The 55,865-nt window shown below is 61.0% G+C and carries 56 protein-coding genes (2 of these 56 only partly in view); 39 read left to right on the top strand and 17 right to left on the bottom strand.

What is annotated here, in order from left to right; translation table 11 throughout:
- On the top strand, positions 1 to 609 hold the 3' portion of the coding sequence (locus KI614_RS15575) for a sulfite exporter TauE/SafE family protein (protein ID WP_226406803.1). Its footprint begins 192 nt before the window's first position; the window shows 609 of its 801 coding nt (coding positions 193-801); its start codon lies off the left edge, out of view; its stop codon occupies positions 607 to 609.
- Between the two features lies 1 nt (position 610).
- On the opposite strand, the gene KI614_RS15570 is transcribed toward KI614_RS15575, so the two are convergent.
- On the bottom strand, positions 611 to 1,297 hold the full coding sequence (locus tag KI614_RS15570; protein ID WP_226406801.1) for a GntR family transcriptional regulator: 687 nt from the start codon (positions 1,295 to 1,297) through the stop codon (positions 611 to 613).
- Between the two features lie 196 nt (positions 1,298 to 1,493).
- Here KI614_RS15570 and dctP point away from each other — a divergent pair, with 196 nt between their 5' ends.
- From dctP to mdcH, 10 genes are read left to right on the top strand one after another with little or no spacing between them, the layout of a single operon-like run.
- Complete coding sequence (dctP, locus tag KI614_RS15565) at positions 1,494 to 2,519, top strand: TRAP transporter substrate-binding protein DctP (RefSeq protein ID WP_226406799.1); 1,026 nt, start codon at positions 1,494 to 1,496, stop codon at positions 2,517 to 2,519.
- A complete protein-coding gene (locus KI614_RS15560) occupies positions 2,516 to 3,067 on the top strand; it encodes a TRAP transporter small permease (RefSeq protein WP_226406797.1) in 552 nt (183 codons plus the stop codon). The genes dctP and KI614_RS15560 overlap by 4 nt, the downstream gene beginning before the upstream one ends.
- 1 nt (position 3,068) lies before the next feature.
- Positions 3,069 to 4,421: a TRAP transporter large permease gene (locus KI614_RS15555; protein WP_226406796.1), complete on the top strand. Its 1,353-nt coding sequence runs from the start codon at positions 3,069 to 3,071 to the stop codon at positions 4,419 to 4,421.
- Between the two features lie 13 nt (positions 4,422 to 4,434).
- A complete protein-coding gene (gene mdcA / locus KI614_RS15550) occupies positions 4,435 to 6,099 on the top strand; it encodes a malonate decarboxylase subunit alpha (protein ID WP_226406795.1) in 1,665 nt (554 codons plus the stop codon).
- Positions 6,100 to 6,104: 5 nt separating this feature from the next.
- Complete coding sequence (gene mdcC / locus KI614_RS15545) at positions 6,105 to 6,419, top strand: malonate decarboxylase acyl carrier protein (RefSeq protein WP_226406794.1); 315 nt, start codon at positions 6,105 to 6,107, stop codon at positions 6,417 to 6,419.
- Positions 6,416 to 7,318 carry a biotin-independent malonate decarboxylase subunit beta gene (locus KI614_RS15540; RefSeq protein ID WP_226406793.1) on the top strand — a complete coding sequence of 301 codons (903 nt, stop codon included), beginning with the start codon at positions 6,416 to 6,418 and terminating at the stop codon, positions 7,316 to 7,318. Before mdcC ends, KI614_RS15540 begins: the two co-directional genes overlap by 4 nt.
- Positions 7,315 to 8,037, top strand: a complete 723-nt coding sequence (gene mdcE / locus KI614_RS15535; protein WP_226406792.1) for a biotin-independent malonate decarboxylase subunit gamma — start codon at positions 7,315 to 7,317, stop codon at positions 8,035 to 8,037. The genes KI614_RS15540 and mdcE overlap by 4 nt, the downstream gene beginning before the upstream one ends.
- 4 nt (positions 8,038 to 8,041) lie before the next feature.
- Positions 8,042 to 8,707: a malonate decarboxylase holo-[acyl-carrier-protein] synthase gene (gene mdcG / locus KI614_RS15530; protein WP_226406791.1), complete on the top strand. Its 666-nt coding sequence runs from the start codon at positions 8,042 to 8,044 to the stop codon at positions 8,705 to 8,707.
- A complete protein-coding gene (mdcB, locus tag KI614_RS15525; RefSeq protein ID WP_226406790.1) occupies positions 8,700 to 9,593 on the top strand; it encodes a triphosphoribosyl-dephospho-CoA synthase MdcB in 894 nt (297 codons plus the stop codon). The genes mdcG and mdcB overlap by 8 nt, the downstream gene beginning before the upstream one ends.
- Before the next feature lie 2 nt (positions 9,594 to 9,595).
- Positions 9,596 to 10,537, top strand: coding sequence for a malonate decarboxylase subunit epsilon (gene mdcH, locus KI614_RS15520; RefSeq protein WP_226406789.1), 942 nt, complete (start codon positions 9,596 to 9,598; stop codon positions 10,535 to 10,537).
- A 15-nt stretch (positions 10,538 to 10,552) separates the two neighbouring features.
- Here mdcH and KI614_RS15515 read toward each other — a convergent pair whose 3' ends face one another.
- The gene (locus KI614_RS15515; protein ID WP_226406787.1) at positions 10,553 to 11,329 is read right to left on the bottom strand and encodes an enoyl-CoA hydratase/isomerase family protein; all 777 of its coding nucleotides are present in this window, start codon (positions 11,327 to 11,329) and stop codon (positions 10,553 to 10,555) included.
- 135 nt (positions 11,330 to 11,464) lie between these two features.
- Between KI614_RS15515 and KI614_RS15510 the strand changes: the two genes are divergently transcribed.
- The 4 genes from KI614_RS15510 (at position 11,465) to KI614_RS15495 (ending at position 15,422) form a co-directional block, all read left to right on the top strand.
- On the top strand, positions 11,465 to 11,785 hold the full coding sequence (locus KI614_RS15510) for a DUF485 domain-containing protein (RefSeq protein ID WP_226406785.1): 321 nt from the start codon (positions 11,465 to 11,467) through the stop codon (positions 11,783 to 11,785).
- Positions 11,785 to 13,458 carry a cation acetate symporter gene (locus KI614_RS15505; protein ID WP_226406783.1) on the top strand — a complete coding sequence of 558 codons (1,674 nt, stop codon included), beginning with the start codon at positions 11,785 to 11,787 and terminating at the stop codon, positions 13,456 to 13,458. The genes KI614_RS15510 and KI614_RS15505 overlap by 1 nt, the downstream gene beginning before the upstream one ends.
- Before the next feature lie 184 nt (positions 13,459 to 13,642).
- A complete protein-coding gene (locus KI614_RS15500; RefSeq protein WP_226406781.1) occupies positions 13,643 to 14,161 on the top strand; it encodes a PAS domain-containing protein in 519 nt (172 codons plus the stop codon).
- Entirely contained in the window at positions 14,136 to 15,422 is a 1,287-nt protein-coding gene (locus KI614_RS15495) for a methyl-accepting chemotaxis protein (protein ID WP_226406780.1), read from the top strand. Before KI614_RS15500 ends, KI614_RS15495 begins: the two co-directional genes overlap by 26 nt.
- A 24-nt stretch (positions 15,423 to 15,446) precedes the next feature.
- On the opposite strand, the gene KI614_RS15490 is transcribed toward KI614_RS15495, so the two are convergent.
- Complete coding sequence (locus KI614_RS15490) at positions 15,447 to 16,112, bottom strand: GntR family transcriptional regulator (protein WP_226406779.1); 666 nt, start codon at positions 16,110 to 16,112, stop codon at positions 15,447 to 15,449.
- A gap of 169 nt (positions 16,113 to 16,281) precedes the next feature.
- On the opposite strand from KI614_RS15490, the gene scpA reads away from it, so the two are divergent.
- The 4 genes from scpA (at position 16,282) to KI614_RS15470 (ending at position 23,175) form a co-directional block, all read left to right on the top strand.
- Positions 16,282 to 18,432: a methylmalonyl-CoA mutase gene (scpA, locus tag KI614_RS15485; RefSeq protein ID WP_226406778.1), complete on the top strand. Its 2,151-nt coding sequence runs from the start codon at positions 16,282 to 16,284 to the stop codon at positions 18,430 to 18,432.
- Positions 18,433 to 18,439: 7 nt separating this feature from the next.
- A complete protein-coding gene (meaB, locus tag KI614_RS15480) occupies positions 18,440 to 19,450 on the top strand; it encodes a methylmalonyl Co-A mutase-associated GTPase MeaB (RefSeq protein WP_226406777.1) in 1,011 nt (336 codons plus the stop codon).
- A gap of 36 nt (positions 19,451 to 19,486) precedes the next feature.
- The gene (locus KI614_RS15475) at positions 19,487 to 21,022 is read left to right on the top strand and encodes an acyl-CoA carboxylase subunit beta (protein ID WP_203467922.1); all 1,536 of its coding nucleotides are present in this window, start codon (positions 19,487 to 19,489) and stop codon (positions 21,020 to 21,022) included.
- Between the two features lie 140 nt (positions 21,023 to 21,162).
- The gene (locus KI614_RS15470) at positions 21,163 to 23,175 is read left to right on the top strand and encodes an acetyl/propionyl/methylcrotonyl-CoA carboxylase subunit alpha (RefSeq protein WP_226406776.1); all 2,013 of its coding nucleotides are present in this window, start codon (positions 21,163 to 21,165) and stop codon (positions 23,173 to 23,175) included.
- 87 nt (positions 23,176 to 23,262) lie between these two features.
- On the opposite strand, the gene KI614_RS15465 is transcribed toward KI614_RS15470, so the two are convergent.
- On the bottom strand, positions 23,263 to 24,804 hold the full coding sequence (locus KI614_RS15465; RefSeq protein ID WP_226406775.1) for a hypothetical protein: 1,542 nt from the start codon (positions 24,802 to 24,804) through the stop codon (positions 23,263 to 23,265).
- Positions 24,805 to 24,830: 26 nt separating this feature from the next.
- Between KI614_RS15465 and KI614_RS15460 the strand changes: the two genes are divergently transcribed.
- Entirely contained in the window at positions 24,831 to 25,094 is a 264-nt protein-coding gene (locus tag KI614_RS15460; RefSeq protein ID WP_226406774.1) for a hypothetical protein, read from the top strand.
- Here KI614_RS15460 and KI614_RS15455 read toward each other — a convergent pair whose 3' ends face one another.
- The 12 genes from KI614_RS15455 to KI614_RS15400 form a co-directional block, all read right to left on the bottom strand.
- Complete coding sequence (locus KI614_RS15455) at positions 25,095 to 26,027, bottom strand: exopolyphosphatase (protein ID WP_203467918.1); 933 nt, start codon at positions 26,025 to 26,027, stop codon at positions 25,095 to 25,097. It lies immediately after the preceding gene.
- A gap of 80 nt (positions 26,028 to 26,107) precedes the next feature.
- Complete coding sequence (gene napF / locus KI614_RS15450) at positions 26,108 to 26,587, bottom strand: ferredoxin-type protein NapF (protein WP_226406773.1); 480 nt, start codon at positions 26,585 to 26,587, stop codon at positions 26,108 to 26,110.
- Positions 26,588 to 26,590: 3 nt separating this feature from the next.
- Positions 26,591 to 27,433 (bottom strand): c-type cytochrome biogenesis protein CcmI, encoded by an 843-nt coding sequence (gene ccmI, locus KI614_RS15445; RefSeq protein WP_226406772.1) that lies wholly within the window; start codon positions 27,431 to 27,433, stop codon positions 26,591 to 26,593.
- Positions 27,430 to 27,918 (bottom strand): cytochrome c-type biogenesis protein, encoded by a 489-nt coding sequence (locus tag KI614_RS15440; RefSeq protein ID WP_226406770.1) that lies wholly within the window; start codon positions 27,916 to 27,918, stop codon positions 27,430 to 27,432. Before KI614_RS15440 ends, ccmI begins: the two co-directional genes overlap by 4 nt.
- On the bottom strand, positions 27,915 to 28,499 hold the full coding sequence (locus KI614_RS15435) for a DsbE family thiol:disulfide interchange protein (RefSeq protein ID WP_226406768.1): 585 nt from the start codon (positions 28,497 to 28,499) through the stop codon (positions 27,915 to 27,917). Before KI614_RS15435 ends, KI614_RS15440 begins: the two co-directional genes overlap by 4 nt.
- Positions 28,496 to 30,490: a heme lyase CcmF/NrfE family subunit gene (locus tag KI614_RS15430; RefSeq protein ID WP_226406766.1), complete on the bottom strand. Its 1,995-nt coding sequence runs from the start codon at positions 30,488 to 30,490 to the stop codon at positions 28,496 to 28,498. Before KI614_RS15430 ends, KI614_RS15435 begins: the two co-directional genes overlap by 4 nt.
- Positions 30,491 to 30,492: 2 nt before the next feature.
- The gene (ccmE, locus tag KI614_RS15425) at positions 30,493 to 30,981 is read right to left on the bottom strand and encodes a cytochrome c maturation protein CcmE (protein ID WP_226406764.1); all 489 of its coding nucleotides are present in this window, start codon (positions 30,979 to 30,981) and stop codon (positions 30,493 to 30,495) included.
- Positions 30,978 to 31,166: a heme exporter protein CcmD gene (gene ccmD, locus KI614_RS15420; RefSeq protein WP_203467911.1), complete on the bottom strand. Its 189-nt coding sequence runs from the start codon at positions 31,164 to 31,166 to the stop codon at positions 30,978 to 30,980. The genes ccmE and ccmD overlap by 4 nt, the downstream gene beginning before the upstream one ends.
- Complete coding sequence (gene ccmC / locus KI614_RS15415; RefSeq protein ID WP_226406762.1) at positions 31,163 to 31,909, bottom strand: heme ABC transporter permease CcmC; 747 nt, start codon at positions 31,907 to 31,909, stop codon at positions 31,163 to 31,165. Before ccmC ends, ccmD begins: the two co-directional genes overlap by 4 nt.
- Positions 31,906 to 32,574 (bottom strand): heme exporter protein CcmB, encoded by a 669-nt coding sequence (gene ccmB / locus KI614_RS15410; protein WP_203467909.1) that lies wholly within the window; start codon positions 32,572 to 32,574, stop codon positions 31,906 to 31,908. Before ccmB ends, ccmC begins: the two co-directional genes overlap by 4 nt.
- Before the next feature lie 10 nt (positions 32,575 to 32,584).
- Positions 32,585 to 33,193, bottom strand: a complete 609-nt coding sequence (gene ccmA / locus KI614_RS15405) for a cytochrome c biogenesis heme-transporting ATPase CcmA (protein ID WP_226409384.1) — start codon at positions 33,191 to 33,193, stop codon at positions 32,585 to 32,587.
- 166 nt (positions 33,194 to 33,359) lie between these two features.
- Positions 33,360 to 38,366, bottom strand: a complete 5,007-nt coding sequence (locus KI614_RS15400) for an EAL domain-containing protein (RefSeq protein WP_226406760.1) — start codon at positions 38,364 to 38,366, stop codon at positions 33,360 to 33,362.
- 279 nt (positions 38,367 to 38,645) lie between these two features.
- Between KI614_RS15400 and KI614_RS15395 the strand changes: the two genes are divergently transcribed.
- The 17 genes from KI614_RS15395 to hypE all read left to right on the top strand — a co-directional run bounded on the left by KI614_RS15395 (position 38,646) and on the right by hypE (position 52,876).
- Positions 38,646 to 39,737 carry a hydrogenase small subunit gene (locus KI614_RS15395; protein WP_226406758.1) on the top strand — a complete coding sequence of 364 codons (1,092 nt, stop codon included), beginning with the start codon at positions 38,646 to 38,648 and terminating at the stop codon, positions 39,735 to 39,737.
- A gap of 1 nt (position 39,738) precedes the next feature.
- Positions 39,739 to 41,535: a nickel-dependent hydrogenase large subunit gene (locus KI614_RS15390; RefSeq protein ID WP_226406757.1), complete on the top strand. Its 1,797-nt coding sequence runs from the start codon at positions 39,739 to 39,741 to the stop codon at positions 41,533 to 41,535.
- Positions 41,536 to 41,557: 22 nt separating this feature from the next.
- Complete coding sequence (cybH, locus tag KI614_RS15385) at positions 41,558 to 42,262, top strand: Ni/Fe-hydrogenase, b-type cytochrome subunit (RefSeq protein ID WP_226406756.1); 705 nt, start codon at positions 41,558 to 41,560, stop codon at positions 42,260 to 42,262.
- A gap of 66 nt (positions 42,263 to 42,328) precedes the next feature.
- A complete protein-coding gene (locus KI614_RS15380) occupies positions 42,329 to 42,943 on the top strand; it encodes a HyaD/HybD family hydrogenase maturation endopeptidase (RefSeq protein WP_226406755.1) in 615 nt (204 codons plus the stop codon).
- Position 42,944: 1 nt separating this feature from the next.
- A complete protein-coding gene (hypC, locus tag KI614_RS15375; RefSeq protein WP_226406754.1) occupies positions 42,945 to 43,250 on the top strand; it encodes a HypC/HybG/HupF family hydrogenase formation chaperone in 306 nt (101 codons plus the stop codon).
- Positions 43,247 to 43,705, top strand: coding sequence for a hypothetical protein (locus KI614_RS15370; protein ID WP_203467900.1), 459 nt, complete (start codon positions 43,247 to 43,249; stop codon positions 43,703 to 43,705). The genes hypC and KI614_RS15370 overlap by 4 nt, the downstream gene beginning before the upstream one ends.
- Positions 43,702 to 44,565, top strand: coding sequence for a hydrogenase expression/formation protein (locus tag KI614_RS15365; protein ID WP_226406753.1), 864 nt, complete (start codon positions 43,702 to 43,704; stop codon positions 44,563 to 44,565). Before KI614_RS15370 ends, KI614_RS15365 begins: the two co-directional genes overlap by 4 nt.
- Before the next feature lie 9 nt (positions 44,566 to 44,574).
- A complete protein-coding gene (locus KI614_RS15360) occupies positions 44,575 to 44,775 on the top strand; it encodes a rubredoxin (RefSeq protein ID WP_226406752.1) in 201 nt (66 codons plus the stop codon).
- Positions 44,772 to 45,245, top strand: coding sequence for a [NiFe]-hydrogenase assembly chaperone HybE (gene hybE, locus KI614_RS15355; RefSeq protein WP_226406751.1), 474 nt, complete (start codon positions 44,772 to 44,774; stop codon positions 45,243 to 45,245). The genes KI614_RS15360 and hybE (KI614_RS15355) overlap by 4 nt, the downstream gene beginning before the upstream one ends.
- On the top strand, positions 45,242 to 46,138 hold the full coding sequence (locus KI614_RS15350) for a hypothetical protein (protein ID WP_226406750.1): 897 nt from the start codon (positions 45,242 to 45,244) through the stop codon (positions 46,136 to 46,138). The genes hybE (KI614_RS15355) and KI614_RS15350 overlap by 4 nt, the downstream gene beginning before the upstream one ends.
- On the top strand, positions 46,131 to 46,472 hold the full coding sequence (gene hypA, locus KI614_RS15345) for a hydrogenase maturation nickel metallochaperone HypA (protein ID WP_203467896.1): 342 nt from the start codon (positions 46,131 to 46,133) through the stop codon (positions 46,470 to 46,472). The genes KI614_RS15350 and hypA overlap by 8 nt, the downstream gene beginning before the upstream one ends.
- 11 nt (positions 46,473 to 46,483) lie before the next feature.
- Complete coding sequence (gene hypB / locus KI614_RS15340) at positions 46,484 to 47,572, top strand: hydrogenase nickel incorporation protein HypB (protein ID WP_226406749.1); 1,089 nt, start codon at positions 46,484 to 46,486, stop codon at positions 47,570 to 47,572.
- 7 nt (positions 47,573 to 47,579) lie between these two features.
- Complete coding sequence (hypF, locus tag KI614_RS15335; protein WP_226406747.1) at positions 47,580 to 49,913, top strand: carbamoyltransferase HypF; 2,334 nt, start codon at positions 47,580 to 47,582, stop codon at positions 49,911 to 49,913.
- A 31-nt stretch (positions 49,914 to 49,944) separates the two neighbouring features.
- Positions 49,945 to 50,427: a [NiFe]-hydrogenase assembly chaperone HybE gene (gene hybE, locus KI614_RS15330; RefSeq protein WP_226406745.1), complete on the top strand. Its 483-nt coding sequence runs from the start codon at positions 49,945 to 49,947 to the stop codon at positions 50,425 to 50,427.
- A gap of 19 nt (positions 50,428 to 50,446) precedes the next feature.
- A complete protein-coding gene (locus KI614_RS15325; protein WP_203467892.1) occupies positions 50,447 to 50,695 on the top strand; it encodes a HypC/HybG/HupF family hydrogenase formation chaperone in 249 nt (82 codons plus the stop codon).
- Positions 50,695 to 51,819 (top strand): hydrogenase formation protein HypD, encoded by a 1,125-nt coding sequence (gene hypD, locus KI614_RS15320; RefSeq protein WP_203467891.1) that lies wholly within the window; start codon positions 50,695 to 50,697, stop codon positions 51,817 to 51,819. The genes KI614_RS15325 and hypD overlap by 1 nt, the downstream gene beginning before the upstream one ends.
- Positions 51,812 to 52,876 (top strand): hydrogenase expression/formation protein HypE, encoded by a 1,065-nt coding sequence (hypE, locus tag KI614_RS15315; RefSeq protein WP_319002668.1) that lies wholly within the window; start codon positions 51,812 to 51,814, stop codon positions 52,874 to 52,876. The genes hypD and hypE overlap by 8 nt, the downstream gene beginning before the upstream one ends.
- 6 nt (positions 52,877 to 52,882) lie before the next feature.
- On the opposite strand, the gene KI614_RS15310 is transcribed toward hypE, so the two are convergent.
- Complete coding sequence (locus KI614_RS15310; RefSeq protein WP_226406743.1) at positions 52,883 to 53,095, bottom strand: hypothetical protein; 213 nt, start codon at positions 53,093 to 53,095, stop codon at positions 52,883 to 52,885.
- Positions 53,096 to 53,264: 169 nt separating this feature from the next.
- Here KI614_RS15310 and KI614_RS15305 point away from each other — a divergent pair, with 169 nt between their 5' ends.
- Both KI614_RS15305 and KI614_RS15300 read left to right on the top strand, forming a co-directional pair.
- Positions 53,265 to 54,941 carry a hydrogenase maturation protein gene (locus KI614_RS15305; protein ID WP_226406741.1) on the top strand — a complete coding sequence of 559 codons (1,677 nt, stop codon included), beginning with the start codon at positions 53,265 to 53,267 and terminating at the stop codon, positions 54,939 to 54,941.
- A protein-coding gene (locus tag KI614_RS15300) for a sigma-54-dependent transcriptional regulator (protein ID WP_226406739.1) crosses the window boundary here: on the top strand, positions 54,938 to 55,865 show its 5' portion. 551 nt of this gene lie beyond the right edge of the window; the window shows 928 of its 1,479 coding nt (coding positions 1-928); it begins with the start codon at positions 54,938 to 54,940; the stop codon falls past the right edge of the window. The genes KI614_RS15305 and KI614_RS15300 overlap by 4 nt, the downstream gene beginning before the upstream one ends.

The raw sequence follows: 55,865 nt of genomic DNA, 5'->3' as shown, positions 1-55,865 counted from the left end.
ATTTCCAGCATGCGCGCTCATCATGCGCATGGTGCTGTCCGCTGGGATGTCGTGCGCAACCTTGCTCCGGGTCTGGTGCTTGGGACTTTTGGCGGATCGCTGTTTGCCGGCCTGGTGCCAACCGGGCCGATGACCATCATTTTTGTCGTCATCGTCTACTACGCCTCGGCGCAGATGATGCTCGATTTCAAACCGCATGCCCATCGTCAGTTGCCCGGACCGCTCGGCTTGTTCAGCGTGGGTGGGGTGATTGGCATCATTTCCAGTCTGGTTGCGGCGGGCGGCGGGTTTCTGTCGATTCCCTTCATGCTGTTCTGCAACGTTGCCATTCACTCGGCTGTCGGGACTTCGTCAGCCCTTGGTTTTCCGATCGCAGTTGCCGGAGCGATCGGCTATCTCGTTGCCGGTTGGAACGATGCAGGTTTGCCGCCCTATACCCTGGGCTATATTTACCTGCCGGCTTTTGTCGGCATCGTCACCATGAGCATGCTGATGGCACCGGTTGGTGCCCGGCTGGCTCACAAACTGCCGGTCAAAAAACTGAAACGGGCTTTTGGCGGCTTTCTGGCCCTGTTGGCCAGCAAGATGCTCTACAGCCTGATCGGTTGAGCTAGCTGCCGGCGTTGAAGTCGCGCAGTGTGGCGACGAGGTCGGCGAAGCGCTCGCCCTGAACCGTGACGTGGGCGCGCAGTTGGGCTGCCGCCAGATCGCTGTCCCCCTTGATGATCGCCTCGACGATGGCCAGGTGTTCGTTGAACGAGGTCGCCATCCGGTTGCGGACACGCAACTGTAGTCGTCGATAAGGGCGCAGGCGGCGGTGCAGTGCGGTGGCCTGTTCGACGAGGAAGCCGTTGTGGCTGGCCTCGTAGATACGCTGGTGAAAGACTTCATTCAACTGGTAATAAATGTCCGGCGTGTTTGCATCGCGCGCCGCTTCGCAGGCGCGGTGCGCTTCCTGTAATGCCAGTTGTTCGCCCGGAGTGATCCGGCGTGCAGCCAGTCGGCCGCACATGGCTTCCAGTTCAGCCATCACTTCGAACATTTCACAGACCCGGTCCGCCCCCACTTCGGGAACTGTTGCGCCGCGCCGCGGCCTTATTTCAATCAAGCCGACCGACGACAACTGGATCAGTGCTTCGCGCACCGGTGTTCGCGAAACACCGAAAGTATCCGCCAGTTCCTGCTCGTCCAGTCTTGTGCCTGGCGGATAAACCCCGGTCACGATGCGTTCCTCGATCAACTCGCCAAGGCGCTCTGATTGACGGGTGGTGGCAGGAATGTCAGCAGGGCTGTTCATGATTGATGCTCCGGCATATTGCAGTGGTTCAATTATACGAAATTAGTTGACCAGTATTCAATCATTGCCTATCTTGTATACACAACGGTGATTTTTGAACACAAAATAAAAGTGCGGCCCGCCTGATATCAGGATAAGCCAGCCAGTGAGGTTTCACCGTATTCGTTATTTGTTCATTCATCTGGAGGAGACAATCATGAACGAAACACGGCGCAATATCCTTAAAGGCCTCGCCGCCAGCCCCGCTCTGGCCCTTTCGCCCAATCTGCTGTGGGCGCAAAGTGCAGGCGAACTCAAAATATCCCACCAGTTTCCGGGGGGTACGGCGACAGAAGGTGACTTCCGCGATCGCCTGTGTCGTCGCTTCAGTGCCGAAATAAATAAACGGACCAATGGCGCCTTGAAAGGCACGGTCTATCCGGGGTCGTCACTGATGAAGACCAATGCCCAGTTCAGCTCGGTGCGCAAGGGCGCCCTCGATATGACGCTGGTCCCGCTGTCCTATGCCGGCGGCGAAGTGCCAGAAACCAATATTGGCTTGATGCCGGGTATCGTGACTTCCTACGAGCAGGCAGTGAGCTGGAAAAAGGCCGAAATCGGCAAGGCGCTGAGCAATATCCTGGCCGACAAGGGCGTACTGATCGTCAGCTGGATCTGGCAAGCCGGCGGTGTGGCCAGCCGGATCAAGCCGATCATCGAACCGGAAGACGCCAAGGGCCTCAAGGTTCGGGGCGGTAGTCGCGAGATGGATATGGTATTGAAGGCCGCCGGATCGACGGTGTTGACCCTGCCTTCCAATGAAATTTATGCGGCGATGCAAACGGGGGCGCTCGATGCGGCGATGACTTCATCGACCAGCCTGATTTCCTTCCGTCTGGAAGAGGTCGGCAAGGCGCTGACCACCGGCCGTGGCAAGACCTACTGGTTCATGTTCGAGCCGTTGCTGATCTCGCGCGCCATTTTCGAAAAGCTGCCCAAGGCGCAGCAGGACATCATCATGGCCGTCGGTGCCGAGATGGAAGCTTTCGCGCTGGAAGGCGCCAGAGCCGACGATCAGGCCGTGGCCACGGTTTACCAGAAGGCTGGCGGCAAGGCTTATGACCTGAACGATGCGGCGGTCAAAAAATGGCAGGCAATTGCCCGTGAGACGGCCTGGAAGGATTTTGCCGGCAAGAACGAAAGCTGTGCCCGTATTCTCAAGCTGGCCGAGGCTACGCTGTGAGTCACGGCTTCGAACTGGAGGGGGCCGTCAAGGCACCCGAAATTCCCGAAGCGGGAATCCTGGGGGGAATCAATCGGCTGATGCAGGGGCTACACACAGCGATCATGTTCCTGTCGTCGATTGCTTTGCTGACTGCTTCGCTGATCCTGTGCAGCAGCGTCTTCCTGCGCTATTTCCTGAAAATCCCGACCGATTGGCAAGACGAGATGTCGGTCTTCCTGCTGGTCGGTGCCACGTTCATGTGTGCCGGCTATGTCCAGTCGCAGCGTGGCCACATCGGCATCGAAGCGGTGGCCAGCCTGCTGCCGCCGCTGGTCAATCGCTTGCGCCTGATCTTTTGTGATCTGGTGTCCTTCCTGTTCTGCAGCTTCTTTTCGTGGAAATCGATGCTGTTGCTGCATGAAGCCTGGGTCGACGGGCAAACCACCTCTTCCTCATGGGCCCCACCGCTGTGGATTCCCTATGGCTTCATGACTACCGGCATGACCTTGCTATCGCTGCAGATTCTGCTGCAACTGGTCGCCGGCATCGTTCGCAAGGAGAAATAACATGGCCGAATCCACTATCGGCATGCTTTATGGCCTGGGCACCCTGATCGTGATGTTCTCAGGCATTCCGATCGCCTTCGCCCTGGGCACCATCGCCGTTCTTTTCATGCTGGTTTTCATGCCGGCAGCCGCGACCGACACGATCACCCAGAACGTGTTCGAGGAAATGGCCAACATCACGCTGCTCTCCATTCCGTTGTTTATCCTTAAGGGGGCTGCAATCGGCCGTTCGCGGGCTGGTGCCGACCTCTACCTGGCGATCCACGCCTGGATGCACAAGATTCCCGGCGGTCTCGGTATTGCCAATGTCTTCGCCTGTGCCCTGTTCGCCGCAATGGCGGGTTCCAGCCCGGCAACCTGTTCCGCGATCGGTGGCGCTGGTATTCCGGAAATGCGCTCGCGTGGCTATTCGCCGGGCTTTGCGGCCGGCATCATCGCCGCTGGCGGTACGCTCGGTATCTTGCTGCCACCGTCGATCACGATGATCTTGTTCGCGGTCGCTGCCGAGCAGTCGCTGGGCCGTCTGTTCCTTGCCGGCATTGGCCCTGGCCTGCTGCTCGTCGTCCTGTTTGCCGGCTATGCCGTGGTCCGTTTCCGCCAGGAATACAGCCAGGCGCTTGATGTCTGGCATTCGGGCGGCGCCAAGTCGGCCTACCTCGACGAAATGCGCATGACGCGTGCCGACAAGACCCGCATGTTGCCCCGCGTCATTCCCTTCGTGCTGCTGCTGATCGGCGTCATGGCCGCGCTCTACGGGGGCTACGCGACCCCTTCGGAAACGGCCGGTCTCGGTGGCATCCTCGCCCTCGTGCTGATTGCCGGCATCTACGGTGTCTGGCGTCCGACGCAGCTGAAGCCGATCCTCAACAGCACGTTGAAGGAATCGACGATGCTGATGTTCATCATCGGCATGTCGCTGCTCTACTCCTACGTGATGAGCTACCTGCACATCAGCCAGGGCGCCGCCGAATGGATCGTTGCCATGCACCTGTCGAAGTGGCTGCTGCTCGCTGCCATCCTGGTCTTCGTCGTGGTGCTCGGTTTCTTCCTGCCGCCGGTGTCGATCATCCTGATGACTGCGCCGATCATCCTGCCACCGCTCAAGGCTGCCGGCTTCGACCTGATCTGGTTCGGTATCGTGATGACCGTGGTCATGGAAATGGGCCTGATTCACCCGCCGGTTGGCTTGAATATCTTCGTGATCAAGAATGTTGCGCCGGACATCCCGTTGAAGGACATCGTCTGGGGGGTCATGCCCTTCCTTGGCCTGATGTTCCTCGCCGTACTGCTGCTCTGCATCTTCCCGGGCATCGCTACCTGGCTGCCGGATCTGGTCATGGGCGCGGCAAGCTGAGGAGCCGATAACCATGAACGCACCCTTGCCCCGCAACTGGGATATCTTGCGCCAGAGCCGTACTCGCCGTCTTGAACGGGCGGCGAGTCTCGGTCTGGCTGGTAAAAATGGCAATGAAATCCCGGTCGACCGCATCATCGACCTGCTTGAAGCGGTCATCCAGCCCGGCGACCGCGTCTGCCTCGAAGGCAACAACCAGAAGCAGGCCGATTTCCTCTCCGAGTCCCTGGCTGAGTGCAGCCCGGAACGCATCAATCACCTCAGTATGGTCCAGTCAGTCCTGGCGCTTCCCAGCCATGTGGATCTTTTCGAGCGCGGCCTGGCAAACCGCCTCGACTTTTCTTTCAGCGGCCCGCAGGGCGCCCGGCTGGCCAAACTGGTCCAGGAACAGCGCATCGAGATCGGGGCGATTCATACCTATCTCGAACTGTTCGGCCGCTACTTCCTCGACCTGACCCCCAATGTCGCGCTGATCGCGGCACAGGCGGCCGATGCCGAGGGCAACCTCTATCTTGGTCCGAACACCGAGGACACCCCGGCCATCGTTGAAGCCACTGCTTTCAAGGGCGGCATCGTGATTGCACAGGTCAACGAGCGGGTCGAGAAACTGCCACGGGTTGACGTGCCAGCCGACTGGGTCGATTTCACCGTCCTCGCCCCGAAGCCCAACTACATCGAGCCACTCTTTACCCGCGACCCGGCGCAGATCACTGAAGTCCAGGTCTTGATGGCGATGATGGCGATCAAGGGCATCTACGCCGAGTACGGCGTGACGCGGCTGAACCATGGCATCGGCTTCGACACCGCAGCGATCGAGCTGCTGCTGCCGACCTATGCCGCCGACCTCGGCCTGAAGGGCAAGATCTGCACGCACTGGGCCTTGAATCCGCATCCGACGCTGATCCCGGCTATCGAATCCGGTTTCGTCCAGTCGGTGCATAGCTTCGGCTCGGAAGTCGGCATGGAAGCCTATGTCGCGGCCCGCTCCGACGTCTTCTTCACCGGCGCCGATGGCAGCATGCGCTCGAACCGGGCCTTCAGCCAGACGGCCGGCCTCTACGCCTGCGACATGTTCATCGGATCGACGCTGCAGATGGATTTGGCCGGCAACAGTTCGACGGCGACCCTGGGCCGCATCACCGGCTTCGGCGGCGCGCCGAACATGGGTTCCGACCCGCACGGCCGGCGTCACGCCAGCCCGGCCTGGCTCAAGGCCGGGCGCGAGGCGGCGGGACCGAACGCCATCCGCGGCCGCAAGCTGGTGGTACAGATGGTTGAAACCTTCCGCGAGCACATGGCGCCGGTCTTCGTCGAGGAACTCGACGCCTGGCAGCTGCAGAAATCGATGGGTGCCGATCTGCCACCGATCATGATCTACGGCGACGACGTCAGCCACATCGTGACCGAGGAAGGCATCGCCAACTTGCTGCTCTGCCGCACACCGGAAGAACGCGAACAGGCGATCCGCGGTGTTGCCGGCTTCACGCCGGTCGGCATGGCGCGCGACAAGCGTGCCGTCGAGAACCTTCGGGACCGCGGCATCGTCCGCCGTCCCGAAGACCTCGGCATCGACCCGCGCCACGCCACGCGCGACCTGCTCGCCGCCCGCTCCGTCAAGGATCTGGTGCGCTGGTCGGGCGGCCTCTACGCGCCCCCTTCACGCTTCCGTAATTGGTGATTGCCATGGAAACTCTTGAATTTCGCTTCGATTCGGCACCCGCCGCTCGGGCCGCAGACCCTGCGCTGTGCGGCGTGGTTGGGTCGGGCAATCTGGAAATTCTGATCAAGACCGGCATCGAACCTGCTGCCTGCCGGGTCAGTATCAAAACTTCGGCGCGCGGTTTCGGTGAAGTCTGGCAAGCCGTACTGGGTGAATTTGCCGCCGGTCACCCGGCCGGTGGCACGGTCATCGTCATCAACGACATGGGGGCGACGCCCGCAGTCGTGACCCTGCGCCTGGCCCAAGGGCTGGCCGAATATCTGGGAGGTGCCCGATGAGCCATTCGCTCGCAACCCGTCGCAGCTGGTTCGAGGCTACGGCCCGGGCTCGTCTTGCCGGCCTGCTTGATCCGGGGAGCCTGACTGAAATCCTTCCGCCGGCCCAGTCGCAGCCCAGCCCGCATCTGGCCCAGCTTGATCTGCCTGGCGCTTTCGACGACGGTGTGATCATTGGTTGCGGTCGACTGGCTGAAAAGACTGTTTTTGTCGCGGCTCAGGAAGGTCAATTCATGGGCGGCGCTGTCGGTGAAATCCACGGTGCCAAGATCGTCGGCCTGCTGCGCCGGGCGGTCAAGGAAAAACCGGCTGCCGTGCTGCTGCTGATCGATTCCGGCGGCGTCCGTTTGCATGAGGCGAATGCCGGCCTGATCGCCATTTCCGAAATCATGCGTGCCGTGCTTGATGCGCGTGCGGCCGGTGTGCCGGTTGTCGCGCTGGTCGGCGGTAGTTGCGGTGCTTTCGGTGGCATGGGCATCGTCGCCAAGCTCTGTTCGGCCATCCTGATCTCAGAGGAAGGCCGGCTGGCGTTGTCCGGGCCGGAAGTCATCGAAACAGTAGCCGGCGTCGAGGAATTCGATGCCAAGGACCGGGCGCTGGTCTGGCGTGTTACCGGCGGTAAGCACCGTTACTTGATGGGCGACTGCGCGATGCTGGTTGATGATGATCTCGCCGCTTTCCGCCGTGGCGCGACGGAATTTCTCGCCGGCTGGCGCGAGTCGGCGCCGAGTCTGGCCAGCCTGCGTAGCCGGCAGCAGGTGTTGGAAAACCGCCTTGCCGCCTATGGTGCGCTGCGCGACGGTTTGCAAATTTGGGCGGCGCTCGGCGTTGCCCAGCCGGAAAGTGTGCCGCTGCTCGACCGCGACAGCCTGGTCGCCTTGAAGGAAGGATTGCCGACATGAAGCTGATTGACATTCTTGATTGTCTGTTTCCGGCCGGTCATGCGGTCGACGTGGCTAATTCGGTGATAACCGGCCAGGCCGAAACGGCACAGGGGACGGCTGCCGTGCTCGGCACCACCGATGCGGCGGCGATTGATCACGCAATGGCGCTGGCGCTGGCCGATTTTATTCTCGATACCGTCGAACAGCACCCCGGTCGGCCATTGGTTTTCATGGTCGATACCAGTGGTCAGGCTTTGTCGCGCAGTCAGGAATTGCTGTGCCTGAACGGTTCGCTGGCGCATCTTGCCAGTTGCGTCGATCTGGCCCGCCGCCAAGGCCACGCTTCGTTCAGCCTGGTTACGGCCAACGCGGTCAGCGGCGGTTTCCTCTCTTTTGGACTGATGGCCGACCGTGCCTATGCGCTGGCCGATGCCCAGGTCCGGGTCATGGATCTGCGGGCGATGGCGCGGGTGACCAAGATCCCCCATGAGCGCTTGGTCGAGCTGGCGGCGACGTCACCGATCTTTGCGCCGGGCGCCGAGAGCTACGTCCGGATGGGTGGGGTCGAGGCGATCTGGCCGACAGCCTCGGCCGAACTGCTCGAACAGGCCTTGCTTGTTGCGTTGCAGACGGCACCAGTGACCGATCAGCGGATGGGCTGCGGCCTGACGCGTGGCGGTCGCCAACTGGCAGCCGGCGTCGCCAAGATGGTTCAGAACACCGTCCTCGGCGCCTGATCCGATGCGCCGCCACGATCTCGTCTATCTCGCGCCGGACGCAGCTTTTGCGACGCCCTGTGCCGAGCCGGGCGGGGCGTACTGGTTGGCAGCACGGCAGTGGATCGCGGCAGGCCATCCGCTGGTTGCCGCCCGCCAGCCGGGGGGCGGGAACTTGCTGCTCGGTCTTAGTCTGCCGACACGGTTGCAGCGAAAAAAGCTGTCGATCCGTGTCGACCGCAGCAGCATTGACGAGATTCGGCCGCCGCTCGCCCTGGCCGACAGCTTGTCTCGCCTGCCGGCCGGAGAAGCTGCCGTGCTGGCCAGGCTGGCCGAGCAGGCGGCTGCCTGTTCGCTCCGACTGGGCGTCTATGGTTCGCTGGCCTGGGAGGTGTTGAGTGGGGAAAGTTATCGTCATCCCGATTCGGACATCGACCTGATCTGCGATATCGAGCATGTCGGCCAATTGGCCACTATCTTGCCGGCCCTGGAGCAGGCCGCTGCCGAACTGCCCTGCCGGCTGGATGGCGAGTTGCGCTTTCCAGGCGGCCATGCAGCTGCCTGGCGCGAAATCGCCGGGCAGCTCACGCGGCCGAATGCCCAGGTTCTGGTCAAGGGCGAGCATGAGGTCGGCCTGTGGCCGCTGCACACTTTGACTGCCTGCTTGTTACCGGAGCCTTGCCATGCCTGAACGCGCCCTGTTACTTGCCCGTCCACAGCCGGTCGCCGCGCCAGTCGGCGAGTTGTTTGCCGCCCGTATCGGCCGGCTGGCGATTCGCAGCCTGTACCGCGAAGTGGCGCTCGACGGCAAGCCCGGTCTGGTCGGACCGACCGGCAGTGGCAGTCATCCCGACATGGATTTCACCACCTTCATGCGCAGCCTGCAGGCCTTGCGCGGCTACTTTCCAGCCATCGCCGCCTGCGGTTTGCAGCGGCCAAGCTTCGCCCCATTGCAGGCGCTCGGTATCGTGGCCGAAGCCGAGATGCTGGCGGCGACTGCTGCGGTCAACACCCATCGCGGGGCGATTTTCAATCTTGGCTTGCTCTGTGCGGCACTCGGCGTTTTACAGGCTGAGGGCGTGGAACTTGACGCCGAATCGGCCTGTGCTGTTGTCCATCGCGACTGGGGGGCTGAAATTCTGGCTGGCCTGAGCGGGGCAAGTACCGACGCACCGCTCAGCCACGGCCTGATCGTCGCCCGGCGCGACGGCAGTGGCGGCGCGCGCCAGCAGGCCGCCACCGGTTTCCCGGCCGTGCTTGACGTCGGCTTGCCGGCCTATCGTGCTGTGCTGGCAGCAACCGGTGACGCTGAATTGGCGGCGATGCAGGCGCTGTTCGCCTTGATCGCCGAACTGGACGATACCAACCTGCTGTGGCGTGGCGGGCGAGATGGGTTGAACTACGGCCGGCGTGCCGCGGCAGATTTCCTCGCTGGCGGTGGTGTGCTGGCCGCTGACTGGCGGGCCCGTGCGGCAGCGATCGACCGCGACTTCGTGGTGCGTCGCCTGAGCCCCGGCGGGAGTGCCGACCTGCTCGGCGTCACGCTCTTCCTGGCCGAATTCGACGCTCCGGCCTGACCATGCGCCTTGCCCTCCTCTTCAGCGGCCAGGGCGGGCAAGGCCCAGCCCACTGGCAACAGGTTCAGGCGGGCGTCGCGGGTGAGCTGGGTGAGGCGCTGTCACGGGTGCTGCCTGGTATTGCCGATCCCCTTGCCGCGAGCCTGGAAGCACCGGCTAGCCCTGGGGGCGACGCCGAAAAACTGGCTAAAAACAGCATTGCCCAGCCGCTGATCTTCGCCCAGCAAATGCTGCTCTGGCGGCAGTTGCAGCCTCGTCTGCCGCGGCCGATCTGCGCCGCCGGCTATTCGCTGGGTGAAATGGCGGCCTGCAGTGCGGCCGGTGCTTTTTCGGTTAGTCAGGGGCTGGATTTATGCGCCGAACGTGCTGCACTGATGGATGCGGCCGTCGCTGGCGAACAGGGCATGCTCGCCGTGCTCGGCCTCGACGAGGCGCAGGTCGAATCATTGGCGGTGGCCGCCGGCCTGGCTGTCGCCATTCGCAATGCACCGCGTCATCTGGTGGTGGCCGGTGCCCGATCCGGTTTGTTGGCGGTGGCGGATCAATTTGCCGCAGCCGGTGCCAGCCGGCTGGTTCATCTGGCGGTGCGCACGCCGTCGCATACGGCGCAACTGACGCGTGCTGCGGTCGACTTCGCGAAAAGCCTCGATTTGCTGCCCGATCAGCGCCTGGCATTTCCTGTGCTCAGCGCGATCGACGCAACGGCGGCCCGCAGTGTCCGACCGGCCCTCGCCGCTCTGGCCCGGCAGATCTGCACGCCGCTTGATTGGGCGGCCTGTCTGCAGGCCGTGGCTGAAATGCAGCCCGATGCCGTCCTTGAAATTGGCCCGGGCAATGCATTGAGCCGGCTGTTTGCCGAACTGGCTCCCGATATCCCCGTCCGGGCCTGCGATGATTTTCGCAGTGTCGACGGTATCGTCCGCTGGGTCGAATCAGCCGGCTGATCGCGCCGGCTTGCCTTATTGCGCCTTGAACGCGGGTTTGCGTTTTTCAAGGAAGGCGCTCAGGCCTTCCTTATAGTCCTCTGTGTCGAGGAAGGCGAACGATGCGGCTTTTTCTTCATCGTTCAGCGGTCGACCGTTTTGCAGGCGGCGAATCCACTGTTTGTGCCAGCCGGCTACCAGCGGGGCGCCGGCACAGATGCGACGTGCCGTGGCATAGGCTTCATCTTCGACCTGCGGATCAGGAACAACGCGGGTCACCAGCCCTTTTTCATAGGCTTCGGTGGCGTTGAGAATGCGTCCTTCAAGCAGAATCTCCTTCATCACGGCCGCGCCGGCCAGTTTCAGCAAGCCCTCCATCTCGCCCGGATACATCGAAAAGCCGAGTCGATTGATCGGCGCGCCGAAGCGGGCCGATTCGTTGCTGATGCGCAGGTCGCAGACGCCGGCGATTTCGAGGCCGCCACCGATGCAGGCTCCCTGGATCAGGGCCACGGTCGGGTGCGGGCAATCGGCGATGGCATTCAGGGCCAGTGCGACTTGCTCGTGGTAGTGCAGGGCTTGTTCCAGCGTGGCGCGTGCCGTGACGAATTCTTCCAGATCGCCGCCCGCGGCAAAGGCATCGTGCCCGGCGCCGCGCAGCACGATGCAGCGGATGTCGCGGTCAACCGCCAGCTTGCCCATGATGCCCGCCAGGTCCTGCCACATGGCCAGATTGATGGCATTCAGCTTGCCGGGATTGTTGAGTGTCAGGGTGGCGATTTCGCCGTTTGTGGAGAGGTCGACCGTAGCCATGTGCGCAAAGTGTTGTTTTTAATGGATTGAATTATAAGCCCAGGGATATTCACGCATCGTGAATGTCTTATATAAGATATAATACAGCCGCCGATTTTTCGGTAATTACAAATTACTAATTATGGAGATATAGCCATGAGCAGCGCGATGTATGAGCGTATGCGGGCCAATCCGAAGTTCCAGGACCTCGTCGCACGACGCGGCCGCTTTGCCTGGACCTTGGCCTTCATCGTATTGGCCATGTTTTACGGCTTCGTGATGGTTGTTGCCTTCAACCCGCTTTCGCTCGGTCAGCCGATCAGCGAGGGTTCCAAGGTAACGGTCGGGGTTGCCGTTGAACTTTTCATGTTCATTTTCTTCTGGGTGCTGACGGCTGTTTATGTGCGCCGCGCCAATACCGAGTTTGATGCCCTGACGCAGGAAATCGTCAAGGAAGCCTGGAAGGAGAGCAAATAATGCGTCACCTGACTCAACTTATCTCCGCGCTCGGCCTTTTTGCCGCAGCGGCGTCGGCATATGCCGGTGGCCCGCTTGAAGGCGTAACCGAACAGCAGGCGACCAACTGGCACGCCATCATCATGTTCTGCATCTTCGTCACGATGACGATGGGCATTACCTACTGGGCGGCCAGCCGGACCAAATCGACGGCTGACTTCTACACGGCAGGCGGCGGTATCACCGGTTTCCAGAACGGTCTGGCGATTGCCGGCGACTACATGTCCGCCGCCACGCTGCTCGGTCTGACCGCCATGGTTTATACCCAGGGCTACGACGGCTATATCTACATGCTGTGTTTCTTCGCCGGCTGGCCAGTCATCCTGTTCCTGATGGCCGAACGTCTGCGCAATCTCGGCAAGTTCACCTTCTCCGACATCACGGCTTATCGCCTTGATCAGGGCAAGGTGCGGACCATGGCCGCGATTTCGTCGCTGGTCGTTGTTTGTTTCTACCTGATTGCCCAGATGGTCGGTGCCGGTCAGTTGATCAAGCTGCTCTTCGGCCTGGAATACAACGTCGCCATCTTCGCTGTCGGCATCCTGATGATGGTCTATGTCACCTTCGGCGGCATGGTGGCCACGACCTGGGTGCAGATCATCAAGGCCTGCATGCTGCTGGCCGGCGGTACGCTGGTCATGGTGCTGGCCATGAGCCAGTTCGATTTCTCCTTTACCAAGCTGGTTGACCGCGCCATGTCGGTGCACAAGCTTGGCGAGAAGCTGATGTATCCGGGCAGCCTGCTCAAGGATCCGGTTACTGCGATCTCGCTCGGTCTGGGTCTGATGTTCGGTACGGCTGGTCTGCCGCACATCCTGATGCGCTTCTTCACCGTGACCGATGCCAAGGAAGCGCGCAAGTCGGTGCTTTACGCATCCGGTTTCGTGGCTTACTTCTTCAACGTCATCTTCCTGATGGGCCTCGCCGGCATCCTGGTCGTCGGTCAGAACCCCGAGTTCTTCGAAGGCGGCACGGTCGGCGGCAAGCTGATCGGTGGCGGCAACATGGTTGCCATGCACCTGGCCAAGGCCGTCGGCGGCAACATGCTGCTCGGCTTCCTGGCTGCCGTGGCTTTCGCCACCATCCTGGCTGTCGTTTCCGGTCTGGCACTGGCTGGCGCCTCGGCGATCTCGCATGACATCTACGCTCGCGTCATCATGAAGGGGCAGGCTTCCGAAGCCACGGAAATCCGTGTCTCCAAGATTGCCACGATCTGTCTCGGTGCCGTCGCCATCGTGCTCGGCATCCTGTTCGAAAAGCAGAACATCGCCTTCATGGTCGGTCTGGCTTTCGGCGTTGCCGCCGCCGCCAACTTCCCGGTGCTCATCCTGTCGATGTACTGGCGTGGTCTGACGACGCGTGGCGCACTGTTCGGTGGTTATGGTGGTCTGGTTTCCGCCGTGCTCTTCGTGCTCTTCTCCAAGTCGGTGTGGGTCGACGTGCTGGGCAATGCTGCTCCGCTCTTCCCCTATACCCAGCCGGCCCTGTTTGCCATGCCGGTGGCCTTCCTGCTGGCCTACATCTTCTCGAAAACCGATTCCAGCGCCCGTGCTGCGGTTGATCTGGGTGGATTTGAAGACCAGTACGTTCGTGCTCAGACCGGTTTTGGTGCCGCAAGCGCCAGCAACCACTAAGCAGAATCAGCTGTTGAAAACCCCGGCGCGCAAGCGACCGGGGTTTTTCATTTTTGTACGGCTGGAATGCGTAACTCCAGGTGCGTTGCTATAGTATATTTAACAAAAATCCCAATAAATTCCGGCCTCGTTGTTGCCGGTCCGGCTATTGGCCTGGGTAAGCTGCTGAATTGGAGAGGCAAAGGTGAAACGAGCTATTGAGCCGACCAGCATCGAACGTACGATGCGCGAAGACGATTTCATCGTATCGAAAACGAATGCCAAGGGAATCATCACCTACGGCAATCCGATTTTCATCGAATTTTCAGGGTATACCGAAGCGGAGTTGCTGGGGTCGCAGCACAATATCATTCGTCATCCGGATATGCCGCGCTCGGTATTCAAGTTGGCCTGGGATACGATCCAGGGCGGCAAGGAGTTCTTTGGTTACGTCAAGAACATGTCCAAAGATGGCGGTTTTTACTGGGTTTTCACGCATATCGCACCTGATTTTGATGCGAACAGACAAATCGTTGGTTTTACCTCGGTACGCCGTTGCCCGCGTCGCGAGGCGATCAGCAAGATCGAGCCGGTTTATCGTGAAATGCTGCAGGCCGAACGCGCAGCCGGTGCGCGCGATGCGATTGCTGCCGGAACGCAGGTTCTGGTCGACCTGCTGAACAAGTCTGGAACTGGATATGAAGAACTTGCTTTCGCCCTTTAGGCTCAAAATTCTGCTCGTCGGCATGCTGCTGGCCGGGCTGGCTGCGGGCTTCTATTCCCCATGGGCACCCTTTTTCCTGATCCTGCCGGCCATCTTGATTCTGCTCCTCGGCAAAACGTCGGGCGACGCTCAACTGAGTGCGCTTGATGCCGAGCTGCAGGCAATTGGCCAGGGCAATCTGGTTGGACGTTTGCCGAACCAATTTGACGATGCCACGCTGGAATCAATCCGGATCAATCTCAATTCGGCGCTCGATCAGACGGAGTCTGCGTTTCGCGAAATTCTGGGGGCGATGAGCGCATCGTCGGAAAACAGGACATGGCGTCGTTTGCAGACCACCGGGCTGCACGGTGCCTTCAAAGATGTGTTGCTGCAAGTGCAAACGGTGCTTGACCAGCTTGATGCCGCCCAGGAATCCATTGCCCGGGAAGCCTTGTTGTCGCGTATTTTCCTGCGTTCGGAGCGTGGCTTGTCGATGGCCATTACGCATGTCGGTTCGGCGCTTGGCGATGTGGATGGCAACGCCGTTCAGTCGGGTGAGTTGTCGGCCAGTTTTGCCGACTCGGCGAGTGCCATGGCCGATGCCGCAAACCGCATGTCACTGGCCCTTGGTGGCGCTCAGCAGGCCGCAGAAGCGGGGTCGGCAGCGCTCGATGAACTGAATGCCAAGACCAGCGATATCCGTGATCTGACCGGGCGGATCGACGGCATCGCCAAACAGACCAACCTGCTGGCGCTCAATGCCGCCATCGAGGCCGCGCGAGCCGGTGAGGCCGGGCGTGGATTTGCTGTTGTGGCTGATGAAGTCCGCAAACTGGCGGATCAGTCGCAGCGCTCGGCAGAGGAAATTACGACGGCCATCGAGCAAATCACCCACGCGCTTGTGATGACGACCGACCGGGTCGGTACATTGAAACAGGCGGTTTCCGGCGCACGAACGACGGCCGATGAATTCGGCCTGAATCTGGCGGATGCCGCCGGTTCGGCAACACAGGTGCGCGAACTGGCCCTGTCAATTGGTGGTGGCGCAAAGACCATGGGCGCATCGATGCATCTTGTTGCGTTGGCCCAGAAGGCGCGCGCCGATGTCACCGCTATCCTGCACGGTGACAACGTCAACATTGCCAATCTCTCGGAGCTTGAGCAGAAAGCGCTGACCATCGCCCAGTCGCGGACGTGGGTCAAAGGCAGCAAGGACCGCGAGGCGTTGATCGAAATTTACGAGATGCTTTTTGCCAACATCGAAGGCCAGATGCATTGACCGTGCTGCGGTCAACGCCAGAAATCAGGCTGTTTTGACGGCAGGGTCCTGAATCTTTGCCAGCGCTTCCCGGCCGGAAAGCAGGTGGTCGTGCATCAGCTTTTCGGCCTTGGTGCTATCGCCGGCTTCAAGGGCGGCCATGATTACCCGGTGTTCATCAAGCGATTGCTGCAGGCGGCCTTCGAGTGACAGCGAGTGCAGGCGAGAAAGCTTGAGCACCTTGCGAAGATCCTGGATGACCGAAAGCAGCCAGCGGTTGCCGGACAATTCCTGGATTTTCCTGTGAAATTCCTGGTTGGCTTCAAAAAAAGCATCAATTCTGCCTTCGCGGGCAGCCGACTCCAGTTGTTCATGGATGGCCTTCAGGGCCGTCATGTCGGCCGCCTTGGCGCGACGGACGGCTTCCGAGGCACAGCGTCCCTCCAGCATGGCCATGAGCGGGAAAATGTCGTCGAGGTCGCGGCGGGAAATTTCCGTAACGTAGCAGCCGCGGCGTGGCTTCAACTCGACCAGCCCCTCGGAGGCGAGAACCTTGAGGGCTTCGCGCAGCGGTGTCCGGGAAATACCGTATTGCTCGGCCAGCTTCTGTTCATCGATCCAGGTGCCAGGCGTCAGCTCGTGCGCAAAGATGCGTTGCCGCAAACGTTCGGCAACTTCCTGGTAGAGCGCGGTGGGAACAATACGGGTCATGGTGTTGTGTGGTGTGTAAGTTAAGGGCACGTCGATACATTGCCGACTTGCATCCATAATTATGGATAAAGTATTATGCGTTGGTTTGTATGTCAAGCTAGGCTCGAAAGCGTAGAATTTTGAATTCTGCATCATCGGCCTCAAAAAATCGAATTAGCGAGGGTGAGTCATGTCTGAAAAATTCTTTGATTCCAATAACCTGGACGCCTGGGAAAAGGCTGCCGCGAAACATTCGCCGGCTGGTGACGTCAAGAATCTGAACTGGATCACCCCGGAAGGCCTGACGGTCAAGCCGCTGTATACCAAGAGCGACGTCGAGAATCTCGAATTTGCCGACACCCTGCCTGGCTTCGCACCGTATCTGCGCGGCCCGCAGCCGACGATGTATGCGGTCAAACCGTGGACCATCCGCCAGTACGCCGGTTTCTCCACCGCCGAAGCTTCCAATGCCTTCTATCGCAAGGCGCTGGCTGCCGGCGGCCAGGGTGTTTCCGTGGCTTTCGACCTGGCGACGCACCGTGGTTACGACTCCGACCATCCACGCGTCACTGGCGACGTCGGCAAGGCGGGTGTGGCGATCGACTCCGTCGAAGACATGAAAATCCTGTTTGACAGCATTCCGCTCGACAAGATCTCCGTCTCGATGACCATGAACGGCGCCGTGCTGCCGATTCTCGCCGGCTACATCGTCGCCGCCGAAGAACAGGGCGTGCCGCAGGACAAGCTGTCCGGTACCATCCAGAACGACATCCTCAAAGAATTCATGGTGCGGAACACCTACATCTATCCGCCCAAGCCGTCGATGAAGATCATCGCCGACATTTTCGGCTACACCGCGCAGCACATGCCGAAGTTCAACTCCATCTCGATTTCCGGTTATCACATCCAGGAAGCCGGCGCCAACCAGGCCATCGAGCTGGCCTTCACGCTGGCAGACGGCATGGAATACGTGCGTACCGGCGTCGCCTCGGGCATGGACGTCGACACCTTCGCCGGCCGCCTGTCCTTCTTCTGGGCCGTCGGCATGAATTTCTACCTGGAAATCGCCAAGATGCGCGCCGGCCGCCTGCTGTGGGACCGCATCATGACCGGTTTCAACGCCAAGAGCGCCAAGTCGAAGATGCTGCGCACGCACAGCCAGACCTCGGGCTGGTCGCTGACCGAGCAGGACCCGTACAACAACGTCGTGCGCACCACCATTGAAGCGATGGCGGCCGTTTTTGGTGGCACCCAGTCGCTGCACACCAACGCGCTCGACGAAGCCATCGCGCTGCCGACCGAATTCTCTTCCCGTATCGCCCGCAACACGCAGCTGATCATTCAGGAAGAAACCCACATCACCAACGTCGTCGATCCGTGGGCTGGTTCCTACATGATGGAAAAGCTGACCCAGGACATGGCCGACAAGGCCTGGGGCATCATCCAGGAAATCGAGGCGATGGGCGGCATGACCAAGGCCGTCGAATCGGGCTGGGCCAAGATGCAGGTCGAAACCTGTGCGGCCGACAAGCAGGCACGCATCGACTCCGGCAAGGACGTCATCGTCGGCGTCAATAAATATAAGCTGGCCAAGGAAGACGCGATCGACATTCTCGATATCGACAACCATGCCGTCCGTGATTCCCAAATTGCCCGCCTCAAGCAGATTCGTGCGACGCGTGACACTGCTGCGGTCAACGCCGCTTTGGAGGCATTAACCAAGGCCGCCGAAACCGGTGAGAGCAACCTGCTCGACCTGACCGTCAAGGCGATGCGCCTGCGTGCCACGGTGGGTGAAGTGTCGGATGCGCTGGAAAAGATCTTCGGTCGTTTCCGCGCCAACAACCAGACCATTTCAGGTGTTTACGGAGGCGTTGTGGAAGGTCAGGAAAGCTGGGAAACCATCAAGGCCGATATCGCCAAGTTTGCCGACGAAGAAGGCCGTCGCCCGCGCATCATGATCGCCAAGCTGGGTCAGGACGGCCACGACCGGGGCGCCAAAGTGGTCGCCACCGCCTTTGCCGACCTCGGCTTCGACATCGACATGGGCCCGCTCTTCCAGACACCGGAAGAAGCCGCTCGCCAAGCCATCGAAAACGACGTGCACGCCATTGGCTGCTCGTCGCTCGCCGCCGGCCACAAGACGCTGGTGCCGCAAATTATCCAGTCGTTGAAGGCGCAGGGTGCGGAGGACATCATCGTCTTCGCAGGTGGCGTGATTCCGGCGCAGGATTACGACGCTCTCTATGCAGCAGGTGCCAAGGCCATCTTCGGGCCGGGTACGCGCATCGAGGACTCGGCCAAGCGCGTCATGGAAGAAATCCGCAAGGCGCGCGGCTGATTACTGAATGAACCTGAGCGAGGCTCCCTTGTTGGCGCAGCAACTTTTGCCGGCCGACCAGACGCTGGTGGACGGCGTACTGGCCGGCCAGCGGCGCTCGCTCGCCAAGGCCATCACGTTGATCGAGTCGACGCGGCCTGATCATCAGCAGCGCGCCCAGCAAGTGCTGAATGCGCTGTTGCCGAGTACCGGCAAGGCGATTCGCATTGGTATTTCCGGCGTACCGGGGGCGGGCAAGTCGACCTTCATCGAGGCACTTGGCGTCTGGCTGATCGAACAGGGCAAGAAACTGGCTGTTTTGGCCGTTGATCCATCGTCGTCGGTTTCCGGCGGCTCGATTCTCGGCGACAAGACGCGGATGGAAATGCTCTCGCAGCGCGAGGAAGCCTTCATCCGTCCAAGTCCGTCATCTGGTTCGCTCGGTGGCGTGGCCGAAAAATCGCGCGAAGCCATGTTGCTTTGCGAGGCTTCCGGCTACGACGTGATCATCATCGAGACCGTCGGTGTCGGCCAGTCGGAAACGACGGTGGCCGGCATGGTCGATATGTTCTGCCTGCTGCAATTGCCGAATGCCGGTGACGATCTGCAGGCGATCAAGAAGGGCATTGTCGAAATCGCCGACATGGTGGTCATCAACAAGGCCGATATCGACAAGCAGGCCACTGCCGTCGTCCGCGCCCAGTGGCGCAATGCGCTGCACATGCTGCGCCCGGCCTCGCCCAACTGGTCGCCGCCGGTCATCGCCTTGAGCGCCCTGCACAAGGAAGGCATCGTCGATTTCTGGGAGCAGGTCGAGAAATATCAGGCCGCTCTCAAGCCGACCGGCGAATTTGCTGCCAAGCGCCAGCATCAGGCGCTGAGCTGGATGTGGCAAATGATCGACTCCGGCCTGCGTCAGCATTTTCGTCATCATCCGCGCGTGCAGGCCAGCCTGCCGGCGCTGACCCTCTCCGTTGAACAGGGCCATACGACCCCGGCAGCTGCCGCGTATGCCTTGCTTGACTACCTGAAACACTGAAGTTCCGAATTACCCGATCCACTTAGGGAGTTTTCTATGCATGACATCATCCGCCAGCTGGAAAAAAAGCGTGAAATGGCCCGCCTTGGCGGTGGCCAGAAGCGTATCGACAGCCAGCACAAGAAGGGCAAACTGACCGCCCGCGAACGTATCGAGCTGCTGCTTGACCCGGATTCCTTCGAGGAATGGGATATGTTCAAGGAACACCGTTGCGTCGATTTCGGCATGGATCAGGCCGAAAAAACGCCGGGTGATGGCGTTGTTGTCGGTTACGGCACGATCAACGGCCGTCTGGTATTTGTCTTCTCGCAGGATTTCACCGTGTTCGGTGGTTCGCTGTCGGAAACTCACGCCGAGAAGATTTGCAAGGTGATGGACCAGGCGATGAAGGTTGGCGCCCCGGTAATCGGCCTCAACGACTCGGGCGGTGCCCGTATCCAGGAAGGCGTTGCCTCCCTCGGTGGTTACGCCGACGTGTTCCAGCGTAACGTCATGGCTTCCGGCGTTGTGCCGCAGATCTCGATGATCATGGGCCCCTGTGCCGGTGGCGCGGTCTACTCGCCGTCGATGACCGATTTCATCTTCATGGTGAAAGACTCCTCCTACATGTTCGTGACCGGTCCGGAAGTCGTCAAGACCGTGACCCACGAAGACGTGACCGCCGAAGAACTCGGTGGCGCCGTGACCCACACCAGCAAATCCGGTGTCGCCGACCTGGCTTTCGAAAACGATGTCGAAGCCCTCTCGATGCTGCGCCGCTTCATGAATTTCGTACCGGCCAACAACCGCGAAAAGCCGCCGGTTACGCCGACCAACGATCCGGTCGACCGCATGGATTATTCGCTCGACACCCTGGTGCCGGATAACGCCAACAAGCCGTACGACATGAAGGAACTGCTCGTCAAAGTGGTCGACGACAATGATTTCTTCGAACTGCAGCCGGATTACGCCAAGAACATCATCATCGGTTTCGGTCGTATCGACGGCCATCCGGTCGGTATCGTTGCCAACCAGCCGCTGGTGCTGGCCGGCTGTCTGGACATCAAGTCCTCGATCAAGGCGGCGCGTTTCGTCCGCTTCTGCGATGCGTTCAACATCCCGGTCGTTACCTTCGTCGATGTGCCGGGCTTCATGCCGGGTACGACGCAGGAATACGGCGGCATCATCAAGCACGGCGCCAAGCTGCTCTACGCTTACGCCGAATGCACCGTGCCGAAGGTCACTGTGATCACCCGCAAAGCCTACGGCGGCGCTTACGACGTGATGTCGTCCAAGCACCTGCGTGGTGACGTGAACCTGGCCTGGCCGTCTGCCGAGATCGCTGTGATGGGTCCGAAGGGTGCCGTGGAAATCATCTTCCGCGAAGAGAAGAATGATCCGGAAAAGCTTGCCCAGCGTGAAGCCGAGTACAAAGCCAAGTTCGCCAACCCGTTCGTGGCTGGCGCCCGTGGCTTCATTGACGACGTCATCATGCCGCACGCCACCCGCAAGCGCATCGCCCGTTCGCTGGCCATGCTGCGCGACAAGAAACTCGACAACCCCTGGCGCAAGCACGGCAACATTCCTCTCTGACCAATTTGGCATCGCGCATGACTTCGTTGGCTTCCTCGTCTGTTCCTCGCCGTGCTGGCGTACTGTCTCGTTGCAGCCAGCGTCGTCGCCTCGTCCTGCGCGCCCCAAATTGCTCAGTCACTCTGAATTGAGGGTTATACATGTTCACTAAAATTCTGATCGCAAACCGCGGCGAAATTGCCTGCCGCGTCATCAAGACCGCCCGCAAGATGGGCATCAAGACGGTCGCCGTCTATTCCGAAGCCGACAAGGACGCCCTGTTCGTCGATCTGGCTGATGAAGCCGTCTGCATTGGCCCGGCCGCCTCGAAAGAGTCCTACCTGGTGGCCGACAAGATCATCGCTGCCTGCAAGCAGACCGGTGCTCAGGCCGTTCATCCGGGCTACGGCTTCCTGTCGGAAAACGCCGCGTTCTCGCGTCGTCTGGAAGAAGAAGGCATCAAGTTCATCGGTCCGAAGCATTACTCCATCGCCAAGATGGGCGACAAGATCGAATCCAAGAAGCTGGCCATCGAAGCCAAGGTCAATACCATCCCCGGTTACAACGATGCCATCGCTGGTCCGGACGAAGCCGTCAAGATCGCCCAGGGCATCGGCTATCCGGTGATGATCAAGGCCTCCGCCGGTGGCGGTGGCAAGGGTCTGCGCGTGGCCTACAACGATGCCGAAGCGCACGAAGGCTTCACCTCCTGCGTCAACGAAGCGCGCAACTCCTTCGGCGACGATCGCGTCTTCATCGAAAAGTACGTGCTCGAGCCGCGCCACATCGAAATCCAGCTGCTCGGCGACAGCCATGGCAACTACGTGTACCTGAACGAGCGCGATTGTTCGATCCAGCGTCGCCACCAGAAGGTCATTGAAGAGGCGCCGAGCCCCTTCGTCGATCCGGAAATGCGCAAGGCGATGGGCGAACAGGCCGTGGCTCTGGCCCGTGCCGTGAATTACGAGTCGGCCGGTACGGTCGAGTTCGTCGTCTCCGGTGCGACCAAGGAATTCTACTTCCTGGAAATGAACACCCGCCTTCAGGTGGAACACCCGGTTACCGAACTGATCACCGGCCTCGACCTCGTCGAGCAGATGATCCGCGTCGCTTACGGCGAAAAGCTGCCGCTGACCCAGGCTGACGTGAAGATCAACGGCTGGTCGATGGAGTGCCGGATCAACGCCGAAGACCCGTTCCGCGGCTTCCTGCCCTCTACCGGTCGTCTGGTCAAGTTCCTGCCGCCCAAGGAAACGACCGACGCCAATGGCACCACCCGTGTCGATACCGGCGTGTACGACGGTGGCGAGATTTCGATGTTCTACGATTCGATGATTGCCAAGCTGATCGTGCACGGTAAGGATCGCGCCACGGCCATCGCCCGCATGCGCGATGCGCTGAACGCCTTCGTCATCCGCGGCATTTCCTCGAACATTCCGTTCCAGGCCGCGCTGATGCAGCATCCGGCTTTCCACTCCGGCATTTTCGATACTGGCTTCATTCCCAAGTACTATCCGACCGGCTTTGATGCCTCGATGGTGCCGCACGATGATCCGGCGCTGCTGGTCTCGGTTGCTGCCTACGTCTATCGCGCCTTCACCGACCGTTCTGCCTCGATCAGCGGCCAGTTGCAGGGTCACGAGCGTCTGGTCAGCAACAACTGGATGGTGGTTCGCCTCAATGCCGAGGGTAACGAGCATCATCCGGTCACGGCGCGTCTGGTTCCCGGTGGCTATGACATCGAGTACAAGGGCAAGCATTACGAGCTGCGTTCGAGCTGGAAACTGGGCGAATCCCTCTTTGTCGGTACCTGTAACGGCCAGGAATTCACGCTGCAGGTCGAGCGTCACAAGACCAAGTACAGCCTGTTCCATTGGGGCACGCGTGCTGACTTCATGGTGATGAGCGCTCGTGCTGCCGAATTGCTCGCACTGATGCCTGAAAAGGAAGCACCGGATCTCTCGAAGTTCCTCCTTTCCCCGATGCCGGGCCTGCTCCGTGAGGTGTCGGTGAAGGTCGGTCAGGAAGTGAAGGCGGGTGAGAAGCTGGCGGTCATCGAAGCGATGAAGATGGAAAATATCCTCAAGGCAGACCAGGACTGCAAGGTGAAGAAGATTTCGGCGGCTGCCGGCGAAAGCCTGACGGTCGACCAGATCATCATCGAGTTCGAGTAATCCGGAATCCGGCCGTTATGGCCGGTTGACCGCAGCATTCCATTTTTTGGGATGCAAAAAGCCCGCCGCAAGACGGGCTTTTTGCATTCAGGCCGCCTGGCAGGCGTAGCGAATGAAGTCTACGCCGCGTTCGATCACGCTGGTCGGCAGCAAATGTTCGACTGAGGTTGATTCGAGTACCAGGCCGACGCCCAGGCGGGCTCCGGCGCTGATCGGCAGCAGGGCCGAGAGGGTTTTTTCGTCGCGCAGGATGAATACCGGAATCGATGGCTGGCGTGGGTCGTGCTGAGGAGTGCGCTTCAGTTTTCCAGCTTCGACTTGTTCCGCGAACCATTTCAGCCGGGCGGAAAGATGCCCGCCCGGGCCCGTTTGCAGGGCTTGCAGAATACCCAGTCGAACCTTGCCTTGAATCGATGCAGCAATCAGGCTGTTGGACAGATGCCGCCCGAGATTTTCCCCATTGACCCGGCTGGCTCGCCCGGCTTGCAGCATCCACTGTTCGCCGGGAATGACCAGTTCTTTATCGACGCTGCTGACTTGTCCGTCACCGTCTCGTTCATGGCCGAACATCGCCATCCGCTGGTAACTCAGCGGGGTGTGCTGGACTGTTTTGCCGGGCGGTGGACTGAGCAATTCTCCACGAATCAGTGCGAAGGCATCTGCGCCACCAAACACAAGCTCGATGGGCCCGGATTCCTCTGACTCGGTTTTAAACGGGTTGTGAAGGGCGCGGTTGATCTGCTCAAGCACGGCAATGCATGCCTGGCTGGAGAGTTCGCTACCCAGCTTGAGTGCTTCCGGTGTTTCACCAGCATTCAGGGAGTCGATGCGTTGGCGAATTTTCCGGCTGACATTGCGCACTTCGAGCCAGCGCGGAATACCTTCCGGCAGGGGGCCGCCAAACAGGGGGGAGAGATCAAGCAGCTGGGCTTTGGGCGAGTGGTCCGGGGTGACCTGGAATCCGGGGAGTTCGCGCCAGCGGCGGAGGGCACGATTGGCCACTGTCAGTTGACCGGTACTCATGTGATATGGGTCGGACAGTCGCAGCAGGTAAGCCCAGGAGAGGATGCCTGCGATATGCGCCGTACCGAGTTGAGGGAAATCCGGATCACTGACGGCTTGGCGCAACAAACCGTGGCGCTCCGCCTGGGCAAGGACCGAAAAAAGCAGGCGATCGATCAGCGGGGGGAGTTCGTGCGATGCCTGGAAATGTGCGTACTGCGCCAGACGGAGTGCTGTTGCGGCGCGGTGCAGATGCAGGCATTTGTCGGCCGGGGCAAAATGTGGTGCCCGCCTGAGAAAGGCAATACCGAGTCGAAGCCAGATGAGTTGGGTGATTTCGAAGGCACGCTGATCGTCTTCCGGCAGGGGCAAGGGTTTTCTGACAAACCGGGGGGCGACATCGGCCAGCAAGGGTACGGCGGCCGTACGCAGGATCGACAGGAGCTCGATGGCTTGCGTTGGCGGCATGATGGCGCCGTCGATTGCCTCGATCTGAAGCCTGATGGCAGCCAGCGTCTGGAGCGGCCGGGCATCGAGTTGCTCGGCCAGCCAGAGTTTGGCGGTCATTTTGTCGTGGAAGGCGGGGCTGATCGTTTTGCTTGGTTCAGGCAGGGTTAGCCAGTGCATACTTGCCTCTTTCAGCGGAGAACGAAATGAGTGGGTTCGAACACTATGGACAGGAACTGGCTGATCTTGATCACGAAATTCGCCGCTATGCGGCCATTTGCGGGGTGAGTCTTGAAAGGCGTCACGAGGTGGATGCTTGCCTGCGGGAGGAGCATGCCGATTGGGCTGATGACAAGGCGCGGCAATCGTTGAAAGGCTTGCTGATTTTGCGCATCAAGCTGGAGGCGGAGATGATCGAGTTGGGTTTTACGCCGACCCCGTTGATCCCGCCTCCCGTGGTTGAAGCCTGATCAGCCGTCGGCGTTGATGCGCTTGATCAGCGCCTGCAGCGTGGCTTCTGCCTGATCATTGTCGACTTGGCAGGTCCCTGCCGCATGATGCCCGCCACCGCCATATTGCAACATCAGCTCGCCGACATTGGTCTTGCTGCTGCGGTCGAGGATCGACTTGCCGGTTGCAAAGACCGTGTTCTGCTTCTGAACGCCCCACAGAATGTGGATTGAAATGCTGGTTTGCGGGAACAGGGCATAGATCATGAAACGATTGGTCGCCCAGATCGTTTCCTCGTTACGCAAATCGAGCACGGCGAGGTTGCCATGTACGGTCGTGCAGCGCTGGAGCTGTTCCTTGGCCTTCTCGGCCTGGTCGAAATAAAGTTCGACCCGTTCCTTGACGTCAGGCAGGGCAAGGATTTCGGCGATGCTGTGATTCCGGCAGTATTTGATCAGGTCCATCATCAGCGCGTAGTTGCTGATCCGGAATTCGCGGAAACGTCCCAGGCCGGTACGTGCATCCATCAGATAATTGAGCAGTACCCAGTCGGTCGGGTTGAGGATTTCATCGCGGCTGAATTGTGCCGAATCAGCCTTGTCGACCGCATCCATCATGTCGTCGGTGATATTCGGGAAAGCCTGTTTGCCGCCGTAGTAGTTGTAGACGACCCGTGCCGCCGAAGGAGCGTCGGCCTCGATGATGTGGTTCTTGCGCTCACCGGTATTGCGGATGGTTTCCGAGAGGTGATGGTCGAAAGCCAGGTGGGCAGCAGCCACATACGGCAGGTTGGTCGTGATGTCGCGCGAGGTGATGTCGACCTTGCCATCCTGCATGTCTTTCGGATGGACGAACTTGATGTCGTCGATAAGGTTCAGTTCGTTGAGCAGTACGGCGCAAACCAGGCCGTCAAAGTCGCTGCGGGTGACGAGGCGGAATTTTTCTTGGGTCATCGGTTGTCTCCGGGTGGCAAATGGCAGTCCGAATCAAAGCATAACGCCATTGGTCTGGCAGCGGAACGGGCTGCGACAACTTATTGCTGAATTGCGATGGCCTGTGTCGGGCAGGCGGCAACGCAGGCGCCGCAGCCGCTGCATTGTTCGTGATCGATTTCCGGTAAAGGGCTGCCGCCGAGGCGTGGCTGGAAGCGGATGGCGCGAGCATCACAGAAGTCGCCGCAAACACGGCATTCGACCCCCTTGTGCGGCAGACAGGCTGGGCTGATGACTGCCTTGTACGGCCAAGGCGAGCTCTGGGTTTCGGGGTTCAGTGCCATGGGCTGGCAGGTACGGGCACAGTCGCCGCAGAAGGTGCATTCGCCGCGCCTGAAATCGACGGTCGGGTAGCCGCCGTCACCTGCAATCAGAATGGCTTCCGGGCAGGCGCCCAGGCAATCGTTGCAGCGGGTGCAGGCATCGATGAAAGCGGCTTCGGCGAGCGCCCAGGGTGGGCGGATTTCGGCCTTTGGGCGCGGTCGACCGCGAAAGAAGCCGCGCCGCGCCAGATCGACCATGACTTACTTGCCTTGCTTCATCTTGTCGATCCCGCTCCGCAGCATCTGGTCGATTTCAGAACCCGGCTCGACTTGCGGCAGCAACTGTTCCCAGTAAGCGATGCCTTTCTTGTTTTCACCGGCTTCCATGGCGGCGGCACCGGCCAGGAACAGTGAGTGCGCATGCTTGGGGTCGAGCTTCAGGGCGCGCTGGACGAGTTCTAGCGGTTTGCCCTTGAGTCCCTTGCCGTTGGCCATGGCGACGGTTTCAGCATAGTTGGCGAGCAAATCCGGATCTTCGTTGACCAGTGTTTCAGCCTTGCTGAAAGCCTGTACGGCTTCGTCGTAGCGTCCCATCGTCTTGTAGGAGCGGGCCAGCATCAGCCAGCCTTTCAGGTCACCCGGATTGGCCTGCATCCGCTCGGCCAGCTTGCCGACCATGGCGTTGATCTGTTCCGGTGTCATCGGCGGCTGGGCGACAGTCTGGGTCGGATCGAGTGCCTTGGTGTTGCCGAGAATGCCGTAGCCCGCAAGGGACAGAATGGGCAGCAGCACCAGGATGGCAATCGCCAGCTTGCGGCTGGGAGCGTGGCTGGTTTGCGGTGTCGGCAGATCGGCAGGGGCGACTTCTTCCAGCAAGCGGCGCTGCAATTCGCGGTGAGCCTGGTCAAAATCGCTGGCCGATAGCGTGCCTTCGGTTTTTTCCCGTTCGAGCTCGGCCAGTTGATCCCGGAAAATGTTGAGGTTGAGCGCCTTGCGTTCGCTCTCGGTCGATTTCGGTGCGCGCAGGCCGAGCCACAGGGGCGGCAGGACGAAGGCCGCAACAACGGCGATGAGCAGTGTGGCGAAAATGGCGAACTGGGTCATTTTTGATCGATTTCCTTGAGCAGCGCCTCGGCGCGGCTGGCTTCAGCAGCCGACAGCGGCTTGTCCTCGGCGTTAATCCGGCTGGCACGGCGGCGCAGATAGTTGCGCAATGCCAGGATGCCGAACAGCATCAGGGCAATCGGGCCGCCCCAGAGCAACAGCGTAATCCCCTTGACTGGCGGGCGGTAGAGGACGAAATCACCGTAGCGGGTGACCATGAAGTCGACAATTTCCTTATCCGACTTGCCATCCTTGATCATGCTGCGAACTTCGCGGCGCAGATCCTGTGCCAGCTCGGCATTGGAGTCGGCGATGGTCTGGTTTTGGCAGACCAGGCAGCGGAGTTCTTCGGAAAGTTTTTGCAGACGCTTTTCGGCAACCGGATCGGCGGCCAGTGCAGCTTCATTGGCTGCCGAGGCAAGGGCGGCGGTCGACCCGATGAAATGGGCAAAAACGAAAGCAGCAATCAGGGCGCGGAAGTTCATTTATTCAACTCGGCAAGCAGTGGCATGATTTTCTTGCCGAGGATTTCAGGCGTGATCGGGCCGGTGTGTTTCATGCGGATGACGCCCGCCTTGTCGATGACGTAGGTTTCCGGCACGCCATAAACGCCGTAGTCGATGCCGACGCGGCCGTCGAGGTCCATGACCGTCAGCTTGTACGGGTCACCGTGGTCGGCCAGCCATTTATTGGCCCGCTGGAAGGCGAGTTTTTTCTCTTCCTCGGCTGGCATCTTGCTCATGTCGAAACCGCCATCGCCGCGAACTTCCTTGTAGTTCAGGCCGATCAGCGGCACGTCCACTTTTTTCGAGAATTCAACCAGGATCGGATGTTCGGCCCGGCAGGAAACGCACCACGAGGCCCAGACGTTGAGCAGCCAGACCTTGCCTTGCATGTCTTTCGGGCTGAGCGTTGTTTCGGGCTTGGCCAGCACATTCAGGCTGAATGTCGGGGCCGGCTTGCCGACCAGCGGCGATGGCACATCGCGCGGGTTGAGCCCCAGACCGACGGCGAGCAGGGCGACGAGGGCGGCAAAGCCGCCGAGAATCCAGAAATAACGGTTCATGCTTGTTGAGTTCCTGCCGGAGTTTGAGCGGGAGATGCCACACGCGATTTGGCGCGGTAACGGCGGTCGAGCATGGCCAGCAGGCCACCGAGTGCCATCAGCACACAGCCACCCCAGATCCAGTCGACAAAGGGTTTGTAATAAACGCGAACGGCCCAGGCACCTTCCGGCTTGTCGCGGTCGATCGGTTCGCCGAGCGAAACATAGACGTCGCGCAGGAAGCCGGCATCGATCGAGGCTTCGGTCATCGGCATTTGGGACGAATGGTAATTGCGCTTTTCAGGATTCATTTTGCGCTGGAAACGACCGTCGACCGCAAGATCGAAGTCGCCCTGCGCGGCAACATAATTCGGACCTTCAACCGCCTTCACGCCGTTGAAGGTAAAGCTGTAACCAGCCACCTGGACTGTGTCACCGGCTTCCATCTTGACGTCTTTTTCATCCTGGAAGCTGCTGACCATGGTGACGCCGACAACAAAGACGGCGATCCCAAGGTGGGCCAAATGCATGCCGAAGAAGCTGCGTGGCTGCTTGAACGATGCCGCCAGGAAGCTCTGCTGGCCGCGGGTATGCTGGACGCGCTGGGCGAAATTGAGCCCGGCGGTAAAGGTGATCCAGGCAGCAAGCAGCAGGCCCAGCGCGGTCAACGCGCTCCACTGGCCATAAACCAGCGGTAGGGCAATGGCGACGACGACGGCGGCGAGGAAGGCCCAGCGTACGGTGCGGATGATTTCCGGGACGGAGGCTTCCTTCCAGCGGGCGAAGGGGCCGATGCCCATCAGGAAGAGCAATGGCGTCATGACCGGGACGAAGACCGCATTGAAATACGGTGGGCCGACCGAAATTTTGCCAACACCGAGCGCATCGATCAGCAGCGGGTAGAGCGTGCCGAGCAGCACGGTGGCGCAGGCGACGGCGAGCAGCACGTTGTTGGTGAGCAGCAGCGATTCACGCGAAACCAGGCCAAAACGTCCGCCCAGTCCGACCTTCGGGGCGCGCCAGGCGAACAGGGCGAGGGACGATCCGATCACGGCGACGAGGAAAATCAGGATGAAAATGCCGCGTCGCGGATCGGTCGCAAAAGCATGCACCGAAGTCAGCACGCCGGAACGGACCAGGAAGGTGCCAAGAAGCGACAGCGAGAAGGCTGAGATCGCCAGCAGCACCGTCCAGTTCTTGAAGCTGCCGCGTTTTTCGGTGACCGCCAGCGAGTGCACCAGGGCGGTACCGACCAGCCACGGCATGAACGAGGCGTTTTCGACCGGATCCCAGAACCACCAGCCGCCCCAGCCCAGTTCGTAATAAGCCCACCACGAACCCATGGCGATACCGAGGGTCAGGAAACACCAGGCGGCGGTCGTCCAGGGGCGCGACCAGCGTGCCCAGGCGGCGTCGAGCTGGCCGGAAAGCAGTGCGGCGATGGCAAAGGCGAAAGCGACCGAGAAGCCGACGTAACCCATGTAGAGCAGCGGCGGATGGATGACCAGACCGAAATCCTGCAGCAGCGGGTTCAGGTCGCGTCCTTCCGCAGCGCCCGGCAGTAGGCGGTCGAACGGATTCGAGGTGATCAGGATGAACAGCAGGAAACCGAACGAAACCAGGCCGAGGGTGCCGAGCACGCGAGCTACCATGGTTTCCGGCAACTGGGCCGACAGCAGGCGAACGGCAAAGGCCCACCAGGCGAGCATCAGCATCCACAGCAACAGGGAGCCTTCGTGGCCGCCCCAGACGGCAGCAACGCGATATTGCAGCGGTAGCAGCGAATTCGAGTGCTGGGCAACGTAGACCACGGAAAAGTCGTTGGTGATGAAGGCCTGCATCAGGCAGGCGAAGGAGAAGGTGACGAGCAGGGCCAGTGCCGAGGTGGCCGGGCGGGCGACGGCCACCCAGGTCATGCGGTTCTGGTGGGCGCCGACCAGCGGCAGGATGCCGAGAATCAGGGCGACGAGCGCCGCGAGGATCAGCGCGAAATTACCGATTTCTGGAATCATGCTCAGTAACCCGTTCCTGTTTTTGCCGGTGCACCGGTTGTTTCGGACGCCTTTTTATCGGCAGCGCGGTTGCCGGCGTCATTGACTGCCTTGGCGGCTTCCGGCGGCATGTAGTTTTCATCGTGCTTGGCCAGCACTTCATTGGCCACAAAGACACCCTCGGTGGTCATCTTGCCCTGGGCGACAGCACCTTTGCCTTCCTTGAACAGGTCGGGAAGGATGCCCTTGTAGTTCACCGTGATGTCCTTTTCGGTGTCGGTCATGATGAAGGCGATCGTCACACCATCGGCCTGACGCTTGATGCTGCCCTCCTTGACCAGCCCGCCGATACGGAAGACCTTGCCCTGCGGCGCCTTGCCAGCGGCGACATCGGTCGGCGAAATGTAGAGCGCGATGTTGCTGTTCAGCGCGTTCAGGACCAGCGCGGCGATGATGCCGATGATGGCCAGGGCACCGCCGATCAGGGCGAGTTTCTTGTGACGGGATTTCATGAGGCGATGTTCCTAGATTCGGCGCGCAACTGGCGCTTGAGGCGAGCAATGGTGTTCTTTCGATGGCGTACGACGGCAATCGGTTCAATGGCCATGATGGCAGCGGTCAGGCCGAAGGAGCCCCAGACGTAAAAGCCGTAGCCGCCCATGGCAATGAAGTCGGAGAAACTGTTCCAGTAGATCATTTTTCGTCTCCGGCCAACGCCGCCTTGACCCAGTCGGTATGGCGCTCGCGTTCGAGCATGATGGTCCGGACACGCATCAGCGCGACGGCAATCGAATACATCCAGAAACACAGGGCCATCAGCAGCATGCCCCAGAGCATGGTTTCAGCCATCGACGACTTGGTCATGTTGATACTCGATCCCTGGTGCAGCGTGTTCCACCATTTGACCGAGAAATAGATGATCGGGATATTGACCACGCCAACCAGCAGCAACAGGCCGCCGGCCTTGTCGGCCCGGCGCTGGTCGTCGATTGCCGCGGTCAACGCCATGTAACCGATATAAAGGAAGAGCAGGATCAATTCGGAGGTCAGGCGCGCATCCCAGACCCACCAGGCGCCCCACATCGGCTTGCCCCAAAGCGCGCCGGTCCATAGCGAGAGAAAGGCCATCAGCGCCCCGGTCGGCGCCAGTGCCTGGGCCATCATGCCCGACAGGCGGGTGTTGAAGGCCAGCCCGATAGCCGCCCAGAAGGCCATCACCAGGTAGATGAACATCGACATCCAGGAGGCCGGGACGTGGATGAAAATGATCCGGTAGCCTTCGCCTTGCTGGAAGTCGGTCGGTGCGACGAGCATGCCAAGCCATAGCCCGGCCAGCCCGAAGACGACTGAAACGGCGATGAACCAGGGAATCAATGCCCCGGCCAGCGGATAAAAAGTGGCCGGTGAGGCAAAACGATAGAGATTGAAGCGATCTTTCATTCGAGGGCGATCTTCAAGGCAGCGGCTGTTGCCCAGGGGGCGAAGCCGAGTGACGCAAAAGTAAGGGCGGCGAGCAGGGACAGGTGACCTTCTCCCCCGAGTCCGGTCACCGTAGCGTCCACTGCGCCCGCGCCGAATATTAGCACTGGAATGTAGAGCGGGAGGACAAGCAGGGAAAGCAGGACGCCGCCACCGCGCAAACCGAGGGTCAGTGCTGCGCCGATTGCCCCGATGCCGGACAAGGCAGGCGTGCCCAGCAGGATGGCGCCGGTCAGGACGATGAGCGCATCGCCGGAGAGGTCAAACTGGATACCGAGGACGGGGGCGATCAGCGCTAGCGGCAGGCCGGAAACCAGCCAGTGAGCGATCACTTTGCCGGTCACGACCAACCCGAGCGGATGTGGGGCCAGCGCCAGTTGTTCAAGCGTGCCGTCGCGGTGGTCGTCGGCGAACAGGCGCGGCAGCGACAGCATCGTGGCGAGCAGCGCAGCAACCCACAACACGCCGGGCGCGAGCTTGCGCAACAGGTCGGGCTCGGGGCCAACCCCGAGCGGGAACAGGCTGACGACGATGACGAAGAAGAACAGGGCCGAAACGATGTCCGCCTGTCGCCGCATGGCCAGTTTGAGATCGCGGCCAATCACCGCAGTAACGATCTTCAGCATCAGCAGTCCATTAACCGAGGCGCAATTCGCGAACCTGCCCGGCCGGAATGCTAACCAGCTGGTGCGTTGTCATGACCGCCAGTCCGCCGCGCTGGAGGTGGCCGGAAATGATGCCGGCCAGCCAGTCGACCGCAGCAACATCGAGCGCCACAAAGGGCTCGTCGAGAATCCACAGGGGGCGTTTTTCGGTGACCAGGCGAGCCAGTGCGACCCGACGTTTCTGGCCTTGCGAAAGATATTTGCAGGCGAGGTCTTCGCGTCCGGCCAGGCCGACTTGTTCCAGCGCGTCGAGGGCATCGTCTTCGGACAACAAGGTGTCGGCCAGGCGTGCTGCCGCGAGCAGGTTTTCTAGCGGCGTCAATTCTTCCTTGATGGCGTTCAGGTGGCCGAGGTAGCAGAGGTCGGCACGAAAATCGTCACTGCCGATCGGCTTGCCCTGCCAGCGGATTTCCCCGGCTTCCGGCGGCAACAGGCCGATCAGCATGCGCAGCAGACTGGTCTTGCCGGCCCCGTTTTTGCCTTGCAGATAAAGCAATTCGCCGGCCTCCAGACGAAACCCGACGCCTGAGAACAGGCGGCGTTCGCCACGTACGCATTCGAGGTTGTCTGCTTCAAGCATCAAGGGGAAAAACCGAAAGAATTCAGGCGCAAATTATGAACGCGCCAGTGTACCGACAGATTGATGATCATCAAACAAAAAGGGCAAGAAAAACGGGGGCTCTTTGCTGGCTGGCGATGACCGGCTCGTTATCCGGCGCCGCGGTTGCTGCACCGAATACACCCGCCTATCGTCTGCTGGTCTGATCCCCGATCAGCACTTCGGCCTGGATTTGTTCGATGTACTCGACAAATTGTGCGCTGGCCGCGTCAAGTTCAAGCAGCAGTTCGTCCTTGCCTTCGTTGGACTGCGCATCGTGCAGGGCGATCAGTGCCTGGCCGAGTTCATGAATCCGGTTGTGGATGCTTTCGATCGAAGCAAAGCAGTCGACCGCAGCGTAGCGCTTGCTTTCCTCGCTGTAGAACCAGCGCCCGAAGCGACAATGAAATGGGTCTTTGGGGGGCGCTGTGTGCGGGCCGTTCGGACTTGCCAGGTAGACGTGCAGCGAACGTATCCAGCGCTTGTGGTCGACTTCGGCGATCAGCAGCGGTAAGTCGTCGCGTGACCAGCGAAATGCCGTGGCGGAACTCCACAGGACATCCGGCTGGAATTGACGTACCCAGTCGGGGAGTTGCTCGGCGGGCATCGGGCGGGCGATGCCGAAACCTTGCGCCAGGTCGCAACCGAGCAGCAGTAAAACCAGGCCGTGTTCGACGGTTTCTACCCCTTCGGCGATCACTTCGCGCTGAAAGGCCTTGGTCAGTCCGATGACGCCTTCGACGATGGCCAGATCATCAGGGTCATCCAGCATGTCGCGGACGAAGGACTGGTCGATCTTGAGAACATCGGCCGGCAGGCGCCGGAAGTAAGTCAGCGATGAGTAGCCGGTGCCAAAGTCGTCCAGCGAGAAGCTGACACCGAGGCGTCGGCAGGTGGCAAAAAGCTCGGCAGCATGTCCGATGTCTTCAAGCGCGGCCGTTTCGAGGACTTCAAGTTCCAGCCGATGCGGCTGAATGTTGGGGTGTGCGGCGAGCAATTCGCTCAGGCGGCGGGCGAAGCTCGGGCTTTGCAAATGGTTGCCGGCAATGTTCACACTGACTTTGATGTCGAGCGATTGCTTGCGCCAGCGTTCAAGCTGGCGCAAAGCTTCCTGGATTACCCAGTCGCCCAGTTCGATGGCCAGTTCGCTGCCTTCGATAGCGGGGAGGAACTGGCCCGGCGCGAGCAGGCCGCGTTCGGGATGCTGCCAGCGAATCAGGGCCTCGACGCCAACGACACGCCCTTCGCGCATGTTTACCTTGGGCTGGTAGTGCAGCACGAATTCATTATTGACCATGCCCTGGCAGATGGCGGCGATTTCATCACGCCGTACACGGGCACGCCGGTCATTTTCCGGGTCGAACAAGTGGTAGCGATTGCGGCCGGCCTGCTTGGCGGCGTACATCGCCTGGTCGGCGTGGCGCAGCAGAGTGTCCGAATCGGCGCCATCTTCCGGGTAGAGCGTGACGCCGATACTGGCCGATATCGTGACGGCATGATTGCTGATGATGAACGGCTGGGTCAGCGCGGCAATGATCCGGGCGATTGCGTGGTCGCATTCATGCACATCTTCGAGGCCGGCCAGGAGCAGGACGAATTCGTCGCCGCCCAGTCGGGACACCGTATCGCCGGCCCGGACACAAATTTTCAGGCGTTGCGCCACCTCGATCAGCAGACGGTCGCCGGTGGCGTGGCCGTAGGCATCGTTGACCGGTTTGAAATTGTCGAGATCGAGATAGCAGACGGCCAGCGTCTTGCCGCTGCGCTCGGTCTGGGCCATCGCCAGTTGCATGCGGTCGCCGAGCAGCATCCGGTTGGGGAGCTGGGTCAGGGCATCGAAGTGGGCTTGGTGTTCGAGACGGCGCTGATGTTCCTTGATCAGCGTGATGTCGGAAAAAATGCCGACAAATTGCGATATTTCGCCATTTCGGTTGCGAACGGTCGAGATGGTCAATTGTTCGACGAAAATTTCGCCGGTTTTCTTGCGGTTCCAGACCTCGCCGCGCCAGAAGCCTTCCTGGCGAATGGTCTGCCACATTTCCTGATAAAACACCGGGTCGTGGTGGCCGGATTTGAGCAGATCGGCTGTCTGGCCAATCGCTTCGTCACGCGCATAGCCGGTCAGCTCGCTGAACGTCGCGTTAACTTCGATGATCTGCCCTCGTGCATCGGTGATCATGATGCCTTCGTGAGCATTGTCGAAAACACTGGCGGCCAGTTTCTGGCGCTCTTCTGCCGCCAGGCGCTCGCTGATGTTCTGGGAAATGCCGAATAACGCCGGCTGGCTATTCCAGTAGCCCTGAGTAATCCGGGTTTCGACCATGATTTCATGCCCGTCGACGTGCAGGATCGGCAAGGTGCAGGTCGAACGCGTGCCGCTGATCATCTCCTCGACCATTTTTCCGGCCATTTCATGTGCCTTGGCCGGGTGGACCGCAGTAACCGGTTGGCCACGCAAGGCATCCGGGCCGTAGCCCAGGTTTTCTGCCACCGAGCGGTTGTAGTGCAGGATGTGACCCTGCATGTCGAAAATGAAAATATAGTCGGCCAGGGTGTCGAACAGGCCGTTCAGATTCTGTTGGAGGCGTTGGGCTTCTTCCTGGGCTTGCAGGCGGGAAAGCGTCTGGCTGAAATTGCCGGCCAGGGTTTCCAGGGCCAGCAAGGTTGCATGGGTGATTTGTCGTGTCCGGTGCCCGGCCAGATTCAGGCAGGCAACCGGCTGGCCGGCAACGGCGATGGGCAGGATGACCAGGCAGCGCAATCCTTCATCCTGCATCAGTGGGCTGTTGATCAGTTCGGTGTTGTTGCAGTGCTCGCAGGCGGGTGTGCAGTTGCAGACCGGTTTGCCATCCTGGACGATGCCGGCTTGCGGTGAGTCGCCGGCAATTTCGCCGACCTGGGCAATGAACTCGGGTGATAGTCCTTCATGGGCGAAAAGATGATAGCGGCCATTCGGCTGGCGCCAGTAAATCCCGCCCGAATCGAGTTCGGGAAAGCGCAGGGCCGCATGCAGGATGGTGGCCAGTACTTCTTCGCGGGCCATGCCGGCGGCCAGGGCCAAGGCCAGGTCATGTTCGATATCGAGACGCAATTTGGCATTTTTGCGCTCGCTGATGTCCTGAATCGAGATGATCAGCGCTTTGCGGCCGAAATAGGTGCCGGCATGCAGGTGGGCTTCGACGGGGAATATCTTGCCGGCAGCGTTCTGCCCCCAGAATTCGAGTAGCCGGGGGCGGCCGGCAAAGGCCTCGCTGACCTGCGCCTTCATGACCTCCGGGTCGTTCAGGCCGGTGGCGCCAAATTCACTGTAGTGCTTGCCAAGCAGGTAGTCGCGGGTGTGGCCCGAGAGGCGTTCGGCACCGAGGTTGGCATCAAGGAAGCAGCCATCTTCGGCCTGGATGAAAATGGCTTCACTGATGCTGTCGAAAATTCCCCGGAAGGTTTCCAGGCTTTCCTGCAGATTGTCGGTATTGCGCTGGTTGGTCAGGACCAGTGCCGCCAACTGGCTGGCCTGGTTGAGCTGGTTCAGGTCCTGTTCGCTCGGTGTGGCAGGGTTTTTCTGATAGCAGGCAAAAGTGCCGAGCAATTCGCCTTGCGGTCCGATGATCGGGTCCGACCAGCAGGCGGAGAAGCCGCCGAGTTGTGCCAGATGCAGGCAGGGTTGCCACAGCGGGTCGTTGTGTACGTTGCTGACGATGGTTTGTTGGCGCCGGTAGGCTGCCGTGCTGCAGGAGCCGACGCCGTCGGCAACGGGAATGCGTCCGGTGGCGGCAATGTAGTCGTCCGGCAGGCGGGGCGAGGCACCGTGATACAGGTGCTGGCCATCTTTTTCGGCCAGCAGGATCGAGCACATCCAGGCTGGGTTCTCAGCTTCGATCGAAAGAATCAGCAATTCGAGAATGCCGATCAGCGGTTCGCCGCGAATCAGGCCGGCGAGCGTTGCATTGCGCAGTAGCATGGCTTCATCGCTGCGCTTGCGGGCAGAAATGTCCTGGGCGAAGCCGACCGTGCCGAGCAGCGTGCCGTTATCGCCGAATACCGGCGCCTTGAATGTCTCGTGCCAGATCTGCAACCCATGCTTGATGACGGGTTCGAGCACTGTTTTTTGCTGCCGGGTTTGCATCACTTCCGCATCGTCGGCACGGTAGCGATCGGCGAGCTCAGCAGGAGAGAAATCGGTGTCTCGCTTGCCGATCAGTGCATTGACCGAATCGAGTTCAAGGGCGTCGGCCAAGGCGCGATTGGCGGTCAGGAAGCGCGATTCCGTGTCTTTCAGCCAGACCAGGAAGGGGAAGTTGTCGAGCAGGGCGCGCTGGTAGCGTTCATTGCGCAGCGACTGTTCGACCGCAGCATCCCGCGAACGCATCAAGGCCATGCGTTCGGCCATCGCATCATCGAGCAGGTCGAGTTCGAGCGGACGCATCAAGGTGTGTTCAGAGAGCAGCCCGGACACCTGGCCGCTGCGGTCGACGATCACCAGATGCCGAATTCTGTGTTCGACCATGCGCTCGGCAGCATCGGCCAGCGAAGAGGTTTCTTCGACCGTGACGACCGGCTGGGTCATCACGCTGCCTAGTTCGGGATTGAAGTTGGCTCCCAGAAAAAGCCGGACGACGTCGCGCTCGGTGACGATGCCGAGCGGCTTTCGGCCATCGACCACGACCACGCAGGTAGCGCGCACGGCAGCCATGGCGGAAATGGCATCGTCGAGGCGGGTGGTGGCTGGCAGGCGCGGGAAGGTCCGCTCCATCAATGTGTCGACATCGTTCAGATGGCGAAAGAAGTCGGGTCCCAGGTGGTGGCGGAAATCGGTTTCAGATGCGATGCCAAGCGGCTTCCCGTCCGTGTCGATGACGACCAGGTGGCGAATGCCGAGCTGGCTGGCTTCGCGATATGCATGACGAAAATCCATCTCGGCCGGCACAGTGTGTACGGGTGCGGTCATGACTTCCCGAACCGCCTGGTCAAGCGTGCGATGCTGGCGCATGGCCTGCATCATGTCGCCCTCGGTGACGATGCCGTGGACCCCGTCGGTATCGACCACGATGACCGATGAAATGCGCAACTCGACCATCAGCGCAGCCGCCTCGCCAAGGCTGGCGTGTAGCGCCACCTGGGCTGTGTGCGGGGTGATCAGGTCGACTATTCGGGGCATCTGTTTTTCCTTGGCTCAGCCAGTTTTAAGGCTGGATGATGCCTTGGTGCCGATCGAAGTCAATACATCATCAGAATGTGTCGACAGTTGCTGTGGAAGCTTTCTTTTCATAGGTGGATGTTTTGTATGCGCTTGCTGTCTCTCTGCGCCCCACCTGTCATCCGGTCAAATACCCCAAGAGCCTTGATTTGTTTCGTTTAGTTGTCTGTCCAGTGAAGCTGGCACAGGCCTTGCACCGTGTTGTCCACTTCACGCTACACAAAAATGGGGGAGTCACAAGTGAGCGAGACATTCTACGAAGTGCTGCGTCGCCAGGGGATTACCCGTCGCAGTTTTCTCAAATTCTGCAGCCTGACTGCCACCTCGCTGGGTCTGGGCAGTGCCGCTGCGCCAACCATCGCCCATGCGCTGGAAAACAAACCGCGCACTCCTGTGCTCTGGCTGCATGGTCTGGAGTGCACCTGCTGCTCTGAATCCTTCATTCGCTCGGCACATCCGCTGACCAAGGATGTCGTGCTGTCGATGCTGTCGCTCGATTACGACGACACGCTGATGGCCGCCGCCGGCCACCAGGCCGAGGCGATCCTCGACGAGGTCAAGAAGAAATACAAGGGCAACTACATCGTTGCCGTTGAAGGCAATCCGCCGCTTAACGAAGACGGCATGTTCTGCATTCAGGGCGGCCGCCCCTTTATCGAGAAGCTGCGCGAAACCTGCGCTGATGCCAAGGCGATCATTTCCTGGGGGGCCTGCGCTTCCTACGGTTGCGTGCAGGCTGCCAAGCCAAACCCGACCCGCGCCACGCCGGTGCACAAGGTGATCACCGGCAAGCCGATCATCAATGTACCGGGCTGCCCGCCGATTGCCGAAGTGATGACCGGCGTCGTGACCTACATGCTGACTTTCGACCGCATCCCTGAGCTCGACCGCCAGGGCCGTCCGAAGATGTTCTACGGTCAACGTATCCACGACAAGTGTTATCGCCGCGGCCACTTCGATGCCGGCCAGTTTGCCGAAGCCTGGGACGACGAAGGTTCGCGCAAGGGTTACTGCCTGTACAAGATGGGTTGCAAGGGGCCAACCACTTACAACGCCTGTTCGTCGATGCGCTGGAACGGCGGCGTCAGCTGGCCGGTGCAGTCCGGCCACGGCTGTATCGGTTGTTCGGAAGATGGTTTCTGGGACAAGGGTTCGTTCTACGACCGCGTTACCGATATCAAAGCCTTTGGGGTTGAAGCCAACGCCGATTCGATTGGTAAGGCAACTGCCGGCACCGTCGGGGCGGCGATTGCTGCCCACGCTGCCGTGACGGCACTGGCTCGTGCTCGTCAGAAGGTGGGCGAGACTGAAGAACAAAAGGGAGAAAAATAAGATGAGCGCCTACGAAACCCAAGGCTTCAAGGTCGATAACTCCGGCAAACGCGTCGTTGTCGATCCAGTCTGCCGCATCGAAGGTCACATGCGTGTCGAGGTCAATCTCGACAGCAACAACGTGATTCGTAACGCCGTCTCGACCGGCACTATGTGGCGCGGTCTGGAAGTCATTCTCAAGGGCCGCGATCCGCGCGATGCCTGGGCCTTCACCGAGCGTATCTGTGGTGTTTGTACCGGTACCCACGCGCTGACTTCGGTGCGTGCCGTGGAAGATGCGTTGTCGATCAAGATTCCGGAAAACGCCAATACCATCCGCAACCTGATGCAGCTGAATCTCTATATTCACGACCATCTGGTGCATTTCTATCATCTGCATGCGCTCGACTGGGTCGATGTCGTCTCGGCATTGAAGGCCGATCCGAAAGCGACTTCGGCGCTGGCCCAGAGCATTTCGTCCTGGCCGCTGTCGTCGCCGGGTTACTTCCGCGACATCCAGAACCGCCTGAAGAAATTTGTCGAATCCGGCCAGCTCGGCCCATTCATGAACGGCTACTGGGGCAACCCGGCCTACAAGCTGCCGCCAGAAGCCAACCTGATGGCCGTCGCGCACTACCTCGAAGCGCTCGATTTTCAGAAGGAAATCGTCAAGGTGCACACCATTTTCGGCGGCAAGAACCCGCACCCGAACTGGCTGGTCGGTGGGGTGCCCTGCGCGATCAACCTTGAAGGCGTCGGCGCGGTGGGCGCGATCAACATGGAGCGCCTGAACCTGGTCAAGAGCATCATCGACCGCTGCACCGAGTTCGTCGAGCAGGTCTATGTGCCGGATCTGCTGGCCATCGGTTCCTTCTACAAAGGCTGGGGCTACGGCGGCGGCCTGTCGTCCAAAAACATGCTGTCCTACGGTGACATTCCGCAGATCGCCAATGACTACTCGTCCGGCAACCTGCTGCTGCCGCGTGGCGCGATCATCAACGGCAAACTCGACGAGATTCACCCGGTTGATCTGAAGGATCCCGAACAGGTGCAGGAATTCGTTGCCCACTCCTGGTACAAATACCCGGATGAAACCAAGGGCCTGCACCCCTTCGACGGCGTGACCGAACCGAGCTTCGTGCTTGGCCCGAACACCAAGGGGACCAAGACCAATATCAAGGAACTCGACGAGGGCGGGAAGTATTCGTGGATCAAGGCACCGCGCTGGCGTGGTCATGCCATGGAAGTCGGCTGTCTGCCGCGCATGGTGCTCGGCTACCTGCAACCGAAGCAGTATCCGGAAATCCATGGTCTGGTCGAAGGCGCGCTGAAAAAGCTCGATATCCCGGTCACCGCGTTGTTCTCGACACTGGGTCGGACGGCGGCGCGCGGTCTGGAGACGGCGTACTGCGTCAAGCTGCAGAGCCAGCAATTCGACAAGCTGATGGCCAACCTCAAGGCCGGCGATCTGAACACGGCGAATATCGAGAAGTGGGAGCCGAGCACCTGGCCGAAGGAAGCCATGGGTGCAGGTTTCACCGAAGCCCCGCGCGGTGCGCTCGGTCACTGGATCCGCATCAAGGATACCAAGATCGACAACTACCAGTGCGTTGTGCCGACCACCTGGAACGGCGGTCCGCGCGACCACAAGGGCCAGATCGGTGCCTTCGAGGCAGCGCTGATGAACACGCCGGTTGCCAAGGCCGACGAGCCGCTGGAAATCCTGCGTACGCTGCATTCCTTCGATCCCTGCCTGGCCTGCTCGACGCACGTGATGAGCCCGGATGGACAGGAAATGACGACGGTCAAGGTCCGCTGAGCGGTCCGGAAAGGAGGCAATCATGCTCTCTCAACAGGACATGCTCGAGGCCGAGCGGCACGGTAAACAAGTCCGTTCGATCTATGTCTACGAAGCGCCGGTCCGCCTGTGGCACTGGCTCAATGCGCTGGCCATGGTGGTGCTGGCGGTGACCGGCTATTTCATCGGCACGCCATTGCCAACCCAGCCGGGCGAGGCGGCGACCCATTTTCTGATGGGTTACATCCGCTTTGCTCATTTTGCGGCTGCCTATATTTTTGCCATCGGGCTGGCGGCGCGCATTTACTGGGCCTTCGTTGGCAATCACCATGCCCGGCAGATTTTCATGCTGCCGCTCAGCAACAAGCATTGGTGGAGTGAAGTGTTCTTCGAATTGCGCTGGTATCTTTTCCTCGAAAAGACGCCGAAGAAATATGTCGGTCACAACCCGATGGCGCAGTTGATGATGTTCTTTTTCTTCACCGTGCTGGCCGTCGGCATGGTCTTTACCGGTTTTGCGCTGTATGGCGAAGGCACAGGTCTGGGTAGCTGGAGTGACCGTGTCTTCGGCTGGGTGTTGCCGATGCTCGGCGGTTCGATGCAGGTGCATAACCTGCATCGTCTGGGGATGTGGATCATGATGAGTTTTGCCGTCATCCATATCTACGCCGCGATCCGCGAAGACATCATGAGCCGCCAGAGTCTGATTTCGACGATGATTTCCGGCTGGCGGATGTTCAAGGACTGACGATTTACCTTGCGTTGGCCCCGGGGCATGCGAGTGCGCCCGGGGCATTTTTTTCAGGGGATGGCAATGAATTCCAAACGCATTCTGGTCCTTGGTATCGGCAACCTGCTATGGGCCGATGAAGGTTTTGGCGTGCGCTGTGTCGAGGCGCTTAACGCCGGCTGGGTATTCCCGCCACAAGTCGAGCTGATGGATGGCGGAACGCAGGGCCTCTACTTGCTGCCCTATGTTCAAGAAGCCGACTGTTTGCTCGTCTTTGACGCGGTCGACTATGGCGATGAGCCGGGAACGCTGCGCGAAGTGGTTGGCGATCAGGTGCCGCGTTTCATGGGGGTCAAGAAAATGAGCCTGCACCAGACCGGTTTCCAGGAAGTCCTGATGGCTGCCGAGCTGACCGGCAAGCTGCCGGCCGAGTTGGTACTGGTCGGCGTTCAGCCGGTCGAACTCGAAGATTACGGCGGCAGCCTGCGCGATGCAGTCAAGGCCCAGATGCCGGCCGCGCTGGAGATCGCTTTCAAATGGCTGGAGCGCTGGGGCGCTGCGCCCGAAGCACGCACCGGTCTGGCCGAGCGGATCAACAACCCGGCGCTGGCCATCGATCTGTATGAAGGTGAAAGGCCGGCGGCCGATCAGGCTTACCGGCTCGGCGACGCGCGTTTCCTCAACATGGAAGCCTCCTGAGATGTGCCTCGGCATTCCGGTTCAAGTCATCGAGTGCGGCGAACACTTCGCCCGCTGCCAGGGGCGGCATGGCGACGAGCTGAGGATCGACCTCAGCCTGGTCGGCCAGCAGGCGCCGGGCACCTGGCTGCTCTGTTTTCTCGATGCCGCCCGCGAAGTGATTCCGGCCGAGCGGGCCGAGGCGATCGGTGCGGCGCTTGCCGCATTGGAAGCCGTCGGCGCCGGAGAAACCAATTTTGATGCTTTTTTCGCTGATCTGAATCGCGAACCCCAACTCCCCGAATTCCTGAGGACGAACAAATCATGACGCTGCAACTTGCCCCCGGGCTGACTTCGCTCGACCGGCTTGATACTTCAATCAGCCGGATGGTCCAGAAACACGGTTTTCAACGTGTCGACCGCAGCAACCCCGATTTTCCTGCCGGGCTGACCGCCTTGCTGCTGACCGATGATCCGCAGCGCAACCTGGAAGTGCTCGACGCCTGCGTCATCCTGCCGGAAGCCCTGAAGCCGCTTGGCGAACAGATTTCCCGCCGGGTCGCCGATCATCTGGTCAGCGCCGGGTTGATGAAGCAATACGGCGTGGCTCGTGCGCCTGCCGTCGTCTTTCTGCGTGATGGCCAGTTTGTCGGCATGCTCAACGGCATCCGTGACTGGTTCGAATACCAGAATGAAGTGACCCGCCTGCTGACCGGGCCGGCTCAACCCAAACCCATCGGCATCCCCGTTCGTTCGGCCGATCAGCCAGGAGCTTGCGCATGAACCCGTCCACGATGCGGCCTTTCCCGATTTCCGTGGTCACCATGGGCCCCGGATCGCAAGGTGAGGAAGCCCCGGAATACCTGCCGATGCCGAAAGGCATGGAAACCTTTTCGGCCCCTAGCCTGCCCTATGACGCGCCGCCCGACGTGGTCGTCCGCGCCGAGCGCCTGCTCCGTTTTTTTGTCGATGGCGCGGCCGAAGTCGGCTTTGCCGGGGGCGCCAAGCTTGATTTGCTCGGACTGGATGCGCCGGTGCGCGAAGTCATCAATCAGTCGATGGGATTTGGCGAAGTCAGCGCCTTCACGACGGCACCGGAACATTGGCGCGTCCAGGAAACGGCTTTCGCTGGGCTGTGGCGCGTCCTGAAAGTGGCCGATGACGGCGTAATGCTGGTCGACCGCCTGGAAACCGGCGTCGTGCCGGCCGTTCTGATCGATGCCATGCTGGCGACGACGACGGATGAGCTGCCGGCCCCGGACTATCCGGCCGGCACGATGAATGCGCCGGCCCTGGTCGAGGAGCTTCGCCAGCAGGCGGCGGCCTGGCGGCCGGGGAGCGCGGCGCACATCATCAACCTGACCTTGCTGCCGGTCAGCGATGCCGATCTCGATACCCTGTACCACTGGCTGGGGCATCGCGAGGTTTCCATCCTGTCGCGCGGCTACGGCAATTGCCGGATTACCAGCACGCGGCTGAAGAATGTCTGGTGGGTGCAGTATTTCAACAGCATGGATACGCTGATTCTCAACTCGATCGAAGTGATCGGCATGCCTGAAGTAGCGCTGGCTTCCGATGAGGATTTCAGCGACTCGATCGAGCGCCTGCGCGAATACCTGGCCATGATGGCCGATCCGCTGTAAGTATCGATCATGCGATTCGAAGGTTCATTTCTCGGCGTCAAGCCGGAAGACAAGCTGGAGTGCGGCATTTGCTGGTGGGTGTACGACCCGTCCGAAGGTGACGACGTGCGTGGCATTCCCCCTGGCACGCCGTTCGCCGATTTGCCGGATGACTGGTGTTGCCCCGGCTGCGATGCACCACCGCATAAATTCATGGTGCTCGGCGAATGAAAGTCCGGGCGACCGACCCGTCGTCGGAGCTGGTCGAGGTATTCAGCGAAATTGCCCGGACGCGCATGGCCGGCTTGCCGATCTGCAATGCCCGGCTGGAAGTCGAGGCGCTCGGCTTCCGGCAGACGGCTTCCGGGCATTGGGCCGGCGCCATGGTGACGCCCTGGGCGATCAATCTGCTGTGCCTGCCCGGTCAGGCCGAAGGCTGGCCCCAGTTGGCGGCATGCAGCAAGTATGATTGGCAGTTTCCATCCGGCAATTACGAATTCACCGTGACGCAGGAAGATCGTCTGGGTAACTACCACCTCTGTTCACTGTTTTCGCCGGCCCTCGAATTCGAGAGCCACGAAGCCGCGCGCCTGACGGCGCTGGCTGCGGCCCAGGCCCTGTTTTCCGGGCCGATCGCTGTACCGGCGGAGGGTACGGCACCGGCCCCGACACGGCGCGCTTTTCTGGGATTGCGCGGGTGACCTCAACCGGTTTGCTGACAGTTCGGGCGCAGCTGCAGGGCGCGCATCTGGCCGCGATTGACGTCGAGCTCCGGCGACCGGCCGTGACCCGCTTGTTCATCGACCAGATTCCCGAGGCGGTGGTCAAGACGGTTCCCTATCTTTATACCTTGTGTGCCCATGCCCAGCGTGCGGCGGCACAGGCAGCGCTGGCCGCAGCACAGGGCGAGTCGCGCCGGCCGGTCGATGATGCCGAGTTGTGGATCGAGGTACTGCACGAGAATCTCTGGCGTCTGTTGCTCGACTGGCCGCTGGCCCTCGGCCTGGCGCCGGCCAAGGAAGCTTTTGTCGCCTGGCGGGGGCGACAGGGCAGTGAGTGCATCAGCGCGACCCGGCATTTGCTCGATACGGCCTTGCTCGATGTCAGTGAAAAATGCCTTGAAAAGCTGGTCGACCGCGCCGCGCCGGTGGATTGCTCCAGCCCCTTGCTGAATGCCGAGGACTGGCTGGCTTTCTGGCAGGGCAATGCCGCATCGCCGCCGGCCGTACATCGTCCGGCAACGGTCGTCGCCGCATATCGTGCCCGTCTGGCTGAGGTTGAACGGGCCGGGCAGGCGCTGGCTGCCGGTGCCCCCTTTCCGATTGCGGCTGCCGGTCAGGCGGCTTGGGGCGTCGGGCAGACGCTGACGGCGCGCGGTGTGCTGACCCATGCGGTGCACCTTGTCGATGGACGGGTGCTCAATTACCGTGTCGATGCGCCGACCGATGCGCTTTTTGCCGATGCCGGCGCGTTGACCGCGTTACTGGCCGGGCGGACCTTTGCTCATGCAGCCGAGGCGCGTCTGGCGCTCGATCAGGCCATTCTGGCGCTCGATCCCTGTGTGCCGTATAGCGTGGAATTGAATCATGCATGAAATGTCGCTGGCCGAAGGTGTGTTGCAACTGGTCGAAGATACCGCCCGGCGCGAGGGCGCCAAGCGGGTCACGACCGTCGTGCTGGAAATTGGCCGGATGTCCTCGGTCGAGCCGGAGGCCTTGAAATTCTGTTTTGAAGCGGTGACGCACGGCAGCCTGGCTGAAGGTGCGGCGCTGGAAATCGTCAGCGTACCGGGGGCGGGGTGGTGCATGGTCTGTGCCGCGACCGTGCCGATGGAAGAACTTTTCGGTGCCTGCCCGACGTGCGGCAGCCATCAGGTGCAGCCGACCAGTGGCACCGAAATGCGCGTCAAAGAAATCGAAATCGACTAGGAGACAAGATCATGTGCACAGTTTGCGGATGCGCGGCGGGCGAGACCCGCATGGAAGGCGATGGTCACGAACATACCCATGTTCATGCCGACGGCACGGTTCACAGCCATGGTCACGAGCATCATCATGATCACGCCCACGAGCACGGGGCTGAACCGGCCGGGACGCACAGTCACAGCCATGTCCACGCCGATGGCAGCACGCATGTTCATGAACACGTGCATGCCGGCGAGCACGCGCACGATCATGGCCATGAACACAGCCATCATCACCATCACGGCGACAACCATCATCACCACGAACACCCGGTGTCCGGCGATCTCGATTACGGCACCGGCCCGGCCCGTGCCCATGTGCCGGGGTTGAGCCAGTCGCGCATGGTGCAGATCGAGCAGGACATCCTGTCGAAGAACAATACCTACGCGACGGCCAATCGCAGCTGGTTCGATGAGCGCGGTATTTTTGCGCTCAATCTCGTCTCCAGCCCCGGTTCCGGCAAGACGACCTTGCTCGTCAAGAGCATCGAATTGCTCAAGAACAGCGTGACGATCAGCGTCGTCGAAGGCGACCAGCAAACCTCGAACGATGCCGAGCGGATTCGCGCCACCGGCGTCGCGGCGCTGCAGATCAACACCGGCAAGGGCTGCCATCTCGATGGTCACATGGTGGGCCACGCCGTGCAGCGCATGAAGCCGGCCGATGAATCGCTGTTCCTGATCGAAAACGTCGGCAATCTGGTCTGCCCGGCAGCTTTCGATCTCGGCGAACACCACAAGGTGGCGATTCTTTCGGTGACCGAGGGTGAGGACAAGCCGCTGAAATATCCCGACATGTTCCGCGCCGCCGATGTGATGCTGCTCAACAAGTGCGATCTGCTGCCGCATCTCGATTTCGATGCCGATCTGGCCGAGGCCAATGCCCGCCGGGTCAACCCCGCGCTGGTCGTCTTCCGCGTTTCGGCGAAGAGCGGCGAGGGCATGGCCGCCTGGCTGGACTGGGTTCGGTCCGGGCTGGCCGCCCAGCGTACCAAGCGGGCGGCCAGCGTCGATGCGCTGAAGGCACGGGTTGCCGAGCTGGAGCGCCAGTTGGCGGCGCGCTGACGGCTCGATGAGCGGCCAGCTGATCCGCATTCGCGGTCTCGTTCAAGGCGTCGGGTTTCGTCCCTGCGTCTGGCGGCTGGCCAGGGAACTGGGTTTGCGCGGCTGGGTGCGCAACGATGGCGGCGGTGTCAGCGTCGCGGTCGACGGTCCCGGCGTGGCCGAATTCGTCGCCCGGCTGCAGCGCGACAAGCCGCCGCTGGCGCGCATCGACGGGATCGATATCGAACCGATCGAAGTGCTCGGCGAAGGTTTCAGCATTCTGGACAGCGCGCCCGGCGAGATTCGCACCGCCATCGGGCCGGATGCGGCCATCTGCCCGGCCTGCATCGCCGATATCTGCAATCCGCAGAGTCGGCGCTGGCGCTACGCCTTCACCACCTGCACGCATTGCGGTCCGCGTTTCACGGTCAGCCGCGGCATTCCCTATGACCGGGCGCAAACCAGTCTGGCGGAATTCCCGCTGTGCCCTGTCTGCGCCGAGGAATATGGCGAACTGCCGGCGACGGATGCGACAAATTTCACGGTCGACCGCCGTTTTCATGCCGAAACCACCTGCTGCCCGGCCTGCGGGCCGCGACTCGCCTTGCTCGATGCGACGGGCAAGGCACTGGCCGGCGATCCGCTGGCTGCAAGCCTGGCTTTGCTGCAAGCCGGAAAGATCGTCGCGCTCAAGGGGCTGGGCGGTTTTCATCTGGCCTGCGATGCGCGCAATGCGGCGGCCGTCGCCGAACTGCGCCGACGCAAACAGCGCGAAGCCAAGCCCTTTGCGGTGATGGGCCTGAATCCGGCGGCACTCGCTGCCTATGCCCGGATCAACCCGGCCGAACTTGATCTGTTGCGCTCGCCGGCGGCGCCGATCGTGCTTTGCCCCAAGGCGGCTGACGAATTGCCCGGCATTGCCCCGGAACTGGCCTGGCTCGGCGTGATGTTGCCGTCCACGCCATTGCATTTGCTGCTCTGGCATGAAGCGGCCGGTCGGCCGGCTGGCACGGCGTGGCTGGATGAGCCGGCCGAAATGCTGCTGATCATGACCAGCGCCAACCCGCACGGCGAGCCGCTGGTCATCGACAATGCCGAGGCCGTCGAGCGTCTGGCCGGGATTGCCGATGCCTTGCTGGTCCATGACCGGGCAATCGTCATGCGCTGCGATGACTCGGTGCTGCGCGCCGGGCCACAGGGGACACACTTCATTCGCCGGGCGCGCGGCTATGTGCCGCAGCCGATTCACCTGGCCGAGAGCGGCCCGACGGTGCTGGCGCTGGGCGGCTACCTGAAAAACACGGTTTGCGTCATGAAAGGCGGCGAAGCCTACCTGTCGCAGCATGTCGGCAGCCTCGACAATGTCGCGGCCATCGGTTTCCTGGAAGAAACGGTCAGGCATCTGCTGGCCATTCTCGATGTGCGTCCCGAATTGATTGCCCATGATTTGCACCCCGATTTCGCCTCGACCCGGCTGGCTCTGGCTTTGGCTGACGAGTTCGGCGTTCCGGCGCTGGCTGTCGGGCATCATCAGGCGCATCTGGCGGCGATCTGTGCCGAACATGGCGCCAACCCGCCGCTAACCGGTTTGGCCATCGACGGCGTCGGGCTGGGGCCGGAGGGGGGCTTGTGGGGTGGTGAGTTGCTGCGTCTGGACGGCGTTTCCGCTCAGCGCCTCGGTCACCTCAAGACGCTGTGTTTGCCCGGAGGCGATCGTGCGGCGCGCGAGCCGTGGCGGATGGCGGTTTCCTTCCTGCACGGCGCGGGTCTGGCCGAACGCATTCCCGACTGGCTGGCGCGTTGCCATCCGGGGCGCGATGCCGGACTGCTGCTGACCATGCTCGACCGCCAGTTGCGCTGTCCGCCGACCAGCAGTCTCGGGCGCTGGTTCGATGCCGCTGCTGCCTTGCTCGGCTTGCATGGTGAAGTGCGTTATGAGGGGCAGGCGGCGATGGCGCTGGAAGGGCTGGCCGCCGGGCATGGCCCGGTCGACGCCTTGGCGGACGGCTTTTTGATCAGCGATGGCGTACTCGATTTGACGCCGCTACTGACCGCTTTGCTCGATTGCCCCGATCCGGCCTACGGTGCCGCGCTGTTCCACGCCACGCTGGCCGCCGGGCTGGCACAATGGGTGATCATCGAAAATACCCCGTTTGCTGCGGTCGACCGCGAAAAATCAGGGAAAATCGCGCTCGCTGGCGGCTGCGCAATGAATGCAGTGCTGCTCGATGCCTTGCGCCCGCTGCTCGCTGCGGCCGGATTGACCCTGCTTGAAGCCCGTCAGGCGCCGCCGAACGATGGTGGTTTGGCGCTTGGTCAGGCCTGGGTGGCACGGCGCATGTTCAAGGAAAAGCAATGTTGAGTGGAATGACAGGCCCATGGTTGAGCAACAAATGACCCCGATTCACGCGCAGGATCCTGCGCTTTTGCTGGAAGAGCATTTCCGGTGGATGGCTGGACAAAACGCGCCGCTCAATCCGCGTCTTCAAGTCGAAGCCATCGGTTTTTCGCAGTATCTGGGTGACTGGCTGGGGGTTGTCGTGACGCCCGATTTTGTCCGTCTGCTGCTTTTGCCGGGCGGCGGTTCCCTGTGGGGCGACATTCCGGCGGGGCAGCGGCGTTATCTCGAACTGGCCGGCGGCACCCACACTTTTTTTGCCGAGGAATCAGCGGCGATCGGTCCGTATCAATGGGCCGCGCTGGTCGATTCCGCGGCTGTGCTGACCGACATGACGAGCGCCCGCTTGCTGGCGCTGGACGGTCTGCGTCTGGCCACCGGGCATTTGCCCGAACAGTTGCCGGTGGTGCCTGCCGAAGCCGCCCCCGAAGTGACGCGGCGCGGCTTTTTCCGGCGTCTGGCCGGCAAGCGCCCATGATGCCCAAGGAGAATGACTGATGTGTCTGGCAATTCCCGCACAGGTGGTTGAGTTGCGCGATGGCGACAATGCGCTGGTTGATCTGGCCGGCGTGCGCAAGGAAATATCGCTCGCGCTGGTCGAAAACGTTGCGGTTGGCGATTACGTCATCGTGCATGTCGGTTACGCGCTGAACAAGCTCGACCCCGACGAAGCGGCCAAAACCCTCAAGCTATTCGCCGAACTTGGCGATGCGGCTTTCTCCGCCGACGATCCGACCGTGCACTGATGAAATACATCGACGAATTTCGCGACGGCGAGGTCGCCAAAGGGCTGGCCGAGGCCATTCGCCGCGAAGCCAACCCAGCGCGCAACTACCATTTCATGGAGTTCTGCGGCGGCCACACCCACGCCATTTCGCGTTACGGCGTATCCGACTTGTTGCCGGCCAACGTCAAGATGATTCACGGGCCGGGTTGCCCGGTCTGCGTGCTGCCGATCGGTCGGGTCGATCAGGCGATCCGACTGGCCGTCGAACAGGGCGTGATGTTGTGCACTTACGGTGACTGCCTGCGCGTGCCGGCTTCCGACGGCCTGTCGCTGATGAAAGCCAAGGCGCGCGGCGGCGACATCCGCATGGTTTATTCGAGCGCCGATGCGGTGCTGCTGGCGCAAAAAAATCCGGACAAGCAGGTGGTTTTTTTCGCCATCGGCTTCGAAACGACGACGCCGCCGACGGCGGTGGCGATCAAGCAGGCGGCGGCGCTCGGCCTGAAGAACTTTTCCGTGCTGTGTTGCCACGTGCTGACGCCGTCGGCCATTTCCAGCATTCTCGAATCGCCGGAAGTGCGCCAGTGGGGCACCGTGCCGCTCGACGGTTTTATTGGCCCGGCGCACGTTTCGACCATTATCGGCAGTCGACCGTACGAATTCTTTGCCGAGGAATACCGCAAGCCGGTGGTCATCGCCGGTTTCGAGCCGCTCGACGTGATGCAGGCAATCAAGATGCTGATCCGTCAAGTCAATGAAGGTCGGGCCGAAGTCGAAAACGAGTTCTCGCGGGCCGTCGACCGCGACGGCAACAAGAAGGCCCAGCAACTGGTCGCCGACGTCTTTGAAATGCGCAAGCACTTCGAATGGCGCGGTTTGAATGTGCTGCCTTACTCGGCGCTGCGCATTCGCAGCCAGTTCGCCGAATTTGATGCCGAAAAACGCTTTCCGCTCGGCTATGCGTCGGTGCCCGATCACAAGGCTTGCGAATGCGGCGCCATCCTGCGCGGCGTCAAACGGCCGCAGGACTGCAAGATTTTCGGCACGGTGTGCACGCCGGAAAATCCGGTTGGCTCGTGCATGGTTTCCTCCGAAGGCGCTTGCGCCGCCCACTACACCTATGGACGCTACAAGGATGTCTGAGTCTTCCGCAACGCCTCGCAAGAACTACGTTCGACCGCTCGACATCAAGCACGGCCAGGTCGACATGGCGCATGGCGCCGGCGGCCGGGCGATGGCGCAACTGATCGAAGAGCTGTTTGCCCGCTACCTCGGCAACGAATACCTGGCCCAGGGCGATGACGGGGCGCTGTTGCCGGCGCAAGGCGAAGGTCGGCTGGTCATGGCAACTGACTCGCATGTCGTTTCGCCGCTGTTCTTTCCCGGTGGCGATATCGGCTGTTTGTCGGTGCATGGCACGATCAACGATGTGGCCATGATGGGCGCGAAGCCATTGTGGTTATCGGCCGGCTTCATCCTTGAAGAAGGGTTCAAACTCGCCGATTTGGCGCGCATCGTGCAAAGCATGGCGGCGGCGGCCAAAGCGGCTGGCGTGCCGGTGGTGACTGGCGATACGAAAGTGGTCGAGCGCGGCAAGGGGGACGGTGTGTTCATCACGACAACCGGCGTCGGGGTGGTTGCGCCGGGTCAGGCATTGTCCGGGCGCAGCGCGCGGCCCGGCGATGTCATTCTGGTGTCCGGCACGCTCGGTGATCATGGCATGGCGATCATGGCTGAGCGCGAAAGCCTGGGCTTCGAGTCGCCGATTGTTTCGGATACCGCCGCGCTGCACGGCCTGATTGCCGCGATGCGGGCGAGCGGTGCCGATCTTCATGTCTTGCGCGATCCGACGCGCGGTGGCCTGGCCACGACATTGAATGAAATCGCCCGTCAGTCCGGCGTCGGCATGATGCTGCAAGAGAAGGCTTTGCCGGTCAATCCAGCGGTCAACGCAGCTTGTGAGTTTCTGGGGCTTGACCCGCTTTATGTCGCCAATGAAGGCAAACTGGTAGCGATTTGCGCTGAAAATGATGCCGAAAAGCTATTGGCAGCGATGCGCGCCCATCCGCTCGGTAGTCAAGCGGCGATCATTGGTACGGTGCATGAAGATGCACACCATTTTGTTCAGATGACCACGGCTTTTGGCGGCAAGCGGATTGTGGACTGGTTGTCCGGCGAGCAGTTGCCGCGAATCTGCTAGGAGAATTCAGTGGCGCAGTGCGATCAGCAGCGATTGGACATCGTCGAGTTCGGCCAGGACGACGGCCCGTGCGTCAGCCATATTGTCGGCGTAGCGGACATGGAAAATGTCGCGACGGCCGTCCAGATAGCGGACTGCGGCGGTGTACTCCGGGCGTGTGCCTGGTGTCGAAGTGATCGCCGTGCTGCGTGATGTGTTGCGCTTTCGTTGTGCCTGCATTTTCTTTTCCCCCAAACATTTTCTTGTTGGAAGGCATCGTAAAGAAAGCCAAGTGATTGAAAAATAGCGCGAAAGTCATAGAAATATGCGCATGTAAAACTGGTGGTCTGCCAGCCAGCGTCGCGCCGCGCTTTATGTGCATGTAATTTCTTGTAAATATCCGGACGGTATGCGAATTCTCTTCCTGACCCACAGCTTCAACAGTCTCGCTCAACGGCTCTTTTGCGAATTGAGTCAAATCGGCCATGAAATCAGCATTGAGTTCGATATTGCCGATTCGGTCAGTGAAGAAGCCGTGCGTCTGTTCCGTCCCGATCTGATCCTGGCGCCTTTTCTCAAACGGGCGATTCCGGCATCGATCTGGTCCCGGCATCGCTGCCTCGTCGTTCACCCGGGCGTACCGGGCGACCGTGGTCCGTCGGCGCTCGATTGGGCGATCCAGAAGGATCTGCCGACCTGGGGTGTGACGGTGCTGCAGGCTGAGGCCGAAATGGATGCCGGCCCGGTCTGGGCCTCGGCTGAATTCCCGATGCGCCGGGCCAAGAAATCGTCGATCTACCGCAATGAAGTGACCGAAGCGGCAGTGCGTGCCGTCCTTGCTGCGGTCGCCCGTTGCCAGCAGCCCGATTTCAAACCGCAACGCATTGCCGGGCAGGCGCATTCAACCCTGCGTCAGGCTGAACGGGCGATCGACTGGGCAAGTCAGGACAGTGCTGCCGTGCTGGCCCGGATCAACGCTGCCGATGGTTTCCCCGGTGTGGCCGATCAGCTGTTCGGCCAACCCTGCCACTTGTTTGATGCCTGGCCGGAAGCGGTGTTGCGCGGTGCGCCGGGCAGCCTGATTGCCCGGCGTGAAACGGCCATCTGTCGGGCGACGCTTGATGGTGCCGTGTGGATCGGCCATGTCAAACGCCAGGGCGGCATCAAGTTGCCGGCGACGCAGGCCTTCCCCGAGGCGGCTGAATTGCCCGAGATGCCGTTGGCCGGCTATTTGAAATCGACGCAGCCCACCTGGCAGGACATCAGCTACGAAGCTGCCGGTGGCGTTGGTTTCCTCAGTTTCGAGTTCTACAACGGTGCAATGAGCAGCGGGCAATGCCGGCGTCTGACCGAGGCCTTCAACTGGGCGGCCGGGCAGCCGACGCGGGTTATCGTCCTGCGTGGCGGTAGCGATTTCTGGTCGAACGGCATTCACCTCAACACCATCGAAGCGGCGGCCAGCCCGGCCGATGAGTCCTGGGCCAACATCAATGCGATCGACGATCTGGCCGAAGCCATTTTGCGCTGCGAAACCCAGTTGACCGTGGCAGCCGTCGGGGCCAATAGCGGGGCGGGCGGTTGCTTTCTGGCGCGCGCCACCGATTTTGTCTGGGTCCGCGACGGGGTGATGCTCAACCCGCATTACAAGAACATGGGCAACCTGTTCGGCTCCGAGTTCTGGACTTACCTGTTGCCGCCGCGCGTCGGCGAAGACGGTGCCCGTGCGATCATGCGCCACCGCTTGCCGATGACGGCGGCCGAGTCGGTTCGCCTGGGTTTCTACGATGCCTGTTTGCCGGCCCCCGGATTTGCCGTTGATGTTGCCCGGCGAGCTGCCGAATTGGCGGCGGCCGGTGATTTTTCAGAACGCGTGGCGGCCAAGCAGGCCAAACGTCGGGCCGATGAAGCGTTGCGACCGCTGGCCGCTTACCGGGCGGCCGAGTTGCACGAAATGCAGCGCAATTTCTATGGATTCGATCCGTCCTACCATGTGGCGCGCTATCATTTTGTCGAGCGTTCGCCGCATTCCTGGACGCCGCGCCATTTAGCCAAGCATCGAGACCTGAACTGGATAATTCCCGAATGAGCCCGCCCAGTCTGCGAAAACTGCCCGCCGTGCTGGTTGTCGATGACGAGGTCCGTTCGCAGGAAGCCTTGCGTCGTACGCTGGAAGAGGATTTCGATGTGCTTTGCGCGTCGAGCGCCGCTGAAGGCATGGAAATCCTCGAACGTGAGATGTCGACCGCGGCAGTCCGCATCGTTCTGTGCGACCAGCGCATGCCGGGCATGACCGGCGTCCAGTTTCTCAAGGAAGTGCGCCATCGCTGGCCGGATGTCGTGCGTATCATCCTGTCCGGTTATACCGACGCCGAGGACATCATCACCGGGGTCAACGAAGCCGGCATCTGGCAATACCTGCTCAAGCCCTGGCAGCCGGAACAATTGCTGTTGACCTTGCAACGGGCCGCCGAGGTATGGCGTCTGCAGCAGGAAAACCAGCGTCTTTCGCTCGATCTGCGTACCGCCGAGCCAGTGCTCAAGAAGCGTGTCCAGAGCAAGTTCGACAAGGCCAGGCATGCGTTCGGGCTGAGCAGTTTCATTCGCCAGCGCGGCAGTCCGCTCAACGATATCTGCGAAATGATCGAGCGTGTCGCTCCCTTCGACCTGGCCGTGCTGGTCACCGGGGAATCGGGCACCGGCAAGGAAATGGTCGCCCGGGCCATTCACTACGAGAGCCGGCGGGCCGAGCGTCCGTTCATCACTGAAAATTGCGGTGCATTGCCGGATACGCTGCTTGAGTCCGAACTCTTCGGCTACAAGCGCGGTGCCTTTACCGGCGCGGTCGAGGACCGGGTCGGCCTGTTCCAGCAAGCCGATGGCGGTACGCTGTTTCTCGATGAAATCGGTGAAACCAGCCCGGCTTTCCAGGTCAAGCTGCTGCGTGTCCTGCAGGAAGGCGAGTTCCGTCCGCTCGGCAGCAACCGCTCGGTCAACGTCGATGTTCGGGTCA

This window comes from Dechloromonas denitrificans, assembly GCF_020510665.1.
GTDB lineage: Bacteria > Pseudomonadota > Gammaproteobacteria > Burkholderiales > Rhodocyclaceae > Azonexus > Azonexus denitrificans_B.
The sequence above is the reverse complement of the archived record's forward strand: the minus strand, read 5'-3'. Positions and strand labels throughout refer to the sequence as shown.

Bases quoted from the DNA above. Each gene is read 5' to 3' on its own strand.
- KI614_RS15570 (WP_226406801.1), bottom strand. From the start codon at position 1,297: ATGAACAGCCCTGCTGACATTCCTGCCACCACCCGTCAATCAGAGCGC.
- dctP (WP_226406799.1), top strand. From the start codon at position 1,494: ATGAACGAAACACGGCGCAATATCCTTAAAGGCCTCGCCGCCAGCCCC.
- KI614_RS15555 (WP_226406796.1), top strand. From the start codon at position 3,069: ATGGCCGAATCCACTATCGGCATGCTTTATGGCCTGGGCACCCTGATC.
- mdcA (WP_226406795.1), top strand. From the start codon at position 4,435: ATGAACGCACCCTTGCCCCGCAACTGGGATATCTTGCGCCAGAGCCGT.
- mdcC (WP_226406794.1), top strand. From the start codon at position 6,105: ATGGAAACTCTTGAATTTCGCTTCGATTCGGCACCCGCCGCTCGGGCC.
- KI614_RS15540 (WP_226406793.1), top strand. From the start codon at position 6,416: ATGAGCCATTCGCTCGCAACCCGTCGCAGCTGGTTCGAGGCTACGGCC.
- mdcE (WP_226406792.1), top strand. From the start codon at position 7,315: ATGAAGCTGATTGACATTCTTGATTGTCTGTTTCCGGCCGGTCATGCG.
- mdcG (WP_226406791.1), top strand. From the start codon at position 8,042: ATGCGCCGCCACGATCTCGTCTATCTCGCGCCGGACGCAGCTTTTGCG.
- mdcB (WP_226406790.1), top strand. From the start codon at position 8,700: ATGCCTGAACGCGCCCTGTTACTTGCCCGTCCACAGCCGGTCGCCGCG.
- mdcH (WP_226406789.1), top strand. From the start codon at position 9,596: ATGCGCCTTGCCCTCCTCTTCAGCGGCCAGGGCGGGCAAGGCCCAGCC.
- KI614_RS15515 (WP_226406787.1), bottom strand. From the start codon at position 11,329: ATGGCTACGGTCGACCTCTCCACAAACGGCGAAATCGCCACCCTGACA.
- KI614_RS15510 (WP_226406785.1), top strand. From the start codon at position 11,465: ATGAGCAGCGCGATGTATGAGCGTATGCGGGCCAATCCGAAGTTCCAG.
- KI614_RS15505 (WP_226406783.1), top strand. From the start codon at position 11,785: ATGCGTCACCTGACTCAACTTATCTCCGCGCTCGGCCTTTTTGCCGCA.
- KI614_RS15495 (WP_226406780.1), top strand. From the start codon at position 14,136: ATGAAGAACTTGCTTTCGCCCTTTAGGCTCAAAATTCTGCTCGTCGGC.
- KI614_RS15490 (WP_226406779.1), bottom strand. From the start codon at position 16,112: ATGACCCGTATTGTTCCCACCGCGCTCTACCAGGAAGTTGCCGAACGT.
- scpA (WP_226406778.1), top strand. From the start codon at position 16,282: ATGTCTGAAAAATTCTTTGATTCCAATAACCTGGACGCCTGGGAAAAG.
- meaB (WP_226406777.1), top strand. From the start codon at position 18,440: ATGAACCTGAGCGAGGCTCCCTTGTTGGCGCAGCAACTTTTGCCGGCC.
- KI614_RS15475 (WP_203467922.1), top strand. From the start codon at position 19,487: ATGCATGACATCATCCGCCAGCTGGAAAAAAAGCGTGAAATGGCCCGC.
- KI614_RS15470 (WP_226406776.1), top strand. From the start codon at position 21,163: ATGTTCACTAAAATTCTGATCGCAAACCGCGGCGAAATTGCCTGCCGC.
- KI614_RS15465 (WP_226406775.1), bottom strand. From the start codon at position 24,804: ATGCACTGGCTAACCCTGCCTGAACCAAGCAAAACGATCAGCCCCGCC.
- KI614_RS15460 (WP_226406774.1), top strand. From the start codon at position 24,831: ATGAGTGGGTTCGAACACTATGGACAGGAACTGGCTGATCTTGATCAC.
- KI614_RS15455 (WP_203467918.1), bottom strand. From the start codon at position 26,027: ATGACCCAAGAAAAATTCCGCCTCGTCACCCGCAGCGACTTTGACGGC.
- napF (WP_226406773.1), bottom strand. From the start codon at position 26,587: ATGGTCGATCTGGCGCGGCGCGGCTTCTTTCGCGGTCGACCGCGCCCA.
- ccmI (WP_226406772.1), bottom strand. From the start codon at position 27,433: ATGACCCAGTTCGCCATTTTCGCCACACTGCTCATCGCCGTTGTTGCG.
- KI614_RS15440 (WP_226406770.1), bottom strand. From the start codon at position 27,918: ATGAACTTCCGCGCCCTGATTGCTGCTTTCGTTTTTGCCCATTTCATC.
- KI614_RS15435 (WP_226406768.1), bottom strand. From the start codon at position 28,499: ATGAACCGTTATTTCTGGATTCTCGGCGGCTTTGCCGCCCTCGTCGCC.
- KI614_RS15430 (WP_226406766.1), bottom strand. From the start codon at position 30,490: ATGATTCCAGAAATCGGTAATTTCGCGCTGATCCTCGCGGCGCTCGTC.
- ccmE (WP_226406764.1), bottom strand. From the start codon at position 30,981: ATGAAATCCCGTCACAAGAAACTCGCCCTGATCGGCGGTGCCCTGGCC.
- ccmD (WP_203467911.1), bottom strand. From the start codon at position 31,166: ATGATCTACTGGAACAGTTTCTCCGACTTCATTGCCATGGGCGGCTAC.
- ccmC (WP_226406762.1), bottom strand. From the start codon at position 31,909: ATGAAAGATCGCTTCAATCTCTATCGTTTTGCCTCACCGGCCACTTTT.
- ccmB (WP_203467909.1), bottom strand. From the start codon at position 32,574: ATGCTGAAGATCGTTACTGCGGTGATTGGCCGCGATCTCAAACTGGCC.
- ccmA (WP_226409384.1), bottom strand. From the start codon at position 33,193: ATGCTTGAAGCAGACAACCTCGAATGCGTACGTGGCGAACGCCGCCTG.
- KI614_RS15400 (WP_226406760.1), bottom strand. From the start codon at position 38,366: ATGCCCCGAATAGTCGACCTGATCACCCCGCACACAGCCCAGGTGGCG.
- KI614_RS15390 (WP_226406757.1), top strand. From the start codon at position 39,739: ATGAGCGCCTACGAAACCCAAGGCTTCAAGGTCGATAACTCCGGCAAA.
- cybH (WP_226406756.1), top strand. From the start codon at position 41,558: ATGCTCTCTCAACAGGACATGCTCGAGGCCGAGCGGCACGGTAAACAA.
- KI614_RS15380 (WP_226406755.1), top strand. From the start codon at position 42,329: ATGAATTCCAAACGCATTCTGGTCCTTGGTATCGGCAACCTGCTATGG.
- hypC (WP_226406754.1), top strand. From the start codon at position 42,945: ATGTGCCTCGGCATTCCGGTTCAAGTCATCGAGTGCGGCGAACACTTC.
- KI614_RS15370 (WP_203467900.1), top strand. From the start codon at position 43,247: ATGACGCTGCAACTTGCCCCCGGGCTGACTTCGCTCGACCGGCTTGAT.
- KI614_RS15365 (WP_226406753.1), top strand. From the start codon at position 43,702: ATGAACCCGTCCACGATGCGGCCTTTCCCGATTTCCGTGGTCACCATG.
- KI614_RS15360 (WP_226406752.1), top strand. From the start codon at position 44,575: ATGCGATTCGAAGGTTCATTTCTCGGCGTCAAGCCGGAAGACAAGCTG.
- hybE (WP_226406751.1), top strand. From the start codon at position 44,772: ATGAAAGTCCGGGCGACCGACCCGTCGTCGGAGCTGGTCGAGGTATTC.
- hypA (WP_203467896.1), top strand. From the start codon at position 46,131: ATGCATGAAATGTCGCTGGCCGAAGGTGTGTTGCAACTGGTCGAAGAT.
- hypB (WP_226406749.1), top strand. From the start codon at position 46,484: ATGTGCACAGTTTGCGGATGCGCGGCGGGCGAGACCCGCATGGAAGGC.
- hypF (WP_226406747.1), top strand. From the start codon at position 47,580: ATGAGCGGCCAGCTGATCCGCATTCGCGGTCTCGTTCAAGGCGTCGGG.
- hybE (WP_226406745.1), top strand. From the start codon at position 49,945: ATGACCCCGATTCACGCGCAGGATCCTGCGCTTTTGCTGGAAGAGCAT.
- KI614_RS15325 (WP_203467892.1), top strand. From the start codon at position 50,447: ATGTGTCTGGCAATTCCCGCACAGGTGGTTGAGTTGCGCGATGGCGAC.
- hypD (WP_203467891.1), top strand. From the start codon at position 50,695: ATGAAATACATCGACGAATTTCGCGACGGCGAGGTCGCCAAAGGGCTG.
- hypE (WP_319002668.1), top strand. From the start codon at position 51,812: ATGTCTGAGTCTTCCGCAACGCCTCGCAAGAACTACGTTCGACCGCTC.
- KI614_RS15310 (WP_226406743.1), bottom strand. From the start codon at position 53,095: ATGCAGGCACAACGAAAGCGCAACACATCACGCAGCACGGCGATCACT.
- KI614_RS15305 (WP_226406741.1), top strand. From the start codon at position 53,265: ATGCGAATTCTCTTCCTGACCCACAGCTTCAACAGTCTCGCTCAACGG.